The 57,671-nt window shown below is 60.8% G+C and carries 44 protein-coding genes and 1 tRNA gene (2 of these 45 cut by a window edge); 11 read left to right on the forward strand and 34 right to left on the reverse strand.

Annotated elements, in window-relative coordinates; all coding sequences use genetic code 11:
* The 3 genes from AC1UK9_RS14415 to AC1UK9_RS14425 form a co-directional block, all read right to left on the reverse strand.
* Positions 1 to 67, reverse strand: partial view of a DUF2252 family protein gene (locus AC1UK9_RS14415; protein ID WP_473015793.1) — the start only. It extends 1,118 nt beyond the left edge of the window; 67 of the gene's 1,185 nt are visible here — the first part of the coding sequence; the start codon lies at positions 65 to 67; its stop codon lies beyond the left edge, outside the window.
* A 62-nt stretch (positions 68 to 129) separates the two neighbouring features.
* On the reverse strand, positions 130 to 1,458 hold the full coding sequence (locus AC1UK9_RS14420; RefSeq protein ID WP_482577745.1) for an ATP-binding protein: 1,329 nt from the start codon (positions 1,456 to 1,458) through the stop codon (positions 130 to 132).
* Complete coding sequence (locus AC1UK9_RS14425) at positions 1,455 to 2,165, reverse strand: response regulator (protein WP_025109659.1); 711 nt, start codon at positions 2,163 to 2,165, stop codon at positions 1,455 to 1,457. The genes AC1UK9_RS14420 and AC1UK9_RS14425 overlap by 4 nt, the downstream gene beginning before the upstream one ends.
* Positions 2,166 to 2,330: 165 nt before the next feature.
* Here AC1UK9_RS14425 and AC1UK9_RS14430 point away from each other — a divergent pair, with 165 nt between their 5' ends.
* On the forward strand, positions 2,331 to 2,654 hold the full coding sequence (locus AC1UK9_RS14430) for a hypothetical protein (RefSeq protein WP_025109658.1): 324 nt from the start codon (positions 2,331 to 2,333) through the stop codon (positions 2,652 to 2,654).
* A 38-nt stretch (positions 2,655 to 2,692) separates the two neighbouring features.
* Positions 2,693 to 3,361, forward strand: a complete 669-nt coding sequence (locus AC1UK9_RS14435; protein ID WP_473015795.1) for a DUF3313 domain-containing protein — start codon at positions 2,693 to 2,695, stop codon at positions 3,359 to 3,361.
* Positions 3,362 to 3,375: 14 nt separating this feature from the next.
* Here the strand turns inward: AC1UK9_RS14435 and AC1UK9_RS14440 are convergent, their stop codons facing one another.
* Positions 3,376 to 4,266, reverse strand: a complete 891-nt coding sequence (locus AC1UK9_RS14440; RefSeq protein WP_482577747.1) for a LysR family transcriptional regulator — start codon at positions 4,264 to 4,266, stop codon at positions 3,376 to 3,378.
* 99 nt (positions 4,267 to 4,365) lie between these two features.
* On the opposite strand from AC1UK9_RS14440, the gene AC1UK9_RS14445 reads away from it, so the two are divergent.
* Positions 4,366 to 5,019 carry an NADPH-dependent F420 reductase gene (locus AC1UK9_RS14445; RefSeq protein ID WP_482577748.1) on the forward strand — a complete coding sequence of 218 codons (654 nt, stop codon included), beginning with the start codon at positions 4,366 to 4,368 and terminating at the stop codon, positions 5,017 to 5,019.
* Between the two features lie 57 nt (positions 5,020 to 5,076).
* On the opposite strand, the gene AC1UK9_RS14450 is transcribed toward AC1UK9_RS14445, so the two are convergent.
* Together AC1UK9_RS14450 and AC1UK9_RS14455 are read right to left on the reverse strand one after the other, a co-directional pair.
* A complete protein-coding gene (locus tag AC1UK9_RS14450) occupies positions 5,077 to 5,913 on the reverse strand; it encodes a hypothetical protein (RefSeq protein ID WP_482577749.1) in 837 nt (278 codons plus the stop codon).
* A 138-nt stretch (positions 5,914 to 6,051) separates the two neighbouring features.
* Positions 6,052 to 6,657 carry a TetR/AcrR family transcriptional regulator gene (locus AC1UK9_RS14455; protein ID WP_473015799.1) on the reverse strand — a complete coding sequence of 202 codons (606 nt, stop codon included), beginning with the start codon at positions 6,655 to 6,657 and terminating at the stop codon, positions 6,052 to 6,054.
* Between the two features lie 156 nt (positions 6,658 to 6,813).
* On the opposite strand from AC1UK9_RS14455, the gene AC1UK9_RS14460 reads away from it, so the two are divergent.
* On the forward strand, positions 6,814 to 8,196 hold the full coding sequence (locus tag AC1UK9_RS14460) for an aspartate aminotransferase family protein (RefSeq protein ID WP_482577751.1): 1,383 nt from the start codon (positions 6,814 to 6,816) through the stop codon (positions 8,194 to 8,196).
* A 126-nt stretch (positions 8,197 to 8,322) separates the two neighbouring features.
* On the opposite strand, the gene AC1UK9_RS14465 is transcribed toward AC1UK9_RS14460, so the two are convergent.
* The 7 genes from AC1UK9_RS14465 to fdnG form a co-directional block, all read right to left on the reverse strand.
* Positions 8,323 to 8,418, reverse strand: a tRNA-Sec gene (locus AC1UK9_RS14465).
* A gap of 7 nt (positions 8,419 to 8,425) precedes the next feature.
* Positions 8,426 to 10,342 carry a selenocysteine-specific translation elongation factor gene (gene selB, locus AC1UK9_RS14470; RefSeq protein ID WP_482580478.1) on the reverse strand — a complete coding sequence of 639 codons (1,917 nt, stop codon included), beginning with the start codon at positions 10,340 to 10,342 and terminating at the stop codon, positions 8,426 to 8,428.
* Complete coding sequence (gene selA / locus AC1UK9_RS14475; RefSeq protein ID WP_482577753.1) at positions 10,339 to 11,751, reverse strand: L-seryl-tRNA(Sec) selenium transferase; 1,413 nt, start codon at positions 11,749 to 11,751, stop codon at positions 10,339 to 10,341. The genes selB and selA overlap by 4 nt, the downstream gene beginning before the upstream one ends.
* A 189-nt stretch (positions 11,752 to 11,940) precedes the next feature.
* Positions 11,941 to 12,867 (reverse strand): formate dehydrogenase accessory protein FdhE, encoded by a 927-nt coding sequence (gene fdhE, locus AC1UK9_RS14480; protein WP_482577754.1) that lies wholly within the window; start codon positions 12,865 to 12,867, stop codon positions 11,941 to 11,943.
* Positions 12,868 to 12,870: 3 nt separating this feature from the next.
* The gene (locus AC1UK9_RS14485) at positions 12,871 to 13,536 is read right to left on the reverse strand and encodes a formate dehydrogenase subunit gamma (RefSeq protein WP_473015803.1); all 666 of its coding nucleotides are present in this window, start codon (positions 13,534 to 13,536) and stop codon (positions 12,871 to 12,873) included.
* The gene (gene fdxH / locus AC1UK9_RS14490; RefSeq protein WP_482577756.1) at positions 13,533 to 14,468 is read right to left on the reverse strand and encodes a formate dehydrogenase subunit beta; all 936 of its coding nucleotides are present in this window, start codon (positions 14,466 to 14,468) and stop codon (positions 13,533 to 13,535) included. Before fdxH ends, AC1UK9_RS14485 begins: the two co-directional genes overlap by 4 nt.
* Before the next feature lie 14 nt (positions 14,469 to 14,482).
* Positions 14,483 to 17,548, reverse strand: coding sequence for a formate dehydrogenase-N subunit alpha (fdnG, locus tag AC1UK9_RS14495; protein ID WP_482577758.1), 3,066 nt, complete (start codon positions 17,546 to 17,548; stop codon positions 14,483 to 14,485).
* A 310-nt stretch (positions 17,549 to 17,858) separates the two neighbouring features.
* On the opposite strand from fdnG, the gene AC1UK9_RS14500 reads away from it, so the two are divergent.
* The 4 genes from AC1UK9_RS14500 (at position 17,859) to AC1UK9_RS14515 (ending at position 21,906) form a co-directional block, all read left to right on the forward strand.
* Complete coding sequence (locus AC1UK9_RS14500) at positions 17,859 to 19,013, forward strand: MalY/PatB family protein (protein ID WP_482577760.1); 1,155 nt, start codon at positions 17,859 to 17,861, stop codon at positions 19,011 to 19,013.
* Between the two features lie 199 nt (positions 19,014 to 19,212).
* A complete protein-coding gene (locus AC1UK9_RS14505; protein WP_473015807.1) occupies positions 19,213 to 20,070 on the forward strand; it encodes a glucose 1-dehydrogenase in 858 nt (285 codons plus the stop codon).
* A gap of 6 nt (positions 20,071 to 20,076) precedes the next feature.
* Entirely contained in the window at positions 20,077 to 21,420 is a 1,344-nt protein-coding gene (locus AC1UK9_RS14510) for a cation:proton antiporter (RefSeq protein ID WP_473015808.1), read from the forward strand.
* Between the two features lie 189 nt (positions 21,421 to 21,609).
* Positions 21,610 to 21,906, forward strand: coding sequence for a hypothetical protein (locus tag AC1UK9_RS14515; protein WP_482577762.1), 297 nt, complete (start codon positions 21,610 to 21,612; stop codon positions 21,904 to 21,906).
* Positions 21,907 to 21,960: 54 nt separating this feature from the next.
* Here the strand turns inward: AC1UK9_RS14515 and AC1UK9_RS14520 are convergent, their stop codons facing one another.
* The 4 genes from AC1UK9_RS14520 to AC1UK9_RS14535 all read right to left on the reverse strand — a co-directional run bounded on the left by AC1UK9_RS14520 (position 21,961) and on the right by AC1UK9_RS14535 (position 28,504).
* Entirely contained in the window at positions 21,961 to 22,497 is a 537-nt protein-coding gene (locus tag AC1UK9_RS14520; RefSeq protein ID WP_473015809.1) for a hypothetical protein, read from the reverse strand.
* Between the two features lie 77 nt (positions 22,498 to 22,574).
* Positions 22,575 to 24,497 carry a hybrid sensor histidine kinase/response regulator gene (locus tag AC1UK9_RS14525; RefSeq protein ID WP_482577764.1) on the reverse strand — a complete coding sequence of 641 codons (1,923 nt, stop codon included), beginning with the start codon at positions 24,495 to 24,497 and terminating at the stop codon, positions 22,575 to 22,577.
* Positions 24,498 to 24,569: 72 nt separating this feature from the next.
* Entirely contained in the window at positions 24,570 to 26,855 is a 2,286-nt protein-coding gene (locus AC1UK9_RS14530) for an ATP-dependent DNA helicase (protein WP_482577766.1), read from the reverse strand.
* Positions 26,852 to 28,504 (reverse strand): VRR-NUC domain-containing protein, encoded by a 1,653-nt coding sequence (locus tag AC1UK9_RS14535; protein WP_482577768.1) that lies wholly within the window; start codon positions 28,502 to 28,504, stop codon positions 26,852 to 26,854. The genes AC1UK9_RS14530 and AC1UK9_RS14535 overlap by 4 nt, the downstream gene beginning before the upstream one ends.
* A gap of 205 nt (positions 28,505 to 28,709) precedes the next feature.
* Here AC1UK9_RS14535 and AC1UK9_RS14540 point away from each other — a divergent pair, with 205 nt between their 5' ends.
* Positions 28,710 to 28,934: a YgdI/YgdR family lipoprotein gene (locus tag AC1UK9_RS14540; RefSeq protein ID WP_025109636.1), complete on the forward strand. Its 225-nt coding sequence runs from the start codon at positions 28,710 to 28,712 to the stop codon at positions 28,932 to 28,934.
* Between the two features lie 71 nt (positions 28,935 to 29,005).
* Here AC1UK9_RS14540 and AC1UK9_RS14545 read toward each other — a convergent pair whose 3' ends face one another.
* The 14 genes from AC1UK9_RS14545 to AC1UK9_RS14610 form a co-directional block, all read right to left on the reverse strand.
* Positions 29,006 to 29,380: a hypothetical protein gene (locus AC1UK9_RS14545; RefSeq protein ID WP_025109635.1), complete on the reverse strand. Its 375-nt coding sequence runs from the start codon at positions 29,378 to 29,380 to the stop codon at positions 29,006 to 29,008.
* A 239-nt stretch (positions 29,381 to 29,619) separates the two neighbouring features.
* Positions 29,620 to 31,473 carry a polyurethane esterase gene (locus tag AC1UK9_RS14550; protein ID WP_482577771.1) on the reverse strand — a complete coding sequence of 618 codons (1,854 nt, stop codon included), beginning with the start codon at positions 31,471 to 31,473 and terminating at the stop codon, positions 29,620 to 29,622.
* 200 nt (positions 31,474 to 31,673) lie between these two features.
* Positions 31,674 to 33,362, reverse strand: coding sequence for a polyurethane esterase (locus AC1UK9_RS14555; protein WP_473015814.1), 1,689 nt, complete (start codon positions 33,360 to 33,362; stop codon positions 31,674 to 31,676).
* Positions 33,363 to 33,419: 57 nt separating this feature from the next.
* Positions 33,420 to 36,506: an autotransporter domain-containing protein gene (locus AC1UK9_RS14560; RefSeq protein ID WP_482577772.1), complete on the reverse strand. Its 3,087-nt coding sequence runs from the start codon at positions 36,504 to 36,506 to the stop codon at positions 33,420 to 33,422.
* 140 nt (positions 36,507 to 36,646) lie between these two features.
* Positions 36,647 to 39,598 carry an autotransporter serine peptidase EprS gene (gene eprS, locus AC1UK9_RS14565; RefSeq protein WP_482577774.1) on the reverse strand — a complete coding sequence of 984 codons (2,952 nt, stop codon included), beginning with the start codon at positions 39,596 to 39,598 and terminating at the stop codon, positions 36,647 to 36,649.
* A gap of 78 nt (positions 39,599 to 39,676) precedes the next feature.
* Positions 39,677 to 41,047, reverse strand: a complete 1,371-nt coding sequence (locus AC1UK9_RS14570) for a TolC family outer membrane protein (protein ID WP_025109630.1) — start codon at positions 41,045 to 41,047, stop codon at positions 39,677 to 39,679.
* 2 nt (positions 41,048 to 41,049) lie between these two features.
* A complete protein-coding gene (locus AC1UK9_RS14575) occupies positions 41,050 to 42,399 on the reverse strand; it encodes an HlyD family type I secretion periplasmic adaptor subunit (protein WP_473015818.1) in 1,350 nt (449 codons plus the stop codon).
* The gene (locus AC1UK9_RS14580; protein WP_025109628.1) at positions 42,396 to 44,171 is read right to left on the reverse strand and encodes a type I secretion system permease/ATPase; all 1,776 of its coding nucleotides are present in this window, start codon (positions 44,169 to 44,171) and stop codon (positions 42,396 to 42,398) included. Before AC1UK9_RS14580 ends, AC1UK9_RS14575 begins: the two co-directional genes overlap by 4 nt.
* 205 nt (positions 44,172 to 44,376) lie before the next feature.
* A complete protein-coding gene (locus tag AC1UK9_RS14585; protein WP_473015997.1) occupies positions 44,377 to 44,805 on the reverse strand; it encodes an AprI/Inh family metalloprotease inhibitor in 429 nt (142 codons plus the stop codon).
* 92 nt (positions 44,806 to 44,897) lie between these two features.
* Positions 44,898 to 46,361, reverse strand: a complete 1,464-nt coding sequence (locus tag AC1UK9_RS14590) for a serralysin family metalloprotease (RefSeq protein WP_482577776.1) — start codon at positions 46,359 to 46,361, stop codon at positions 44,898 to 44,900.
* A 476-nt stretch (positions 46,362 to 46,837) separates the two neighbouring features.
* A complete protein-coding gene (locus tag AC1UK9_RS14595) occupies positions 46,838 to 47,923 on the reverse strand; it encodes a polyamine ABC transporter substrate-binding protein (RefSeq protein ID WP_025109625.1) in 1,086 nt (361 codons plus the stop codon).
* Positions 47,924 to 47,981: 58 nt separating this feature from the next.
* Positions 47,982 to 48,326, reverse strand: a complete 345-nt coding sequence (locus AC1UK9_RS14600; RefSeq protein ID WP_482577777.1) for a cupin domain-containing protein — start codon at positions 48,324 to 48,326, stop codon at positions 47,982 to 47,984.
* A gap of 31 nt (positions 48,327 to 48,357) precedes the next feature.
* A complete protein-coding gene (locus tag AC1UK9_RS14605; RefSeq protein WP_482577779.1) occupies positions 48,358 to 49,764 on the reverse strand; it encodes an NAD(P)/FAD-dependent oxidoreductase in 1,407 nt (468 codons plus the stop codon).
* A gap of 51 nt (positions 49,765 to 49,815) precedes the next feature.
* Positions 49,816 to 50,631 (reverse strand): helix-turn-helix domain-containing protein, encoded by an 816-nt coding sequence (locus AC1UK9_RS14610; RefSeq protein WP_025109622.1) that lies wholly within the window; start codon positions 50,629 to 50,631, stop codon positions 49,816 to 49,818.
* 263 nt (positions 50,632 to 50,894) lie between these two features.
* On the opposite strand from AC1UK9_RS14610, the gene AC1UK9_RS14615 reads away from it, so the two are divergent.
* Positions 50,895 to 51,167, forward strand: coding sequence for a DUF1652 domain-containing protein (locus AC1UK9_RS14615; RefSeq protein ID WP_025109621.1), 273 nt, complete (start codon positions 50,895 to 50,897; stop codon positions 51,165 to 51,167).
* A gap of 58 nt (positions 51,168 to 51,225) precedes the next feature.
* Here the strand turns inward: AC1UK9_RS14615 and AC1UK9_RS14620 are convergent, their stop codons facing one another.
* Positions 51,226 to 53,700: a UvrD-helicase domain-containing protein gene (locus AC1UK9_RS14620; protein WP_482577781.1), complete on the reverse strand. Its 2,475-nt coding sequence runs from the start codon at positions 53,698 to 53,700 to the stop codon at positions 51,226 to 51,228.
* A gap of 278 nt (positions 53,701 to 53,978) precedes the next feature.
* Here AC1UK9_RS14620 and AC1UK9_RS14625 point away from each other — a divergent pair, with 278 nt between their 5' ends.
* Positions 53,979 to 54,674 carry a pirin family protein gene (locus AC1UK9_RS14625; RefSeq protein WP_473015823.1) on the forward strand — a complete coding sequence of 232 codons (696 nt, stop codon included), beginning with the start codon at positions 53,979 to 53,981 and terminating at the stop codon, positions 54,672 to 54,674.
* Between the two features lie 85 nt (positions 54,675 to 54,759).
* On the opposite strand, the gene pgm is transcribed toward AC1UK9_RS14625, so the two are convergent.
* Together pgm and AC1UK9_RS14635 are read right to left on the reverse strand one after the other, a co-directional pair.
* Positions 54,760 to 56,406: a phosphoglucomutase (alpha-D-glucose-1,6-bisphosphate-dependent) gene (gene pgm, locus AC1UK9_RS14630; protein ID WP_482577783.1), complete on the reverse strand. Its 1,647-nt coding sequence runs from the start codon at positions 56,404 to 56,406 to the stop codon at positions 54,760 to 54,762.
* A gap of 96 nt (positions 56,407 to 56,502) precedes the next feature.
* Positions 56,503 to 57,671, reverse strand: the 3' portion of a protein-coding gene (locus AC1UK9_RS14635; RefSeq protein WP_473015825.1) for an aminotransferase-like domain-containing protein. The gene runs 232 nt beyond the window's last position; only the last 1,169 of its 1,401 coding nucleotides appear in the window; its start codon lies off the right edge, out of view; its stop codon occupies positions 56,503 to 56,505.

Here is a 57,671-nt window from a genome sequence, read left to right on the forward strand (position 1 = left end):
GGGCCATTTTCAGATTGCGAAGTTGTGACAGCGGTTCAAGGCGTGCGGAGGGCCGTGGGGTTTTCATGGACGCTTCTTGCAGTGAATGTGTCCTGTTGACCGCTCGCCATGGCTGAATGTTTCAAAATATTACAAAGGCAGCTCGACCCGAGCCAACAAGCCACCCCCGTTGCGATTACTCAACGTCAGCTCCCCGCCCTGCTCCCGGACAATGGCCCGCGCCGACGACAAGCCCAGCCCGACGCCACCGGTTTCACGGTTGCGCGAGGTTTCCAGGCGGAAAAACGGATCGAATACCCGTTGCAGCGATGCTTCGGGAATTCCCGGCCCCTCGTCACTGACGTCGATACAGATGCTGTAACCGTCACTGCTCAGCGCAATGCATGGCTGCTGCGCATACTTCTCGGCGTTCTCCAGCAGGTTGACGATCACCCGTTTGATCCCCAGCGGGCGTCCCTCATACACCAGATGTGCGGGGCCGCTGAAACCGATGGCGATATTCTGGTCGCGGTAGTCGTCGATGATCGTCTGCAGCAACTCCGACAGGTCGAACGCGGTGGTTTGCTCCGGTTGGGTGTCTTCACGGAAGAACGCCAGCGCGGCGTTGATCATCGATTGCATCTCTTCAATGTCGCGGATCAGTTTGTCCTGATGATCAAAATCTTCCATGAACTCGCTGCGCAGGCGCATCCGGGTCAGCGGAGCGCGTAAATCGTGGGAGATCGACGCGAGCATGTGCGTGCGCTCGCTGATGTAATGCTGAATCTGCGCCTGCATGGTGTTGAAGGCGATGATCGCCTGACGGATCTCGTCCGGGCCTTCGATCTTGATCGGCGGCGCACGCAGATCGCCGCCAAAACGGCGGGCAGCGCTGGCGAAACGCTGCAGCGGCTGGGCCAGTTGCCGTGTGGCAAGCCAGGCCACCAGCACCGTGGCGATCAGGCCGAGGGCGATGATGATCGCGATGCGTGTGCCGATGTCCAGTCCCCAGGAGCGCTCGCGCGAAGAGAACAGCAACCAGCTGGCATCGGGCAGTTGAATCAGCGCCGCATAGCGCCCCAGCGGGCTGCCGCTCGGCCAGTCAGCGGGGTTGAACACCCGAATCTGTCGATCATCGCCCAACAACTGATGCAACACCGATGTCTTGCCTGCCGTGAGTGGCGTACCACCCGAGGGCAATCCGAGGTCGTCGCGTTGCGCACTCCACATCACTTCCAGTGTCGGGCCGTTTGTCGCTTGCGCCAGTTTCACGCGTAACGGTGCCGGTGCGGCCTCGATCAACTTCACGGTGGCGGCAATCTGCTCCAGCAACCCGGTGCGTTCGATGGGCGGGCGCGCCCAGGTTCCCGCCACCTCCACGAACAGGAAATTGAGCGCCAGCGAAGCGAGCATGGCCGCGACGATGGTCAGGGCGATACGCCGACTCAGCGGATCACGGCGCAAGAAGCGGCGAATCATGAACGAGTGACCTTGGCCGTGAACATATAACCGCCGTTGCGCACAGTGCGGATCAGGTCAGGGCGTTTGCTGTCCGGTTCGATCTTGCGCCGCAGGCGGCTGACCTGCACGTCGATGCTGCGATCAAAGGCGTCATGGCCCTGGCCGCGAGACAGGTCGATCAGTTGTTCGCGGGTAAGGATGCGCTGCGGGTGCTCGAGAAACACCACCAGCAGGTCAAACTCGCCACCGGACAGCGGAATCATCACGTTTTGCGGCGAGCGCAGTTCGCGGCAGGTGATGTCCAGGTGCCAACCGGCGAAAGCGACTACCGGCCGTGACGGCTCGCTCGCGGGGCCGACCTGCTCACCGGCGCGGCGTTGCACGGCGCGCAAGCGGGCCAGCAATTCACGCGGGGCAAACGGTTTGGTCACGTAGTCATCCGCACCCAGTTCGAGGCCGACGATGCGGTCACTCAACTCGCCCATGGCGGTCAGCATGATGATCGGAATGCCCATCTGCGCCCGCACTTTCTGGCACAGGCTCAAGCCACCCTCGCCGGGCATCATCAGGTCGAGAATGATCGTGTCCGGGCGCTGTTGCGCAATCGCCGCCCACATTGCCGCGCCGTCGACGGCCACATCGACTTCGTAGGCGTGCTGGACGAAGAACTTCTTCAGCAAGGCGAGAATTTCCACGTCATCGTCGACGATCAGCAGTCTGCTCACGTTCACAGGATCCCAAGGCCAAAAAAAGAACGCATCTAAAACTATTCCGGCGCCCGGGTCATTTATTTCAATCGTGCAACATTCCGTCGTCCCGGACATCAAGCGGACATTGTGCGGCAAAAACCTTCTGCCACCCTGCACGCCTTCCAAAACAGGGGGCATTTCATGAAGGCTTTGCACAGCAGGTATACCGCCGAGGGACACGACGCCCGTTATCCGTTGATTCTCAGCCAACGCACCACGGCGCCTGAGCACGATACGCCGCTGCTGTTCCAGGAGTTCTGCCTGGGCCTGTCAGATGATCAAAGCCGCATCGTCTTGCGCCGCTATTTCGAACAATACGGGCCTTCCCAGGCGCAATGGGTGGAGTACGTGCATTCGATCCCGACCGCCGATCTCATCCACTGGATCATGACCCACGGTCAACTGCGCATCGAGTGCTCGGACAACACCCCGCCGCTCTCCTCCCCAACCACCGCCCGCGCTTGAACGACGCGGGTGCAAAGCGCAAAACAAGGATTCGCATGATGAGAAGCCATTGCTTGATGACACTGTTGTGTACAGCGTCTCTGAGCCTGTCGGGCTGCAGCAGCAAAACCGTCGAACCGGAGAAATACAGCGGTTTCCTGCATGATTACAGCGTGCTCAGCGAACACAAGTCGCCATCAGGCCTGCCGGTTCTGGGTTGGGTCAGCCCTGCGCTGGCCCGCGGCCGTTACACCCAGGTCTATCTGGCGCCGAGTCAGTTCTACCCCAGCGTCGAGCCGACGCAGCGGATTCCGCTGAGCACGTTGTCGGGCGTCACCGAGTACTACGACGCGGCCCTCAGGCTCGAACTGGGCAAGGTCATGCACCTGGTGTCCAGACCCGGCCCGAATACCCTGACCGTCAGACCCGCAATCACCCGCGTGTCCGCCAGCACGCAGAGCCTGCGCTTCTATGAATGGCTACCGGTGACCCTGGTCGCCGCCGGCGTGAGCACCGCCACCGGCATTCGTGACCAGGACAGTGAAATCGCCACCGAAGTCTCGTTCGAAGACGGCTCCACCGGCGAAGTGGTTGCCGAAGTTGTACGCAAGGGCACTGGCCTGGCCCTGGAAAACGACAAGCAGGTGCTGACCGCCGATGACGTCAAAGGCGTGCTGGACGGTTGGGCCAGTGATCTGGGCAAGTCATACGCGACGATTCGTCGCTAACCCCATGTCCTGCTTCACTGCGCAAAGTGCTTCACGGCCGCATCGATAAAACGGCGAACCTTGGCCGTTTTCTGCCGGTTCGCCGTGTACAGCAGATGCATCGCTCGGCTGGGCGCCTCGAAACCCTCAAGTAACTGAACCAACGCTCCCGCACACAAGGCCGGCTGAAGAAAATCCGCCGGCCCCAGCACGATGCCGAAACCATCCACCGCCGCCGACAGCAAGGCTTTGCTCTCGTTGACGTGCAAACGGCTGGTCACCGGCACGCTATACGCCTGCGCCCCCTTGAAAAACTGCCACTCACGATCAGCCGGCCGCGACCAATAGGCGTAACCGAGGCACTCGTGTGCCTGCAAATCCTCCGGCACACGCGGTGTCCCCCGCGCCGCCAGATACGCGGGTGACGCGCAGACCATCAGTCGATAGGGGGCCAAGGGTCTGGCCGTCAGGCTGGAGGTGGCAAGAGGACCGATCCGGAAAGCCACCTCAAAGCCCTCTTCCACCAGATCCACGGCGCGGTCGGTCAGATGCAGGTCGATTTCCACTTCGGGAAACTCCCGCAGAAACCCGGTCACGAAGGGCATCAGGCTATAGGAACCAAAGGTCACGGGCGCACTGACCTTGAGTTTTCCACGCGGTGTGTCGCTCATGATTTGCGCCAGTGAATCGGCGGCCTCGGCTTCAGCCACAATGTGCTTGCAACGCTCGTAATACGCACTGCCCAGTTCGGTCAGACTCTGCCGGCGCGTGGTGCGATTAAGCAGCCGCGCACCCAGCCTGTGTTCAAGCGCCGCGACATGCTTGGCGACCATCTGCGCCGACATGCCCAAGCGTTGAGCGGCGCTGGCGTAAGAGCCTGCTTCGGCAGCCATTACAAAAGCCGCCATGCTGCCAAGACGATCCATTCGAAACTCCTGTTATCGAAAGCAAGTAACAAACCGCAATTTATCAGCATCTGGTTAGCAATCATCATAGGCCCTTCAAACCCGATCAAGGAGCACGTGATGCGTATTGGAATTGTTGGAGCCGGATTCATAGGGCGCGCCGTGGCGCAATTGCTGATTGCCGCCGGGCATGAAGCAATGCTGAGCAACTCGCGCGGGCCGCAAACCATGAGCAGCGTGCTCAGCGGTATCGCCGGCTGCCAGATCGGCAGCGCCGAACAAGCGGTGCAGTTTGCTGATGTGGTGCTGGTGGCGATTCCGTTCGAGCACTACCCCAGCCTGCCAAGCGCATGGTTTGTGGGCAAAACCGTGTTGGACGCCAACAACTATTACCCCGAACGAGACGGCCATATCGCGGCCCTTGATAATCATCAAAGCACCACCAGCCGGTTGCTCGCGCAGCACCTGACCGGGGCAACGGTGGTCAAGGTGTTCAATGCCATCCTTGCCGGTGATCTGCTCAAGGACGCACGGCCGGCGCATTCGAACGAGCGCCGGGCGTTGCCAATTGCAGCTGATGATGCGCAGGCCAAGGCACTCGTCAGTCGGCTTCTGGATGAAATCGGTTTTGATGCAGTCGACGCAGGAAACCTGGATGAGAGCTGGCGATTCGAGCGGGCCAAACCGGCCTATTGCATTGCATTCGACAAGGCCGGCCTGATCCACGCCTTGGCAGCAGCCGAGCGCAACGTCGAATTGCCCCGCCGCTGGTAACGCCACGGAAGCCGCAAACCGGCTGCCTGCGGGGCGGCCGGTGTTCGGGGGCGGGGATTATCGGCTTGGGGTTTCGGTGATATCGAACGTGCAGTTGACCTTGCGGGGCGGTTCTTCGTTTTGTTGGAAGGCGCCGGTTAGCGTGCCTTTTGCGTGGGTTTGCGTGGGCAAGGAGGCAAAGGTCACTTCGCCGCTTCTTGCGTAAAAGAATCCGAATGGAGAGTGAAAGTAAAGCGCTTGAACCTTGCTGTCTGACCTTCCCAGTGGGTGCGTCAGTCCCTGCAAATCAGCATCGATGATCAGAGTGATATGTTCTGCGCCAATGGGCGGATGAGTGCGGCCAACGACCTCGAGATAAGGTTTACCGTCGACTTCCTTGCGTTGAATACCGACTTCAACGGCATTGAAGTTTTCCTTGTCGACCGTCCCCTCGAATGTCCCTTTACCTGCCAGGTGTGCAACGGTAATGCCGGTGAGATCGAAGATGCCTGAGTTCACGGAAATAATCTCGTCCGGGCCGGAGTGAACCCTGTAATCGAACGAACCCCACATGCGCGCGGTTTTCCAGTCGTAGTGCACTGTAAGCACGCCCTCGTATGACCCCAGGGAAACGCCTTCTGGAAAGTATGAATAGCGCCCTTGTGTTTTGCTGTCGGGCGAGGGTTTCAGCGAAAACCGGTTTTCCGTGCCGTCATTTGCAAGGGTATTGGGAAACCAGAGTTCAATCACCCTGAAAGTCTGGACGTCGTGCCTCATGGTGGCGCTGATCCTGAACTGTTCTGCAGTCTCCCTTATTTCCAGTTCTGTTCTAGCGATGAATGCCAGTTTGCCGTCTCTGTCCTCAATCGTTGCCTGGACATTGCCACGGGTGTTGTGCAGTTTTTCAGGTTTCATTGCGCGGCTCCCCTTTGGGTTATCTCCCGGACACAAGGGAGAGCAGGAGCGTAAGTCGCTTTGGCCGCCGACATAACTGTCAGAGTTGACAGGTACCTCTACCGTCCGGCTGCTGCGCGCAAGCTCTGCACGCCAGGTTCACCTCTCCAGCATGCCGTGACACAACAGCGTCAGCACCCCGCGCATGTGCAAGGCATGCGCCGGTCGATCCGGCACTTCCTGGGTCGCCAGACGAATGAACGCCATGTTCGCGTACTGGTTGAACAGCGTCGCGGCCACCTCCAGATCGACCGATGCACGCACCTTGCCCTGCGCCTGAAAATGCCCAAGCAACGCCTTGGTCTCTTCAATCACTGCCACATTCCACGGGCTCAAGGCCTGGGCCAGTTCACCGGTCAGCAGGAACGGCGCCAGTTCGCGCCACAGTGAGGCCGGCATTGCCTGCAGCTGGTAATCGGTCATCAGCCCTTCGAACTCGCACAGCGCCTCCAATGGATCGCTGTCGTCATCCAGATTGGCCCGCGCATCACGCATGGCCTGCTCGTCGGGCTGCTTGAGCAACGCCAGCAGAATCTCCTGCTTGCCGCCGAAGTAATTCACCACCGTCGGCGCGGACACCCCGGCCTGCACCGCAATCTGGTCCAGTGTGGTGGCTGCAAAGCCGTTGGTCTTGAACAGCTCAAGTGCCGCTTCGGCAATCACTTGCCGGCGCTGTTCCTTCTGCCGCTCTCTGAGTCCGCTCATGTTGCCTCTGATGATCCTTGCCAATGGCGATCAGCCTACGGATATCTTTTTTCACCGACAAATATTTTCTTTACAAAAATATTTTAAAGTGACAAATATTAGCCGTGCAGCGCTGGAATGAACGCACTCACCCGCCCCATTCTCTGGAGATCAGCCATGTCCGCCGAATTCGATCCGACCCGCAGTACCCGCGATTACCAGGCCGCCGACGCCGCCCACCACATTCATGCGTTCGTCGACCAGAAAGCACTCAACGAGGAAGGCCCGCGGGTGATGGTCAGCGGTGATCGCCTGGCGTTGTGGGACAACGACGGCAATCGTTATCTCGACGGCATGTCTGGCCTGTGGTGCACCAACCTCGGTTACGGGCGCAAGGACCTGGCCGCCGCCGCGACTGCACAGCTGCAACAACTGCCCTACTACAACATGTTCTTCCACACCACTCACCCGCAGGTGATCGAGTTGTCGGAACTGCTGTTCAGCCTGTTGCCCAAGCACTACAGCCACGCGATCTACACCAACTCCGGCTCCGAAGCCAACGAAGTGCTGATCCGCACCGTGCGCAAGTTCTGGCAGGTGATGGGCCAACCCGAAAAGAAAATCATGATCGGCCGCTGGAACGGCTACCACGGCTCGACCCTGGCCGCGACGGCGCTGGGCGGCATGAAGTTCATGCACGAAATGGGCGGCACCATCCCCGACGTGGCGCACATTGATGAACCGTACTGGTTCGCCCACGAAGGTGACCTCAGCCCCGAAGAATTCGGCCTGCGCGCAGCGAAACAACTGGAAGACAAGATTCTCGAACTGGGCGCCGACAAGGTTGCCGCGTTCGTCGCTGAACCGTTCCAGGGCGCCGGCGGCATGATCATCCCGCCTGCCACTTACTGGCCGGAAATCCAGCGCATCTGCCGAAAGTACGACGTGCTGCTGTGCGCCGACGAAGTCATCGGCGGTTTCGGCCGTACCGGCGAATGGTTTGCGCATCAGGCCTTCGGTTTCGAGCCCGACACCCTGTCGATCGCCAAGGGCCTGACCTCCGGCTACATCCCCATGGGCGGCCTGATCCTGTCGCGGCGCATGGCTGAAGCGCTGGTGGAAAAAGGCGGCGTGTTCGCCCACGGCCTGACCTACTCCGGGCACCCAGTGGCCGCAGCGGTGGCGATTGCCAACCTCAAGGCGTTGCGCGATGAAGGCGTGGTCACCCAAGTGAAAAACGATACCGGGCCTTATCTGCAGAACTGCCTGCGCGAAGTGTTCGGCAACCATCCGCTGGTGGGTGAAATTCAGGGCGTTGGTTTGGTTGCCGCGTTGCAGTTCGCCGAAGACAAAGCCACCCGCAAGCGTTTCGCCAACGAGAACGACATCGCCTGGCGTTGCCGCACCATTGGCTTTGAAGAAGGCTTGATCATCCGCTCTACTCTGGGACGAATGATCATGGCCCCGGCGCTGATTGCCACGCGGGCGGAGCTGGATGAATTGGTCGACAAGACTCGCATCGCCGTCGATCGCACGGCCCGCGAGTATGGCCGCCTGTAAACCGACAGCCATTGTGGGATCGGGCTTGCTCGCGAAGGCGGCCGATAATTCAACACAGATGTTGAATGACACACCGCATTCGCGAGCAAGCCCGATCCCACAGAGGTTTTTTGAATGGTGCGTAATTGGCGGAAGGCAGCCGGAGTCGAACCTGCCCGGGAACGGATGCCGTCCCCAACCGGGTTTGAAGCCCGGCCGCGCCACCGGGCGCGATTGCCTTCCTTTGAACTCAGGGTGCGTCGGCACTGGCCAGCGCGTTGTCGTGGCGGATCACGCGGGATTCGCCGATGCGTCGGGTCAGGCCAAGGCGGTCGAAATATTCCAGATACTGAATACAGCGTTTGCGTCCCAAGCCTAGCGCATCACGGAACGTTGTCACCTGGATCTGTGGATTTTCCTGTTCCAGTTGCAGCAGCACACTGGCCATGCGCCGCAGTTGCACGTCAGGCAGAAACAGGTCACGCACCACTTGGTACATCAGCCCCAGGCGCGCCAGTTTGCGCAGCAACAGGCGCACTGCCGCGTCGTCCTCACCGAGTATTTTAGCGACATCGCGCACCCACGGCGGATCGTATCCGGCCTGTTCGAACAGCGGCTGCAGGCGCAGCCACAGGGTTTCGTCTTCGGCATTCAAACGTACCTGATGATCCGGCAGGTGCAGCCACGGCCCACTGGCGTTGATCGATCCGGCGGCACGCAATTCGTCCAGCAGGCTGGCAAAGGTCGAACGCTCCAGCGCCAGACCGCTGAAGCGCCGCAGACGGTCGCGATCCGGGCCCATCTGGTCGGGTTCCAGCTCATGGAGTTTTGCCAGTTGCTCCAGCACGGTGAACTTCAGTTGTCCCCAACGCTGCACGTTGAACAGCACCGGGCCTTGGCGGGTGTCGATCAGGCGCACGTTGGACGGTAGTGACCAGTCTGCACGTTGACGATTGAACTGGCGCTCCAGCCGCTGCGGATCCAGGCCACCGGCGCTGTGGTTGAGCAACACCGGCAGCGCTTGCTCAAGACCGTCGCTGCGCACCAAGGCTTGCAGTTGCGCCATCCGTTCCGGGCTGCGGCGTTGTCGGGCCGGGGCGAACGGGTCGAGCACCTGGCCACCGCCGAGGGTGCGTTGCGCGCTCGGGTCACGCAGGATCACCCGATCGCCCTTCACCGCATGCACCGGGGCGTTGATCAGCAGTTGCGCGAACATGCGCTGGCCGGAGTTCAAGCGCGGGCCTTCGAGCAAAGCCACGCGAGCGATCACGTCCTGGGTACCGAGGTGCACATGCACCGGGTGAAAGTGTTCGAACGTGCGCTCGCCGGGCAGCAGCTGAAACTCGATATCGACCCGTTGCGTCGGTGCGTGCAGCCATTCGGCCAACAACCATTGGCCGCGATGGATCTGCTCCAGCGTGAGCCGATCACCGCTGATATTCAGTGCCACGCGTTGCCCGGCGAAGGCCTGTTCGGCGGGTTGATTCTGCGCATGCAAGCCACGCACCCTGACCGATTTTCCGGACGGCCCGAGCGCCAGTTTGTCCCCGACGCTAACCGTACCCGACAACGCCGTCCCGGTGACCACGATGCCCGCGCCGGCCACGCTGAAGGCGCGGTCGATGGCCAGACGGAATCCACCTTCGCGGCTGCGCTCATGCACTTCGCCCTGGGTTTGCAACAAACGCTGACGCAACTCATCGACGCCCTGCCCGGTTACGCTCGACACCGCCAGCGTCGGCGCATCGGCAAACGGCCCGGTTTCCAGCAAATCGAGAACCTGGCGTTCAACCTCTTCCAACCTGCCCGGTTCGACCCGGTCACACTTGGTGATCGCCACCAGCGCCCGGGGAATGCCCAGCAACTGGACGATCGCCAGATGCTCGCGGGTCTGCGGCATCACCCCGTCGTCCGCTGCCACCGCCAGCAACACCAGATCGATGCCCTGCGCCCCGGCGAGCATGTTGTGGGTGAATTTCTCGTGGCCCGGCACATCGATGAACCCGGTCAGCCCGGCACCGGGCTTTAGCTGCGCGTAGAGATAACCGAGGTCGATGGTCATCCCACGTTCGCGTTCCTGCGGGCGGCGGTCGCCGGTTTGCCCGGTCAGGGCCTGCAGCAACGAGGTCTTGCCGTGGTCGATGTGCCCGGCAGTGCCGACGATCACGATTCGACCTGCAACTGCGGCAATTGCGCCAGCCACGCTGTTTCATCGTCGAGCTGACGTAGATCGAGCCACAGCGCATCGTCGTCAATGCGCCCGAGCACCGGGATCGGCAAACCGCGCAGCGCCGCTTCCAGATTCAGCAGAAAACGCCCACGCAAACGCTTTGAAACCTGCGGGCGACAACACAGCGCCGCACTCGGCAATCGCGCCACCGGTTGGCTGCCGCTGCCGATCATGCCCAAGGCCTGAACGGCGCTGACCTGCCAGGATTCGCTCAAGGCCTCAGCCATCGCCGGTTGTAAACGCGAAGCTTGGGCGAAAATGTCGGCTTGCGAGCGAGTCAACAGCCGCAAACTCGGCAGACGTTCCGCGAGGCGATCCGGATCGCGATACAAGCCGAGCACCGCTTCCAGCGCCGCCAAGGTCAATTTGTCCACCCGCAGCGCGCGTTTCAGCGGGTTCTTCTTGATCTTCGCGATCAGCTCTTTGCGCCCGACGATCAATCCGGCCTGCGGCCCACCGAGCAATTTATCGCCGCTGAACGTAACGATATCCGCGCCATCGAGCAGCGCCTGACGCACCGTCGGCTCAGCCGGCAAGCCCCAGCGGGTCAAGTCCAGCAGGCTGCCGCTGCCCAGATCTTCCAGCAATGGCAAATCATGCCGATGGGCCAGCTCGGCCAGTTCAGCGGTGGGCACGCGGGCGGTAAAGCCTTCGATGCTGTAGTTGCTTGCATGCACGCGCATGATCAAACCGCTGCGCGGGCTGATCGCCGCTTCGTAGTCTTTGGCATGCGTGCGATTGGTGGTGCCGACTTCGTGCAGGCGCACGCCGGCGCGGGCCATGATGTCGGGGATGCGGAACGCACCGCCGATTTCGATCAGCTCACCGCGTGAAATGATGCCTTCCTTGCGCGCGCCGAGGCTGTTCAGAGTCAGCAGCACCGCAGCGGCATTATTGTTGACTACGGTGACCGCTTCGGCGCCGGTCAACTCGCGGATCAGGCCTTCGATCAAATCGTCGCGATCACCGCGCTTGCCGCTGGCCAGGTCGAATTCGAGATTGAGCGGATATCGCGCGGCCATCTGCACTGCTTCGATGGCTTCATCCGGCAACAGCGCCCGGCCAAGATTGGTGTGCAGCACCGTGCCGGTCAGGTTGAACACCCGCCGCACGTGGCTGCGCTGTTGTTGCGCCAGGCGCTCGCCGACGCGCCCGGCGAGCACGTCTGGGCTGATTTCGACGGCTGATAATTGCCCGTTCAACACGCTAGAGCGCAACTCATCGAGCAACTGGCGCAAACTGGCCAGCAACGACTCACGCCCATAACGCTCGGCCAACGGCACACAGGCCGGGTGACGCAACAAACCATCAATGGACGGTAAACGCGGGGCAACACTTGCGGACATCAGCCACTCCCGAAAACAAAAGACTTTCCGGCATGACCTGACGCAACGCGTCCAGACACAGCACACCGGCCCCCCATTGTGGGAGGGGGGCTCGCGAATGCGGTGAGTCAGCTACAAATGATCTGACTCACACGGCCCCTTCGGGAGCAAGCCCCCTTCCACAAGTTTTCAGGAGTGTAGACGTTCTGGTCATTCGTCTCCCGGCGCCAGTAACAGATTCGGTGCCAGACGCTGATATCCATCCTGCGCCAGACGCATGTCGAGCAGCAGGCTGGTGAGGTCCGCCGACAGTGCTTCGCCGTCGGCATCGTTTTCCAGATACAGCAGTTTCAGATAACTGTTACAGCCTGGGCAGACCTCCGCCCGAATCGGCGCCTGATTGGCTGCATGCCGATCATCCTCAAGGCTCAGGTAATCGAGGCCTTTGCTCGACTCGCAATACACGCACTTGACCCTCACCACGTGCCATTCGCAGGCGCACAGCGAACACACCAGATAACGCAGGCCGTTGTGTTTGCCGCGATGGCGGATCACCCCGGCCATCGCCGGTGAACCACAACCCGGGCATTGGCTGAGGCTGTCACCGGGTTTCAGTTGCAGGTTGGGTGCGCTGAGCAGCCAGTGACTCCAGGCCACTTGCAGCCCGGCGCCGAGAAACGGCACCAGTTGCGCCGGCACCATCGAGTACTGGCCGCTGACCAAGGCCACCGCACATGCGCGCAACTGGCCCGAACTTGCGCTCTGCAGCGTATTCACCGCCTCAACAACTGCGGGCTGTTCAACCGGCTCATAGCGTTTTAGCAAAGCGCCGAGATAAGCCTGCCAACCCTCTTCACGCACCAGCGTATCGGCGGCGAACGGCGGCAGACCATGTTGCTGACAGGCTTCAATCCTTTGCTGATCAAACGGCGCCGTCAGCGGTGGATCGTCGAAAACCTGCTGCTGCACCCGGCACAACCCGGCGATCAGACGCAGGTAGTCAGCCAGCGCATGCCCTTGGGCCAATTGCTCCAGACGTTGCGCGCGCAAGGTGAACAGGTTGTGCGGTGGCAGGTGCAGAAACGGCGGCGAACTGGCCGCCGCTTCGATTTCCCCGGGTTCAAGAATGGTTGCCAAAGGTCAGCCCTTTTTGGTGATCGGTCGCTGCGGCACATCCGGATTGCGTTCATCGCGGGTGATTTCGCGGTACCAGAGTTCGTGGTGTTTCTTCGCCCAGGCACGGCTGACCCAGCCATGCAGCATCGCGTCCACCGAGCCCTTGATCCACAGGCCGGCATAGATGTGAACGATGATGCTGAGGATCAGCACAAACCCGGCCAGCGCATGCAGAAGCATTGCCCAACGGATCACGGTGATGCCGAAATACGCACTGAAATACGCGCGCCAGATCACCAGCCCGGTCAACAGCAACCCGAGCATGCACAGCAGTAAAGTCCAGAACAGCATCTTCTGCCCGGCGTTGTACTTGCCCACCGGCGGCACGCTTTCTTCATCGTTGACCAACACCCGATCAATGCGGCGCATCCACTTCCAGTCGTTGTCGATAAAGAAATTCGAGCGCCAGAAGCGGAAGACCAGGCCAAGGAACAGCACAAACATCAGCACGCCCATGAACGGGTGCAGAATCCGCGTCCACGGCCCGCCGCCGAACAGGTTGGTCAGCCAGAACATCGACGGATGAAACAACGCCAGCCCCGACAGCCCGGCCATGAAGAACAGAATCGCCACCAGCCAGTGATTGGTGCGCTGGTTGGCGGTGTAACGCAGGATCGTCTTGTTGCTCATGGCCGGTCCTCCCCGCGTGGATCGAAGGTGTGCACCGCCGGATCAACAACGTGCACCGAAGTGTCCGGCGGCGCGGGATGGTCATCTTCTTCGGTGCGGTTCGGCCCGATCCGCACGTAGTGGAAGAATCCGGCCAGCACCGCCGCGCCCATCGCCAGCAGGCCCAGCGGTTTGCTGATGCCTTTCCACAAGCCCACCAACGGGCTGATGCTCGGGTCCTGCGGCAGGTTGGCGTAGATCTTCGGCGTGTCGGCGTGGTGCAACACGTACATCACATGGGTGCCGCCGACGCCTGGCGGGTCGTACAGACCGGCGTTGTCGAAGCCACGGCTTTTCAGGTCGACGATGCGTTCGGCGGCGTGTTCCTTCATGTCTTCCTTGCTGCCGAAGACAATCGCCCCGGTGGGGCAGGTTTTCACGCAAGCCGGTTCCAGCCCCACCGCCACCCGGTCCGAACACAAGGTGCATTTGTAGGCCTTGTGATCCTTCTGCGAAATCCGCGGAATGTTGAACGGGCAACCGGTGATGCAATAGCCGCAGCCGATGCAGTGGTCCTGATCGAAATCGACGATGCCATTGGCGTGCTTGATGATCGCCCCGGGACTGGGGCAGGCCGCCAGGCAACCCGGCTCGGCGCAATGCATGCAGCCGTCCTTGCGGATCAGCCACTCCAGATTGCCGGCGTCGGTTTCGTGTTCGGTGAAGCGCATCAAGGTCCAGGTTTCTGCGCTCAGGTCCTGCGGGTTGTCGTAGGTGCCATGGTTGTGGCCGACCTCGTCGCGCAGCTCGTTCCATTCCGAGCAGGCGACCTGGCAGGCCTTGCAGCCGATGCATTTGGTGGTATCGATCAGCTTGGCGACTTCCTGCTGATTCCTCACCGAGGGCGGCACCGTGGTGGTGGCCGAGCGGGCAATGATGTCTTGGCTGGCCATCTATAGATTCTCCATCAGAGCTTCTCCACGTTGACCAGGAATGACTTGGATTCCGGGGTCTGTGTGTTGCCATCGCCAAGAAACGGCACCAAGGTGTTGGTCAGGTAACCGTGTCGCGTCTGACCGGTGAACCCCCAGTGCAACGGGATGCCGATCTGATGCACCACCTGACCGTTGACTTGCAGCGGCCGGATGCGTTTGGTCACCACCGCGACCGCCTCGATGAACCCGCGCTTGCAGCTGACCCGCACCCGATCCCCGGCCGCAATGCCCTTCTCCTTCGCCAGCACTTCGCCGATCTCGACGAACTGCTCCGGCTGGGCAATCGCATTCAACTTGCAATGCTTGCTCCAGAAGTGGAAATGCTCGGTCAGCCGGTAACTGGTGCCGGCGTAGGGGAAGTCCTTGGCTTCGCCGAGGCTTTCCCAGACCGAATCGAAGATCCGCGCCGCCGGGTTGCTGGTGGCTTTCTTGTTTTGCGGGTGCAGTGGGTTGATGCCGATCGGCGTTTCAAACGGCTCGTAATGTTCGGGGAATGGCCCTTCGTTCATCTTGTCGACGGCGAAGAACCGCGCCACGCCTTCGGGGTTCATGATGAACGGGTTCATCCCGGCTTCCGGCGGCACATCGGCCTTGTAGTCCGGCACGTCGGTGCCGCCCCAGGCCTTGCCGTTCCACCATACGAGGCGTTTTTTCGGATCCCACGGTTTGCCCGAGACATCCGCCGATGCACGGTTGTAGAGGATCCGCCGATTGGCCGGCCACGCCCAGGCCCAGCCCAGGTGCTGGTGCATGCCGTACGGGTCGGCGTTGTCGCGTCGGGCCATCTGGTTGCCGGCCTCGGTCCAGCTGCCGGCGAAGATCCAGCAACCGGACGCGGTGCTGCCATCGTCCTTGAGCTGCGCGAACGCCGCCAGTTGCGAGCCGGCCTTGACCGCCACACCGCTGGCGTCGGTGAAGTCGACCATGGCGCTGCCGTTGATTTCCTTGGCCAGCTCCTCCGGCGATGGCTCATCCGGAATCTTGTACGGCCACGACAGTTTCAGCAGCGGATCGGCGAATTTTCCGCCCTCGGCCTGATAACGTTTGCGCAGGCGCAGGAACAGCTCGCTCATGATGCGGATGTCGGTCTGCGCTTCGCCCGGGCCGTCGGCGCCTTTCCAGTGCCATTGCAGCCAGCGGCTGCTGTTGACCAGCGAGCCGTCCTCCTCGGCAAAGCAGGTGGTCGGCAGCCGAATGACTTCGGTCTGGATCTCGGCGCTTTTCACGTCGTTGTACGGCCCGACGTTTTGCCAGAACTCCGAGGTTTCGGTGGCCAGCGGGTCCATCACCACCAGCCATTTGAGTTTGGCCAGTGCGCCCATTACCCGGTTCTTGTCCGGCAGCGCGGCGATCGGGTTAAACCCTTGGCACATGTAGCCGTTGACCTTGCCCTGACTCATCAGGTCGAACATCTTCAGGACGTCGTAGTTGGGGATGTCGAGCTTCGGCAGATAGTCGTAATTCCAGTTGTTCTCAAGCGTGGCGTTGGCGCCGTACCACGACTTCATCAGGCTGACGTGGAATTTGCTGTAGTTCTGCCAGTAGGACAATTGCCCCGGACGCAACGGCATCTGCGTGCGTTTTTTGATGAAGCCGTTGTAGTCCTGCTCGGCATCGCTGCCCAGGGTCAGATAACCCGGCAGCGAGTTCGACAACAACCCGAGGTCGGTCAGGCCCTGAATGTTCGAGTGCCCGCGCAAGGCGTTGACGCCCCCGCCCGGCATGCCGACGTTGCCCAGCAGCAATTGCACCATCGCCGCGCTGCGAATGATCTGCGCGCCGATCGAGTGTTGCGTCCAGCCCAGGGCATAGAGAATGGTCATGGTCTTGCCCGGCGTGGAGCACGTGGCAATCTCATCCCAGATTTTCTGCATGGCATCGACCGGCATGCCGCAGATCTGGCTCGCCAGATCAATGTTGTAACGGCTGTAATGCTGCTTCATCAGTTGATAGACGCAGCGCGGGTCCTGCAGGGTCGGGTCGACCTTGGCAAAACCATCCTCACCCAGCTCGTAACCCCAGCCGGACTTGTCGGTATAGGTGCGCTTGGCCGCGTCGTAGCCGCTGAAAATACCGTCTTCAAAGCCATAGCCGGCCTTGACGATGAACGAGACGTCGGTGTAATTGCGCACGTATTCGTGCTGGATCTTGTCCTCGGTCAGCAGGTAATTGATCAGCCCGCCCATGAAGGCGATGTCGGTGCCGGTGCGGATCGGCGCGTAATAGTCGGCCACCGAAGCGGTCCGGGTAAAACGCGGGTCGACCACGATCAGCCGGGCAGCGTTGTGCGCCTTGGCCTCGGTCACCCATTTGAAACCGCACGGATGCGCTTCTGCTGCGTTGCCACCCATGACCAAGATCAGATTCGCGTTGGCGATATCGGTCCAGGTATTGGTCATGGCACCACGGCCGTACGTCGGGGCAAGACTTGCCACCGTCGGGCCGTGTCAGACACGCGCCTGGTTATCGAACCCCAGCATGCCGAGACTGCGAATCACCTTCTGGGTGATGTAACCCGCTTCGTTGGACGCTGCCGACGCTGCGAGGAACCCGGTGGTGAGCCAGCGGTTAACCGTTTGCCCGGTAGCGTTCTTTTCGATGAAGTTGGCGTCGCGGTCGGCCTTCATCAGGTCGACGATGCGATCCAGCGCTTCGTCCCAACTGACGCGGGTCCATTCGCTGCTGCCGGGCTTGCGCACCTGCGGGTATTGCAGGCGGCCCGGGCTATGAATGAAGTCCAGCAGGCCGGCGCCTTTCGGGCACAGGGTGCCGCGGTTGACCGGGTGGTCGGCGTCGCCCTCGATGTGGATGATATTTTGCGCGACGTTCTTCGCGGCATCGCCCTGGCTGTACATGATCAATCCGCAACCGACCGAGCAATACGGGCAGGTGTTGCGGGTTTCATGGGTGTGGGCGAGCTTGAAGTGACGCACCTGCTCGGCGAAGGCCAGCGTCGGGGCCATGCCCAACGCGCCCAGGCTAGAGCCTGCAAGGCCGATACCGGCGACCTTGAAGAATTGACGACGGCTGAGATCCATCGTGCACTCCTGATCAGGTGGAACCCGGTACTGGTGCCGGGTTTTTTCTGGACAAACACGGTGACGGCAGAAAGGCTGCCGACTTTTTCACTGTAGACAAAGACCACACACTCTGTGTGAAAACCGACCGTCGGCCGTTTGTCGGAACTGTATTCACACCGCTCGTTGCAGGCATGAGCCTGCTTGCGATAGCGGTGGGTCAGCTTGCTCAAATGTTGAATTTAAAACCGCAATCGCGAGCAGGCTCGCTCCTGCAGGGGTTGCGGCTTATCATGGCGGCCATGAACAACCCGCCTTCACGAGACCGCGCATGACTTTCGATTTTGATCAGGTATTCGACCGCCACAACACTGGCAGCACCAAGTGGAGCCGCTACCCGGCCGATGTGTTGCCAATGTGGGTCGCTGACATGGATTTCGCTGCGCCGCCGGTGATCATCGAGGCTCTGCAGCAGCGTTTGCTGCACCCGCTGGTGGGTTACAGCGTGGCTCAGGACAACCTGCGTGAGGCCATCGTCGCCGACCTGTGGAACAAGTTCGCCTGGAAGGTCAAACCGCAGGAGTTGATCTTCCTGCCAGGCGTTGAGTCCGGTTTCAACATGGCTTTGAAAGCGCTGGTGCAGCCGCAGCAGAACGTCGTGGTGCAAGTGCCGAACTACCCGCCGCTGCGCCATGCGCCGGGCCACTGGGGACTGAACAAGGTCGAACTGGAATTCGTCGCCCAGGCCGACGGCACCTGCGCCACCCCGCTGGAGACCCTGCGCGACGCGCTGAACGGTGGCGGCGCCCTGCTCCTGAGCAACCCGCACAACCCGATCGGCAAGGTGTTCGGCCGTGAAGAGCTGCAAGCCGTGGCCGATATCTGCGCGGTACAGGACGCCTGGATCATCTCCGACGAAATCCACGCCGAGCTGTGCTTCGACGGCCGCGTGCACATTCCGACCGCCTCCCTGAGCCCGGAAATCGCCAAGCGTACGATCACCCTGATGTCGGCCAGCAAGGCTTACAACATTGCCGGCCTCAAGACCTCGTTCATGATCATCCAGGACGCTGCCCTGCGTGAACGCGTCAACCACGCCCGTTGCGGCATGGTCGACAGCGTCAACCCGCTGGGCATGGAAGCGACCCGAGTCGCCTACAGCGAAGGCGCACCGTGGCTCGCCGAGCTGAAAACCTATCTGCAAGCCAACCGTGACTGGCTGGTGAATGCGGTGCGCAGCCGCTTGCCGGGCGTGACCATCAATGTGCCGCAGGGCACTTACCTGGCGTGGCTCGATTGCTCGGCGCTGGAGCTGGAAAACCCGCAGCAGTTCTTCCTCGAACAGGGCAAGGTCGGCCTCAGCGCCGGTCTCGACTTCGGCGATCAACACCAGCAATTCGTGCGCCTGAACTTCGGCTGCCCGCGCTCGCTGCTCGAAGAAGGCATCACCCGCATGGAGCGTGCCCTGACTCACCGCAATACCTGAATTCTCAGATAACCCCTTGTGGGAGCGGGCTTGCTCGCGAAAGCAGTGTGTCAGGCGACATCATCGTTTACCGACACACCACCTTCGCGAGCAAGCCCGCTCCCACATTGGTTTTGCGGTCATCCAACATCCGATCGAACTCACGGCAAACCGTCCGGGTCAACCGCCCATACCAGCCCTGAGACCTCGGAGACCCGCGATGACCGACTATCCAAAACCACCCTTCCCCGCCCAGGCCCAAGCGGTGCCCGGTTCGCAAAGCAAAATGCAGCCGTCCCCCGATTGCGGCGAACAAAGCTACGTCGGTTCCGGGCGACTGGCTGGCAAGATCGCGCTGATCACCGGCGCCGACAGCGGCATCGGTCGCGCCGTGGCGATTGCCTTCGCCCGCGAAGGTGCAGACGTCGCCGTGGCATACCTCAACGAACATGACGACGCCAGAGAGACCGCGCGCTGGGTCGAACAGGCGGGCCGCCAGTGCCTGCTGCTGCCCGGCGACATTGCGCAAAAGGCCCATTGCCAGGCGCTGGTCGACAAGACCGTCGAACGCTTCGGGCGCATCGACGTGCTGGTCAACAACGCTGCATTCCAGATGACCCACGAAACCTTCGAAGAAATTCCCGACGAAGAATGGGTGATGACCTTCGACGTCAATATCACCGCAATTTTCCGTCTGTGCCAGGCGGCGCTCAAACACATGCGCCCCGGCGCGTCGATCATCAACACCAGCTCGATCAACTCCGATTTGCCCAAACCTACACTGCTGGCCTACGCCACCACCAAAGGCGCGATTGCCAACTTCACCGGCGGACTGGCGCAGTTGCTCGGGCCGCAGGAAATCCGCGTGAACTGCGTGGCTCCCGGGCCGATCTGGACGCCATTGATCGTCTCGACCATGCCGGATGAAGAAGTGCAGAATTTTGGCGGCAATACCCCGCTCGGCCGCCCCGGGCAACCGGTGGAAGTGGCGCCGATCTATGTGCTGCTGGCCTCGGATGAAGCCAGTTACATCACCGGTCAGCGCTACGGCGTGACGGGTGGCAAGCCGATGCTGTGATCAGACATGAGCTTTGTCATCTGGGTCGCGGTGCTCGGTGCCGTTTTGCTGACCCTCGCGCTGACCTCTTCGTATCTGCGCTGGATGCCGGTCACCACCTCGGCTGTGTGCCTGTTGCTGGGGATCGGCATTGGCCCCAGCGGCCTCGATCTGCTGAAACTGTCGGTGGAAAACGCTGCTGTGTGGATGGAGCACCTGACGGAAGTCGCGGTACTGTTTTCGCTGTTCGTCTGCGGACTCAAGCTGCGTCTGCCGCTGCGCGATAAACGCTGGCGGATCGCATTCGGGCTGGCGGGACCGGTGATGGTGTTGACCATCGCCGGGGTCAGCCTGTTACTGCATTGGGGCCTGCAATGGGCTTGGGGGCCGTCGCTGCTGATCGGCGCGATCCTGGCACCGACCGATCCGGTGCTCGCCGCGCTGGTGCAGGTCAACGATGCGCGGGACGTCGACAGCGTGCGTTTTGGCCTTTCCGGTGAAGCCGGATTGAACGACGGGATTGCCTTTCCGTTCGTGATTCTCGGGCTGTTGCTGATTCATGGCGAAGGCAGCCCCGGCGAGTGGCAGGACTGGGTGTTGCGCAGTGTGTTATGGGCGGTTCCCGCAGGACTGCTGACCGGGTACTGGATGGGACGCGGCATTGGTCGGGTGACACTCTCGCTGCGCATTCGTAACGACGACAGTACGCTGAGCCCGAATGATTACCTGGCACTGTCGCTGATTGCCCTGGCCTACGTCGGCGCGGACGCCATCGGCGGTTATGGGTTTCTGGCGGTGTTTGCCGCGGGCCTGGGCTTGCGTCAGGAAGAAGTGAAGTCCACGGGCGCCAGCCAGCCGCCTGCCGAACATCTGGTGCAGCCGGTAGTCGGCCATCAGAACATCGAACCGCAGCACGCTGTACACGGTGATACCGAACGACTGGAAAGCAGTCAGGTCGCCGCCGGGATCATGATGGGCGACATGCTGTCGTTCGGCAGTCTGGTGGAACGGGCGATGGAAGTGTTTCTGGTGACCCTGCTCGGCGTGGTGCTGGTGGCACATTGGGACTGGCGGGCGCTGCTGGTAGGCGCGGTGCTGTTTTGTGTGGTGCGTCCGGCCTGCGTTGCGCTGATGCCGTGGGGCGCGCTGCTCGACGCGCGTCAGCGGCTGTTGATCGGCTGGTTCGGCATTCGCGGGATCGGCAGTCTGTTCTACCTGTTTTATGCCTTGAACCATGGCCTCAGCGCCCCGCTCACCACGCTGTGCACCGACATCACGCTGTCGGTGGTGGCGCTGAGCATTTTGCTGCACGGCATCAGTACTCAGCCAATCCTCGCCCGCTACGAACAACGGCAAAAACGAAAAACCTGATTTTTCCAGCGCATGTTGTTGGGTTAACCCATCGAACTTTCTTCTAAAAATAAATGGATCCCTCTGCAGATTCCGGCAGTCACAACCATAACCCCTCGCTGGATGCACTCGGCGGGGTCCGGCAGGTTCGGTTCCCCTGCGGCTTGCAGCCCATGCAAAGGAATCTTTGAAAATATCAAGGTTACGGTCATGAAAGAATGCTCGACTCCTGCACAAATCAAGGCTTGCAGGGCTTTGGCCCTGGAACGCAATCGTCAATTGTTCGACGACGCCCATACCCTCAACCGAACGGCTCACGAGCTGTTGGAGGCGGACAATCTGGATATCGAGCAATTTGAGCGCTATCGAGCGCTGCGCCGCAAAGCCGATGCGAAGTTCGAGGAAGCTATCGACCATTTGTGCGTTCTCAACGAGGACTTTCCGCCGATTCCAATGTCGCCGCATCATTCGCAGGAATTGCGTCGGCAGCTTGAAACCGTCGAATAAACCGCACACGAAAAAGCCCGGCTGCAAAGTCCGGGCTTTTTCTTTGGCCGGCGATCAGCCTCCGGGGTTGGTCACCTGAATGAACACCGCATAAATCCCGAGCAGCATCCAGAACGTGGCAAAAATCCACGGTGTGCGCACCGAAAACAACAGCGATTTGCGATAGCCCTTGTGGCTCGACTCCATTTCACTGAACAGCGGCGACTCGTCGTAGGCCAAGCCCATGATCGGCTCGCTGCGCAACAGCTCGCTTTGCTTGTAGTGCCAGTGGTCGATGATGTCGTAGGCCGCGCGTATCCCCGGCCAGGCATTCAGCGAACTGAGCAGCCCGAGCAGCGCCAGAAACGGCGGCACGACGAGGGTGAACAGCTTGCCCCATTCCGGATTGAGATTGGCCATGCACGACGCAAAGGCAATCACCAGAAACGATTGCGCCGCCAGATAGGCATCGGTGCGGTTGGCCAGAATGCTGGTTTCGTACTGGATTTCCTTGCGATAGAAATCCAGCCGTTCTTTGGGAGAGCCGAACATTTTCGCGTTGTGTTCGGTCAGTACGTCTTCGGCAGTGGGCTGGGTCAGGATGCGAGGCAAGGGACGCATGCTCCGGGGCAGGGAAAGTGTTTAGAAGCACCCCGTCACGCACTAGTTCAGCCGGATATGTGGCCCGTTCATTTCATCGACTGGGCGATGATCTCCACCAGATTGAGTTGGGTGAACGGCTTGGGCAGACGCGGCAGCTGAGCCGCAAAGCCTTCCAGGCGTTCGGCGTATCCGGTGGCCAGGATGATCGGCAGATCCGGTTTGAGCAAACGCACCGCGTGGGCCAGTTGCGCGCCGCTCATCTGCGGCATGGCCATGTCCGTGATCAACAGGTCGATGACCTCGCCTTGATCGAACAATTGCAGAGCCTTGGCTCCGGAGGTTGCACTGACCACCCGATGGCCGAGGTCTTCAAGCAACAACGTGGTGCTGGTCAACACCAACGAGTCATCGTCCACCACCAGTACACTGAGCCGTGGCACCGCCACCGGTTCAGCATTCGTATACACCAATGGCGTGCTCACACCGCCCGCTGCCACCGGCAGCCAGAGCTCTGCCGCAGTGCCATGACCTTTTTGGCTCTTGAGAATGAAGCGGCCGCCGAGTTGCTCGATGAATCCATGCACCATCGATAACCCCAGCCCGGTGCCCTTGCCCAGGCCTTTGGTGGTGAAAAACGGATCCCGGGCCGATGCCATGGTCAATTCATCCATGCCTTCACCCGTGTCGATCAGACTCAGGCAGACATAACGCCCTGCCGCCATCGGCGAATGGCTTTGCTCAAGAACCACCTCCGGTCGTGCGCTGATCACCACGCTGCCACCCTCGGGCATGGCGTCCCGGGCATTGGTCGCCAGGTTGAGCACTGCCAGTTCCAGCTGATTGGTATCGGCCAGCACCGGCTCCAGGTCGGCGGGCATGGCGGTTTCGATTTTGATCCCCGGCCCCAGTGAGCTGCGCAACAGCCCGGTAATGCCTTGCACCAGTTGCGCGACATCGACCGGCTCGGTCTTCAGCTCCTGACGCCGGGCAAAGGCCAGCATGCGTTGGGTCAGCGACACGCCACGCAAGGCACCTTGGGTGGCGTTTTCCAGCAGGCGCTTGAGTTTCGGGTCATCACCAACGCGCTTGCTCACAATTTCAAGATTGCCGAGGATCACGGTCAACAGGTTGTTGAAGTCATGGGCGATGCCGCCACTGAGTTGGCCGATGGCCTGCATCTTCTGCGCCTGGAACAATGCTTCGCGGGTTTTTTCCAGTGCCTGTTGCGACTGATGAGCCTCCGTCACGTCGCGGGTAATCTTGGCGAAACCGAGCAGGGTCCCGGTGTCGCCGCGGATGGCATCGATCACCACATGCGCTAGAAACCGGCTGCCATCCTTGCGTACCCGCCAGCTCTTGTTTTCGAAGCGACCTTCGCGGGCTGCGATTTCCAGCGCCCGTTGCGGTTCGCCGCGCTCACGGTCCTGTGCGGTGTAGAAGATCGAGAAATGCTCGCCGATGATTTCTTCCGGCAGATACCCCTTGATCCGCTGCGCGCCCTGATTCCAGTTCGACACCCGACCGTCAGGACTGAGCATGTACAGGGCGTAGTCGGTCACCCCCTGCACCAGCAGACGGAACTGCTGCTCGCTTCGCTTGAGGGTTTCTTCGGCCATCTTGCGGTCGGTCAGGTCGCGAGTGATCTTGGCAAAACCCAGCAGCGTCCCGTCCGGATCGATGATCGGATCGATCACCACATGGCACCAGAAGTGTGTGCCGTCCTTGCGTACCCGCCAGCCCTCGCCTTCGAATCGCCCTTCGCCGATTGCCGTGTCCAGCGCCCGTTGCGGCAAGCCGGCCGCGCGATCCTGCTCGGTGTAGAAACGTGAGAAGTGCTCGCCGAGAATCTCTTCCCTTTCGTAGCCCTTGAAGCGTTTGGCGCCGGAGTTCCAACTGGTGATGATGCCGTCCGGGTCGATCATGTAAATCGCATAATCGACCACCGCATCGATCAGCAGACGAAAACGCATCTCCTCGATCGCGGCGGTTTTGCTCGGGTTCTCACTCATCAGGTTCACCGCTGTTTTTTTCCTGGTACAAGTATGCGGCAATCCGGCGCGTTGGGAAGGTGCAAACGCGCTTCAATTCACGGCGTGATCTAAGGAAGAGTCCGCGCCGAGGCACCACCAGCGCGGCAACAATTGCTGGATACGCGGTTCGGCAAACCGGTCGTCAATCAGCATCACCACACCGCGATCCTGGCGCGTGCGAATCACCCGGCCGGCAGCCTGCACCACTTTCTGTACGCCCGGATACAGATAGGTGTAGTCGTAACCGCTGCCGAAAATCGCCGCCATGCGCCGCTTCAACTGCTCGTTGACCGGGTTGAGCTGGGCCAGGCCCAGGGTGGCAATGAACGCTCCGATCAGACGTGCCCCGGGCAAGTCGATACCCTCGCCGAATGCACCGCCCAACACGGCGAAGCCGACGCCCTGGCTCTCGGCGGTGAATTGGTCGAGAAACGCCTGACGCTGCCCTTCGGCCATGCCCCTGGACTGTTGCCACAGGTTGATCTGCGGATGGCGTTCGGCGAGCAGTGTCAGCACCTGTTGCAGGTAATCGAAGCTGCTGAAGAACGCCAGGTAATTGCCCGGGCGCTCACTGAACTGGCGGGCGATCAGTTCGACGATCGGCTCCAGCGACGCCTGGCGGTGGTTGAAGCGCGTGGAAATCCGGCTGACGATCTGCACCTGTAACTGTTCGGCACTGAACGGTGACTCAACGTCAATCCATACTGTGTCGGCGGGCGTGCCGAGCAAGTCGGCGTAATAGTGCCGCGGGCTCAGCGTCGCGGAGAACAGCACGCTGCTGCGCGCCGCGTTCAGGCGCGGGCCGATGAACGCGGCCGGCACCACATTGCGCAGGCACAGCTGTGACAACGGCCGTTTACGGTCGAGGTCGCGCTTGCTGATATCGAACAGGTAATGCTCGTCGAACAGCTCCGCCACCCGGCCGAACTGCAGCATGTCGAAATAGAAGGTCTGCAGGGCGCTGTCGAGTCCCTGCGGATGATCGTTGAGGTAATCGCCAATGGCCGCGCTGCACAGGGAAACCGCTTGCAGCAGTTTCTCCGGGGCCTTGTCGTAGGCCTGATACGGGGCCAGTTGTGGCTGATGCAGTGCGTTCCATTCACGGTTGACCCGTTGCAGGGATTTCTTCAGGGCTTCGGGAGCCGATTTGCGCACGCTGGCCAGCGCGGCCTGATCGAGACTGGCGCTGTACATCGACCGCCCACGTTCGACCAGGTTGTGCGCTTCGTCGGCCAGTACCGCAACTTTCCACTGATTGAGCTGGGCGAGACCGAACAGCAGTGCACTGAAATCGAAGTAATAATTGTAGTCCGCGACCACCACGTCGGCCCAACGGGCCATTTCCTGGCTCAGGTAATACGGGCACACGCTGTGCTGACGGGCAACATCGCGCATCGCTGCCTGATCGAGCAGACGGACCCGGCTGGCCGCCTCCCGGGCGGCGGGCAGTCGGTCATAAAAGCCTTGGGCCAACGGGCAGGAATCGCCGTGACAGGCTTTGTCCGGATGCTCGCAGGCCTTGTCCCGGGCGACCATCTCCAGCACCCGCAAGGGCAAGTTTTCACCCTGATCGAACAACACCTGGCTGGCATCCAGTGCCAGCTTGCGTCCCGGGGTCTTGGCGGTCAGGAAGAACACCTTGTCCAGTTGCTGCGGCGCCAGCGCCTTGAGCAGCGGGAACAGCGTGCCGAGGGTCTTGCCGATTCCGGTGGGCGCCTGGGCCATCAGGCAGCGGCCGATGCTGACGGCCTTGAACACTGATTCGGCCAGATGCCGCTGACCCGGGCGAAAGTCCGCGTGGGGAAAAGCCAATGTCTGCGCGGCCAGATTCCGCGCCTCGCGATGGGCCATTTCCTGTTCGGCCCAGTCGAGGAATAACCGGCACTGTTGCTCGAAAAAGCCCTGCAAGGCGGACGCGCTGAAGGCCTCGACCAGGCAGGTTTCCTTTTCGCTGACGATGTCGAAATACACCAGCGCCAGGTTGATCTGCTCAAGCGCAAGCTTGCGGCACATCAACCAGCCGTAGATTTTCGCCTGCGCCCAGTGCAGCAGGCGATGGTTGGCCGGTTGTTTGCTCAGGTCGCCGCGATAGGTTTTGACTTCTTCCAGGCAGTTTTGCGCCGGGTCATAGCCGTCCGCCCTGCCCTTGACCTTCAGTTGCAGGAACTCGCCTTCCAGCGCCACTTCACTCTGGTATTTGTCGCTGCGCCGCGAGGCTACGGTGCGGTGCCCGAGCATGCCTTCGAGCGCTGTCGGCGAGGGGGTAAAACGCAAGTCGAGGTCGCCGGTCTTGGCGGTGAACTCACACAGCGCGCGCACCGCAATGCTGTAGCTCAAGCGCTCTGCTCCGCCCATTGCACGTAACACACTGCGACCGGCATCTGGTGTTCGTGGCAGAACTCCAGCCAGCGCATCTGATTGTCCTGCAAGCGGTCACCGGGACCTTTGACCTCGATCATCCGGTAGGTCTTGTGTTGCGGCCAGAACTGGATCAGGTCCGGCATGCCGGCGCGGTTGGCCTTGATGTCGAGCAGCAGGCGATTGAACCAGTGCTTGAGGTGTTCGGCCGGCAGACAGGCCAGCGCTTGCTCAAGCAGCTCTTCGTTCAACGCGCCCCAGAACACGAATGGCGACTGCACGCCCCATTTGGCCACGAAGCGCTCACGAATGGTCGCGGCATAACGGCCGTCGTCGAGTTCGTCGAGACAGGCCCGGAACAGATCGGCGCGGCGTTGCTGGAAGTCCTCATTGAGCAGGTCCACCGGCCCGCGTTGAAACGGATGAAAGAACGCCCCCGGCAGCGGCGCGAAGATCGCCGGCCAGCACAACAGGCCAAACAGCGAGTTGATCAGGCTGTTTTCCACGTAGTGCACCGGGCCGGCGTCTTCGTGCAGATGCGCCTGCACGTAGTACTCCACCGACAGCCCCGGGTCGGTGCGCGACAGTTGCAGGTCGAGGCGCTCAACCGGTCGCGGTGCTGCCCGTTTGAGCGGCGGCCCGCCGAGTTTGCGCCGCAGTCGCGGCAGCATCCGTTGCAGGCTCTGCTGCTCGGCGGCGCTTTGCGGTGCCTGCTCGGCGAGGGTGGCGAGTTCCAGCGCCAGTGCGTATTCGCCGCAACGCTCCAGCACCCGGATCATTCGCTGCCGGGCACCGGGGTACGCGCATTCGCGGTAAATGCTCAGGGCCAGGGCAAATTCGCTGATGCGTTCGCAGTACTGGCCGATCTGGAACAATACCTTGCCGCGCCGGCGTTGCAGCCACGGGTTGGCAAACTGCAGCGCAGTGACCTGTTCGACGATGGTTTCCAGCGGTTCGCCGGCCTCGAAGCGCAACTGGCAGTGATGCAGGAACAGGCAGGCGTCAACGTCTTCGCGACTGCGCAGGCCGCGGGAGTCAGCGCAGAACTCGACTTTCTCATAGGTGAAAATGCCGAGATCGGCAAGCACGAACTCCGACCAGTCCTGATACAGGTTGCCGAAGAACATCAGACGCAGGCGGTCGCACAGGTTCATGATGGACAGGCTGAACAAGCGCTCGTCGAGCGTCGGCGCCCAGTCGCACAGACTGCGCGGTTCGTTGAACTGCTCGGTCAGTATCGACAGCCAGTCATCCTTGCGCCCCTTGGGTTGCTCGATGAGGCTACCGAAGGCCTGCAGGAGTTCGGCCTTGAGCAGCACGTCGAACACCTCGGCCACCGTTAACAACGCCTGATCGTCGAGCCAGCCGTGACTCAGCAACGGTTGCGCGGCGTCGTTGATGTCACCGATTTCCGGGTAGTCGAGCTTGCCGAGGCGAAAATGCACGCCCTTGCGCATGACCATGCGCACCAGCAAACCCTGTGAGGGACGTGCCAGTGTCTTGAAGTCGCGGATAAACCCGTGCTCGGATTCACTCATCACATCGGCATAGCGAAGCTCAAGCCAATCAAGCACTTGGCGAAAGTTGTTGAGGTAATAGAACGGATCGTCGAGGGGGTTGGCAGTCACGGGAATTCAGGGCCATGGCGAGCGAGTACTGGTTATGCGTACAGATACCAGCTCTGCCCCGTCGCGTGCAAACGGAAAAAGATCAATGGCAGCGGCAATCGGAATTTTTTCAGGGTGCCATCGAACTTTTCCCGGCTGGATGGCACCAACCGCGTTAGAGACCAAAGACGGTCAATTCATATGCAATGAGGTATTTGAGGTGGGTATGAACATCAAGACTCTGGGTCTTCCCCTGGCGGTAGCGGCCCTGCTGGCATTGGCCGGCTGCTCGACGCCGACCGTCGTGACCTTGCAGAACGGCACTCAGTATTTGACCAAGGACATGCCGAAAACCAAGAACAAGGACGGTTTCTATGAGTTCGAGGATATTTCCGGGGCTAAAGTGAAGGTCCGCTCCGATGAAGTGGCAACGGTGCGCAAGGAAGACTGACCACCCGATAACCCTGTAGGAGTTGCCGAAGGTTCCTACAGGGGAGCGTTATCCGACAAGCATTGTGGGTGTTAATCGAAAGCAGGCAGGCCCACGATGCTGTTATCGCAGCTGAAATACTGTTCGCCCCGGCGCGCCAGTTCTGTTTGCAGACGTCGGCAGCGCTCCAGATCCTGTTGGGTCATGCGGTCGATGCTCAGGTTGCCGGTGGCTTGCGCTTGTTTGTCGTCACCCCGGCGAAACGTCACGAATGGCTGTTCGGGCTGGATCTGAAACAGGCTTTTCTCTTCGACCGGCTCGACCGCTTCGGTCTTCGCCGGCTTGGGCAGTTGATCGCTGCTGATCCCGTAACGGCTCAGAATCGAGGTTGGAGGCAGATCGGCCCAGGCATTGGCCGATAACAGCGCCAGTCCGACAATCCCGACATACCCCTTGAACCTTCTCACGTGTGCATCTCCTGTACTCAATGGCAGCTAGCTATAGAACGTGTGTGCACGTGCTGGCTTTAGGCCGCTTCTGCTGTTTGCAGAGCTTTTGAGTCAGGGAGTGGCTGTCGAGTCACTTCTAATACCGAGTTAAATTCTCCGCGAGCAGGCTCGCTTCCCCAGGGGCTATGTCAACGACACAGATCCAGTGTGGGAGCGAGCCCGCTCGCGAAGAGGCCCTTACCGGCGCCACCTCAACCTCAGGCGATCACAACGCCATCGGCGTGCAGACTGTTGAGCGCCACCCCGACCAGCGTCACCGAGTCATTGCCAAACGTCAGTACCGTGTCCTGTCCAACCGTCGCGGCATGGGCGCGGAAGTCGTCGTTCGGCAACACGCCCTGCACGCCGAGGAACACCAGTTTGTCGTTGGACGTAAAACCGACCACCCGGTCCTGACCGAATGCGCCATTGAACAGGAACGTATCCGCCCCGCCCCCCGACTCCATCAGGTCATTGCCGGCGCCACCGACAAACACATCGTTGCCGGCGCCGCCGATCAAGTGGTCATTGCCCTCCAGACCAAACAACCAGTCACCCCCGGCATGCGCCTTGAGCGTGTCGGCGCCGCTGGTGCCCTTCACGCTGGACTCGTACTGCGTGACGTTGTTACCGACCTTCAGGCCGCTGGCCGTCACGCTATGGGTCACGTCGTCCTTGAACAGGCCCCAGAGGAAGCCGGGCTCCTTGGTAACGATGCTGCCGATGTCGCGGGTGATGCTGATCCCGCCGTTGGCGTCGCGGATGTACAGATTGCCGGCACCGTCGTTGGCGAAGTCGAACTTGTTCACCGATTGCTGCAAGTCGAGGGTGTTGTTGCCGGCGCCGCCGAGGATGACGTTGTAGCCGCCACCGTCACGGAAGGTGTCGTTGCCGGCGCGACCTTCGAGGTAGTCGTTGCCGCTGCCGCCCTGGATCAGGTCATTGCTGTCGCTGCCGATGATGAAGGTGCTGCCCTTGTGGGTTTCGGCGTTACGGTTCAGGTCCTGCACCCAGGTGTTCGCCCGCGCCGGGTCCGACAGGTTGGCGACAATGATCGTCGAGTCCTTGCTGGTGAGGTCATAGAACTTCGACTCGATGATCCGGTTCATGCCGTCGCCGTACGCGGTGGGCAGGTGCGAGATCCAGGTGGGGATGTTGATAATCGAGAACGGCAGCAGATTCCACGCCGTCGAGGCGTAGTGATCGTTGAAGCTGACGATGTTGTCGGTGGCCGACTCTTTGGGTGCATCGTGCACGCCGACCGAGGCGCCGGTGAAGGTCGAGCCGTCGAGGGCGCGGAATACCGGATCGTTTTCGTAACCGACGTTGAGCACTTTGTCGGTGCTGCTCTGGGTGGGCGAGGCGTAGGCGATGTAGTTGGAATCGGCGAAGAACCCGCCCCACTTGCCGCCACTCAGGTCGGCCATGCTGTTGACCGCCAGCCCGCCGAGGCTGTGGCCGCTGACGAGCACGTCCTTGCCGGTGAGGCCGTTGGCCTTGGCGAACGCCACCACATCGTTGAGCAGATTGCCGAACGCTTCACCGACGTAGTTCTTGGCGTAATCCTTGGGGCCGAAGGCTGCCAGCAGGTCGTTGATCACGTCGCCAATGGAGTCGAGGATGAGGTTTTCCCGCGGGCCGCTGGTGCCGCGAAAGGCCACGCCGATTTCCGTGAGATGCCCCTGGGCGTCGTACTTGCCGAGGATTTCGACCTGCGCGGTGGTGTAACCGGCCTTCTCGCCGAAGAAGGTTCCCCGGGCGTCAGTCTTGCCGTCGTAACCCAACTGCGAAGCAGTGATGGGTGTCCAGCCCGCCTTTTTCACCGCATCGAGGGCAAGTTTTTCCGAGTCGGGGTTCCATGGAATACCGGGAATCACCCCTTGCGAATCGGTGCCGCCGAGCAGCGCCGTGACCAGCGTGGCGGGCAGGCCGATACCGAATCCGTTGTGCTGATATCCGGCGGCAAAGCCATTATCGAGGTTGTGGTAGGAATACAGCGTGATCGCCATGGCATCGCTGAACAATGCCTTGGAATCGGCTGTGCCGAAGTTCTTGTAGTCATACACACCCATTGCTATTGCCTCTCTCTTTGTTGGAATTGTCAGAGATAGCTCACAGCCAGGGCGCCCCTCACGGGCACGCCCCGGAGCATTTTCACTACTTACACGTCAAACCTGTGGGAGCGAGCCTGCTCGCGAAGGCGGTGTATCAGGTACGAATACTTCAACTGACACACCGCACTCGCGAGCAGACTCGCTCCCACATTTGTTGCTTAGGCGAAGACGAAAGACGCGTCCGACAGGTTAGCCACTCCAACCCCGACCAGGGTCACGGCATACTCGCCAATCTTCAGCACGGTATCAGCGCCGGACTGCGCAGCATGCTGCTTGTAGTCATAGCCCTGCCCCGCACCTTCGACCCCCATGAACACCAGTTTGTCGCTGCCCTGATAGCCATTGATCGCGTCGAAGCCGAACGCGCCGCTGAACAGGAAGGTGTTGTTGCCACCCACGGCGGTCATCACGTCGTTGCCGGCGCCACCGACGAAGGTCACGTGGCCCTTGTCGCTGATCAGTTTGTCATCACCGCCCAGACCGAACAGCCAGTCACCGTCAGCGCTGGCGTGCAGCGCGTTGCCGTACGCATCGCCGTTGAGCGAATGGGTGTACTGAGTCAGTACGCTGCCATTGGTCAGGCCTTTGGCAGTGACGCCCCAGGTGATTTCCTTGCTGCCCCACCACGAACCCGACTCCTTGCTCACCAGCGCGCCGATGTCGCGGGTCATGCTGATGCCGCCGTAGGCGTCGCGCACGTACAGGGTGCCGTCACCGTCGTTGGCAAAACTGAAGTTCTGCAGCGGTTTCTGCAGTTCGAACGTGTTGTGGCCCTGGCCACCGAGCAGGATGTTGAAACCGCCGTCATCGCGGAAGCGGTCATCGCCGCCCAGCCCTTCGAGGAAGTCATTGCCCGCCCCACCCTTGAGCCAGTCGTTGCTGTTGGTGCCAATGATGAAGGTGCTGCCGGTGTGCGGCTCGCCGCTGCGCCCCAGATCCTCGACCCAGGTCTTGCCCCGGGACGCTTGCTCCAGGTTGGAGACGATGATGGTCGAGTCCTTGTGCGTCAGGTTGTAGAACGTCGAATCGATCACCCGGTTCAGGCCATCGGCATAGCCCAATGAGCCATGGGCCGACCAGTTCAGCGGATTGACGATACTGAACGGCACCAGATTCTGCGCGGTGGACGCGTAGTTGTCGTTGAAGTTGACGATGTTGTCGGTGGTCGACTCGTGCGGTCCGTCGTGCTTGCCCAGCGAACCGCTGCTGAAGGTGGTGCCGTCCAGCGCACGGAACACCGGATCGTTTTCGTAACCGATGTTCAGCACGTTGTTGCCGGTGCTGCTCTGGGTCGGTGAGGCGAACGCAATGTAATTGGCGTCCTTGAAGAAGCCTCCCCAGTTGCTGCTGCTCAACTCGGCCACGCTGTTGACCCCGAGACCACCGAGGCTATGACCGCTGAACAGCACGTCCTTGGCCGCGATGCCATTGGCAATGGCGAACGCAGCGACAGCCTTGAGCAGGTTGTCGAAGGCGTTTTTCGCGTACTGACTCGCGTAATCCGACGGTCCGATGGCGGCCAGCAGGTTGTTCTTCATGTCGCCGAAGGTGTCGCTGTAGCCCAGCCCGCCGGTGCCACGAAAGGCCACACCGATACCGACCAGCTTGCCGGCCGCGTCGTACTTGCCGAGCACTTCAGCCTCGGCGCTGGTGAAACCGTCCTTCTCGCCGAAGAACGTGCCTTGCGCCCCGACCTTGCCCTGGTAGCCCAGCGCCGTCGCGGCAACCGGCTTCCAGGCGGTCGCCGGCAAGGGCTGGCCCGTCGGGGTGTAGGCATACAGCGTCAGCGCAATGGCGTCGCTGTACAACGCTTTGCCATCGGCATTTTTGTAATCGAACAATCCCATGTTGTGCTCTCTCTTCCTTCAAAAACGGCAGCCCCCTGCGGGGCTGCCAGTACTCCCTTAGAACTGCCAGTCGAGGGTCAGACCCACACCGTGGTCCTTCTCGTTGTTACCAATCAGTCCGTTGTAATCCAGGTTTACCCGGACATCGCGATTGAGCGCCAGCCCGGCGCGCACACCGACCACTGCGGCATCACGATCCATCGACACGCTCTGCACATTGAACGCGCTGTTGCCATTGGCGAAAGCCAGGTGGCTGTCAGCATCGACGCTGCTCAGGTTGTGCTGCCAGCCGAGGGTGGCCCCCAGTTCCAGCTGATGTTTTTCCGACAGCGCAAAGGTGCGTTTGGCGCGTACGCCAAGGGTCGACAGCACCACATCGCGGTTGTCTTCACCGCCCTTGAGCGCCGCCGCATCACCCTTCTCGGTGAAGCTTTCGGTGTTCAGGTGCACGTACGACAGATTGGCGAACGGCTCCAGATTCATCGGTTGCAGGCGCAGATCGTAAGCCGCTTCAGTGAACAGCTGGGTGGTTGCGGCATCGTGCTTGGTTTTCTCCTTGCCACTGACGCCACCGAACTGCAGATCACGTTTCACGTCCACGCGATGCCAGCTGTAAGCCGCACCGGCAGTCAAGCGCAATGCATCGATCTGATGCCCCAGGTATGCACCCAGGTGGTAGCTGTCGACCGAGGCCGACGAATGCGTGCCGCCCCCCATGTTCAACGAGCTGTCGCTATAACCAGTAACGAAACCCAGACGAGTATCTTCAGCAATCAAGCCGTCGACACCGGCCAGCAAGCCGCCAATAGAGCTGTTGGAGTCGGCATTTTCATGCCCGCCATCGCTCTTGCCCCACGAACCGAGGACCTTGACCCAGGCGTTGCTGCGATCGTCGGTCGGCGCGTTGGCATTGAACAGATCACGCTCGCGCAAACGCTCGCCCACCGCTTCACGCAGGTAGCGGCTGTCGTTGATCAGCAGGGTGCCAATGGCCGGGTGGATCTCACCGGACAGTTGCTGGAAGGCTTGTTGCGCCGAGGCCGCATTCGGCGACAGCAGCAGGGTTTCGTACAACGCGTTGCCCGCGCCCAGACGCTCGGCAGCCGCGCCGACCGCACGCTGGTTCGGCGTCAGGCCGACACTGGCGAACGATGCACCGTTGCGCCCCACGTCCAGCTGCACGCCGTTCGCCGAGTACGCCAAGGTGCCGCCGAGAAACGCGTAGTTCGGCAACACTTGCCCGAACTGGCCTTGAATGCCACCGGCCGCTTGCAGAATGTTGAACTGAGCGCCCTGCAGGCTTTTCACTTCGGTGGTGGTCAGCAACGTCGGGCTGTTTTCCAGCGACAGGCTGACAGTCGCGCCATCAATCACCGCTTTGCCACCGGCCACGATTTTGTCGCTGCTGGTCGGCGACACTTCCACCGCGTAGGTCGAACCCTGCTCGAAGGTCACATCCCCGGCCACGTTCAACGTACCGATGGAATTGCCCGGCGCGACAGTACCGCCGCTTTTCGCGGTCAGTGCGCCAATATGGCCGTTACCGCCGAGGATGCCGCTCTCATTCACGGTGACCGCCGAGGCCAGCGAACCGTTGATCGCCAGACGTCCCTGATTGACCAGGGTCGGGCCGCTGTAGGTGTTGTTGCCGGTCATCACCAGTGTGCCGATGCCCTGTTTGGTCAGGCCGCCGTGACCGGAAATGTCGTTGCGCCAGGTGTCGAGACCGCAGGTGATGTCGTTGCACACGCGTTCGGTGGGCTTGCCCTTGTCAATGATCGCGCCGATACCCGGCAAGTCGGCGACAAATTGCCCGGAGCCGTAGGCACCCTGGATGCGGAACTCTTGCGGGATGTCTTTCTCGGTGACGAACATCGCCGGGCCATCAATGCCCTTGCGCAGGTTGATCATGCCCCAGCCGTACAAGGCGTCGATGCCCGGTGCGCCGAGGTCAGTGGCCGTGGTGCGCAGTACCGTGGCGACCTGATCGCCGGTCATGTACGGGAAGCGCTCCATCAGCACCGCCATCGAGCCGGCCACATGCGGCGCGGCCATCGAGGTGCCATTGTAGTTTTTGTAGCCGGTGGTCAGGTTGTCGGCGTTGGTGCCGCTGATGATCGAGCTGTAGATCTGCGTGCCCGGCGCCGAGACGCAGAAACTCGCGGTATAGCCGCAACGTGACGAGAACGTACTCATGATGTACGGGTTGGCGCTGGCCTGATCCGGGTTCTTCTGCAACGCGGCGACAGTGATCCAGTTCGGCGCGATGTCCGGGACGAAGTAACCGAGGCCGGCGATGGCGTCCGGGTTGTTCAGGTTGTAATCGTTGCCGGCGGCGAAAATCGTCACGATGCCGCTGCGGGCGGCGGCGATGGCGCCGTCGTAGGCACCGCCGGGCTTGGTGCCGAGCAAGGTGCGGATTTCGTTGAACTGCAATTGCGCGTCGTTGACGGTGAAGTGCGGATGCGCCGGGTCGCGGCCACCGAGGTCGAAGCGGTCAGTGATGCCGATGCCCCAGCTGTTGTTGATGATCCGCGCACCGCTGGCGATCAGCGCATCCCAACCGGCCTTGTACACCGCGCCGTCGTTGCCACGGACGATGCCGTCTTCCGGGCCTGGGTCACCGTTGTCGGCACTGATGATCTGCGCACCGAACGCCACACCGTGCATCGGCCCGCCGTCACGGCTGCCGGCCGCGATACCACCGACGTGGGTGCCGTGGGCACCGAGCTTGCCGTCGGAGCCGACCGAGGGTGAACCGTCATAACGAAACGCATCGCCGGCTTTGACCGGAATGTACGGGTCGGTGTACTCGCGGATCCCGCTGGTGACCAAGGTGATGACCTTGTTGCTACCGGAGAATTCCGGGTGCGCGGCGTACACCGGCTGGTCAAAGATCCCGAGCTTCACGCCTTTACCGGTGTAGCCGGCGGCGTAGGCGTAATCGGCACCAATCGCGCCCAGGCCCCATTCCGCCTTGAACTCGGCGCTGCGCCAACTGGCGGGATCGCCCGTGCGGCCGTTCTCCACGTAAGGCGCAGCGTATGCAGTGCCCCAGGTAGCCAGCGCGCAGAGCATGGCGCCGTTGAGGGTTTTCATGGCGAAGCGACCACCCGTTTGCGCGGGGGTATTATTCTTATTCATCCAGCGACCTTCCTTAGTGTTGTTGCGAAAAATCCGTCTACCAGCACCTCACCTGGGCCTGGGAATCAACTCTTGTGGCGAGGGGATAAACCCCCTCACCACAAATGTGTGTATGCGTTCACGGGGCCTGCCGGGATTGTTCAGAACTGCCAGTTCAGGCTCAGACCCACGCCATGGCTCTTCTCGCGATTGGCCAGTTGGCCGTTGTAATCGAGGTTGACCCGCACGTCCTTGCTCAACGCCAGGCTGGCCTGCACGCCGACCAGTGCGGCGTCGCGTACCAGCGCCGAACTCTCTATCGCGTACGGTGTGCTGCCGCTGGCAAAACGCAGATGCTGTTCGGCGTCGATGTCGCTCAAGCTGTGCTGCCAGCCCAGGTGGCCGCTGACGTCCAGTGATTGTTGCGTCGACAGATTGAACGTCTTCACCGCGCGCACGCCGAGGGTGCTGAGCACCGCATCCCGCTGCTCGCCAGAGCTTTTCAGCGCCGCTGCGTCGCCCTTTTCGGTGAAGCCGTCAGTATCCACATGCACATAAGCGAGGTTGGCGAACGGCTCCAGTGCGACCGGTTGCAGATTCAGGCGATAAGCCGCTTCACCGAAGACCTGAGTGGTGGCTGCATCGACCTTGGCTTTCTGTTTCGCACTGACGTCGCCGTATTGCAGATCGCGTTTGACGTCGGCGCGATGCCAGCTGTAGGCCGCGCCGGTGCTCAGGTGCCAAGCGCCAATGTCGTGACCGGCGTAAGCGCCCAGGTGATAGCTGTCGACCGAAGCCGACGAATGCGTGCCCGAGCCCATGTTCAGCGAACTGTCGCTGTAACCGGTAACCAGACCGATGCGGGTCTGCTCGTCCAGCGCGCCATCGACGCCGGCCAGCAAGCCGCCGATCGAGGTGCTGTAGCGCGAGGTATCAGAACCGGAGTCAGTCGAGCCCCAGGCGCCGAGTGCCTTGACCCAGCCGTTGCCTTGCGTGGTGCTTGCATCGCGCAGACGTTCGCCGACGGTATCGCGCAACTGGCGGCTGTCATTGATCAGCATCGAGCCGAGCGCCGGGTAGATTTCCCCGCTCAGTTGCTGGAATGCCTGTTGCGCGGAGGCGGCATCTGCCGACAGCAGCAGGCTTTCGTACACCGAATTGCCGGCGCCCAGCCCCTCGACGGCCACCGCCACCGCGCGCTGATTCGGGGTTTGTCCGACGCTGGCGAACGAGGTGGCGTTGCGCTGGATGTTGAGCTCAATCGCGTTGGCCGTGTAGTCGAGGTTGCCACCGATGAACAGGTAGTCGGGCAGCACCGCGCCGAACTGGCCCTGAATACCACCGGCCGCTTGCAAAATGTCGTACGAGTGGCCAAGCAGGCTTCGGGCCTGGGTGGTGCTGAGCAGGGTCGGACTGTTTTCCAGCGACAGACTGACGGTAGCGCCGCTGATGCTCGCGCTGCCGCCGGCAACGATGCGGTCGCTGCTGGTCGGCGACAACTCGACCGCGTACGTAGCGCCCGGGGCAAAGGTCACGTCACCGGCCACATTCAAGGTGCCGATCGAATTGCCCGGAGCCACGCGGCCACCGCTGTTGGCAGTCAGCGAGCCGATCCGCCCGGACCCGCCCACTGTGCCGCTGTCATTGACTGTCACCGCCGAGGCCAGCGAACCGTTGACGCTGAGCAAGCCGCCATTGACCGTGGTCGGCCCACGGAAGGTGTTGTCGCCGGTCAGCAGCAGGCGCCCTGCTCCGGACTTGATCAGGCTGCCCTGATAGACCCGCGTCGCCGCTGCGGCATCACGGGCCATGCCCACCGCGTAGTCAGTCTGATCCTGCTGACTGGCGCCGGCCGCAACGCCGTTCTGCCAGCCTTTGTCCTGCAGGGTTTGCTGCCAGGCACGGTGTTCGGCGAGGTCTTCGCCCTGACGCTGGAGCAAGGCCTTGTCGGAGATGTCATTGCTCCACACATCGCTTTGCCCGGCGGCCAGATTGGCATTGAATGCCCCCAACAATTGTCCCGGCCCGTGCATCGCCCGGTTCAGGTTGGCCACGCCCCAGCCGACCCGGTCGGTTGGCGCTGCGGTGATCGAGCCGTCGAGTTGCGTGGCGGTGGTCAGCAGCACTTCGAGGGCCTGCTGATTGTTCATGTACGGGTAGCGCTCCATCACCAGCGCCAGTGCCCCGGTGGCGTGCGGCGCGGCCATCGAGGTGCCGGACTTGATCGCGTAATCGCCACCGGGGATGGTGCTGTCGATCTTCGCGCCCGGCGTGGTGATGCACCAGTATTTGGCGATGCCGCACTGGTTGTACTTCTGCTGATTGCTTTGATCCAGTCCCGAGACCGCCAGCCAATGGCCCTCAAGATCCGGCTGAAAGTACGGCAACGCCGAGCGCACGCTGGCGTTCGGGTAACCGCTGTTGCCGGCGCTGAACACGTTGATCACGCCGCGTCGCGAGACATCCGCCGCCGCATCGAGCCAGGTGCCCTGATTCCAGTGCTGGGCATAGGCTGCGTGCAGATCAGCCAGGGTGCGATAGCTGACATCCGGCGGCTGGCTGCCCCAACTGTTGTTGATTGCGCGCACGCCGGCATCGGCCAGGGCGTCGTACGCCGCTTTGAAATAACGCGGATCGGGTTTGGGGCCGAACAGGAAGCTGTCGTTCTTGTTGGTGTTGCCGACGAAGATCTGCGCGTTGTACGCCACACCGTGCATGCCGTTGCCGTCACGGCTCGCGCCCATGGTGCCGACCACGTGAGTGCCGTGGGAGTCGTTGTTGGGGTTGAGGGTGCCGTTGACGCTGAACAGCGAACCGTCGACGTAACTGCCTGACGCCAGCACCGGGTGATAGCGGTCGGTGGCGAACTCGGGGTGGGCGGCATCGAAGCCGGAGTCGAGGGCGCCGATCTTCACGCCTTTGCCGGTGATCCCGGCGGCGTAGGCCTGATCGGCCTGCATCCGCGCAAGGCCCCAGTCACGTTGGAATTCGGCGCTGCGCCAACTGGCCGGATCACCGGGTTTGCCGGTTTCAAGGTACTGCGCATTGGCTTGCGCGATGGAAACTGCGAGCAACAGGGTGCCGACCGCTGCCGGCTTGATGCGTACGTCCATGTTCACCACTCACTTTCTTTGTTTTTTTAGAGTTGTTAAGCCGATCACCCAGGAATCAACACAGGTCAGTGCAAGACCTTAGTTCGTGTTGCTTTTCGGGCCTTGTCCGAAGGCCTCATCCACCCGCGCCAGGTCCTGTTCGTTCAACGTCCCCGCGTAGTAATGCAGCTTGGTCCAGGCCATCAAGTAGTCGTAGCGTGCCTGTGCCAGATCGCGGCGGGTGGTGAACAGTTGTTGTTCGGCGTTCAGTGCATCCAGATTGGTCCGCTCACCGCCAAGAATACTTTGCTTGGTCGACACCACCAGCGCTTCAGCCGAGGTCAGTGCCTTCTGATAAGCACGCAGTTTGTTGACGCCCGACAGGCAGGCGCTGAACTGGCGGCGCAGCTCGATCAAGGTCTCGCGGGTCTTGCCGTCGAGTTCGTATTCGGCCTGCTCCATGGTGCGACTGGCCTGACGGGTCGAGGCCGAGACCCCGCCACCGGCATACAGCGGCACGTTGACTTCAAAGCCAATGGTGTTGGTGTCGTACCGCTGGTTATAGGTGTTGCCGCTGTCCGATTCAGTCTGGCGAATCGAGGCGTAGGCACTGACTTTCGGCAGGTGCCCGGCGCGGTTGCGCTCCACTTCGTAGCGCGCCACTTCCACCGCCTGACGTTGCGAAGCCAGATTCGGGTTGTTGCTGATCGCCAGTTCGTGCCAGGTGTCGTAGTTGGCCGGCATCAGCGCGAAGGTCTGGAAGTTCTGATCCAGCGGCGCCAGCTCACTGATGTCCACCGTCGGCACACCCACCAGCGCACCCAGCTCACGCAGCGCGGCGTCCTGTTCGTTGCGCGCCTCGATTTCCTCGGCCGTCGCCAGTTCATAGCGCGACTCGGCTTCGAGAATGTCGGTGCGCGTGCCCTCACCCTGCTTGAACATGTGCTCGTTCTGCTGGAACTGCTGCTCGTAGGCTTTCTTCTTGGCCTGAGCGATGTCGATCTGATCCTGCGCGAACAAGGCCTTGGTGTAGTTATCCAACACCCGCACCAGCAGCTCCTGACTCTTGCCGCGAAACGCCTCGTCGGCAAACAACGACTGCGCCACGCCTTTGCGATACGCCGCGTAGGCTTCGTAGTCGAGCAGCGGTTGCTGCAGGGTCAGGGACGAACCGTAGCTGTTGTAGTTACGGTCTTCGGTCAGGTTGCCGCGTTTGGTCAGTTGCGTGGCCTTCGAGGTGTTGTGACCGCGGTTGTAGTTGTAACCCAGCTTCGGCAACAACCCGGCGCGGCCGATGATGCGGTTTTCCAGACCCGCGTCGCGCTCCTTGATTGCGCCAAGGAACACCGGGTCGTTGCGCAATGCCTGCTCGTAGATCTCGAATGGCCCCATGGCCGCCAGCGCGCTGTTTCCTGCGAGCAGCGCGAACGCTGCTCCCAACATCGAAAGCTTATTCATACAGCCGAACATCCTTATTCTTCGGTCAACGCGGAGCCGGCCCGATCGAGCAACGGTTTGAACAGGTAGTTGAGCAGCGAACGTTCGCCAGTGCGCACGAACATCTCCGCCGGCATACCGGGCTTGATCACCAGGCCGTGGAGTTTCTCCATCGCCTGATCACTGACGCTGCTGCGCAGCACGTAGTACGGCACGCCGGTTTTCTCGTCGACCATCTGGTCGGCGGAAATCAGGCTGACCTCACCCGGCACGCGCGGGGTTTTGCTCTGGTTGAACGCGGTAAAGAGGATGTCCACCGGCAAATGCGTGCCGACCTTGTCGATCAGGTTGATCGGCAAATGCCCCTCCACTTCCAGCGTGGTGCCTTGCGGGACAATCTCCAGCAGGGTTTCGCCCTGCCGCACCACAGCGCCTTCGGTGTGCACGCCGAGGTTGACCGCCACGCCGTCGGCGGTAGCGACGATCTCGCTGTGCTGCAGGTCGAAACCGGCCGAAGTCAGTTGCTCGGACAGGGTCACGCTTTTGAGCTGCGCGTCGGCCAGTTGCGTGCGCACTTCCTTCTGGTACTCCTCGCCATGCTGTTGCAGCTTCAGGCGCGATTCGAGAATGCCCTGCTCCACACGGCCGCTTTCACCGGTGTTTTCCGCCAGTTGCTGCTGCACTTGCGAGAGCTGACGCTGGTACTCCATCAAGCGGTTGCGCGGGATGTAGCCGTTGTCCGCCAGCGGCTGCAGGTTGCTCAGTTGCTGCTGCAGGGAATCGGCCTGGGCATTGAGGTCGGTGCGCGCGCGACGCATGCCGGCGAGTTGCGACGTGGCGCCTTCGATGCTTGCACGCAGGCCGGCCTGTTCGCGGTAGAACGCTTCGCGGCGGCTGCTGAATAGTTGGCGCTGGCCTTCAAGCACCAGGGCCAGACGCGGATCCGGATCGTTGCTCAGCTCGGCAGGAAAGGTGATCTCTTTGAGGTTGTCGCGCTCGGCCTGCCAGCGCGCGAGGCTGGCCCAGGCCATGCGGTATTGCGCCTGCAGCGATTGCACATCGGCAGCCACTTGCGTCTGGTCGAGACGGAACAGCGGTTGGCCCTGTTTGACGATCTCGCCTTCGCGCACCAGGATCCGGCTGACCACACCGCTGCTCATCGACTGCACGGCTTTGCGTTTGCCCGACACCACCACAGTGCCCTGCACCGGAATGCCCTGATCCAGTGGCGCCAGTGCGGCCCAGGTGAAAAAGCTGCCGGCGCCGACGATGGCCAGAATCCAGCCCATGCGTGCGAAAAATTTCGCATCGCGCTCCGGGCGCTCGGTGACATACGCGTGTTCCATGCTCGCTTCGTTTTCAGTATTCATGCTGGCGCTGCTCATACACCCGAATTCCTTGTCGTGGGCTGGTACTGCCGGCTCATGCTGAGCCCGCCCGGTGCCTGCGCAGATTTTTCCCGTTGCTGTTCCTGGGCGCCAGACAGCGCCTTGAGGACTTCCTGACTGGCGCCGAACGCCTGCAAACGCCCGTCGTTGAGCACCAGCAGCTTGTCAGCCTGGGCCAATACCGAAGAGCGATGTGTCACCAGAACCACCGTGGTGCCTTTGGCCTTGAGTTGGGCGATGGCGCTGGCCAATGCCGCTTCACCAACGGTGTCGAGGTTGGAGTTCGGCTCATCGAGCACCACCAGGCTTGGATCGCCATACATCGCGCGGGCCAGGGCCACACGCTGTTTCTGACCGCCAGACAGGCCGCTGCCGTCCTCGCCCAGTTGCGTGTCGTAGCCCTGCGGCAAGCGCAGAATCATTTCGTGTACGCCGGCCTGTTGCGCGGCGGCCACGACTTTTTCCGGATTGGCCTCGCTGAAGCGGGCAATGTTCTCAGCGATGCTGCCGCTGAACAGTTCGATGTCTTGTGGCAGGTAGCCAACATACGGGCCGAGCTCGTCGCGGTTCCAGCGATGGATGTCGGCGCCGTCCAGGCGCACCGTGCCACCGAAGGTCGGCCACACGCCGACCAGCACGCGGGCCAGGGTCGACTTGCCGGAACCGGAGGCACCGAGCACGCCGAGCACTTCGCCGGCGCCCAGATTGAAATTGATCATCTGCAAGGTTGCCGCGCGCTGACCCGGAGGGCCGGCACTGACCTGTTCAAAGGTGATCTGGCCTTTCGGCGCCGGCAACGCCATGGCGTCGTCACTCGGCGGGAACGCCTGCAGCAAGGAGTCCAGACGACGGTAGGCCAGCTTAGCCCCGCTCCACTGTTTCCACACTGCGATCAACTGGTCGATCGGGCTCAGCACGCGGCCCATCAGGATCGAGCCGGCGATCATCATGCCGGCGGTCATGTCGCCCTTGATCACCAACAAGGCACCCAGGCCCAGCACCAGAGATTGCAGGCACAGACGCAGGGTTTTACTGATCGAACTGATCACCGCACCGGTGTCGCTGGCCTGGTTCTGCAGGCCGAGAAACCGCGAGTGCACACCAAACCAGCGCTTGCGCAGCGCACCCAGCATGCCCATGGCCTGAATGGTTTCGGCGTTGTGCAGGTGGCTGGTCGCCAGTTGACTGGATTTCTGCGAGAAACCGGCGGCTTCGCCCAGCGGCTTCTTGGTCATGTATTCGTTGAGGCACGCCAGCGCAATCAGCAACAGCGCACCGGCCGTGGCCAGCACACCCAGCCAGACGTTGAACAGGTAGATGACGAACAGATAGACCGGGAACCACGGCGCATCGAAAAACGCGAACAGCGCTGGCCCGGTGACAAACTGGCGGATGTGGGTCAGGTCGCCCAGCGACTGCCCGGCGTTGCCCTCGCCCTTGAACAGGTTGCGCTCGAACGCCGCCTGATAGACCCGCAGGTTGAAGCGGCGCTCCAACTGGCTGCCGATGCGGATCACGATGAAGCTGCGGATCACTTCCAGCATGCCGATGAACGCAAAGAACCCGACCACCATCAAGGACAGCATCGCCAAGGTGGTTTCGTTCTGCGAAGACAGCACGCGGTCGTAGACCTGCAGCATATAAATGGAGGGCACCAGCATCAGCACGTTAATCAGTGCGGTAAAGCACCCGACGCTGATCAGAATGCTTTTATAGTCACCCAAAGCCTTGAATAAGGGAGCGGTGGCTGGGGCCTTCGCCATCTTCATTGATTATTCCTGAAATAATTTCCCCGCCATTCTTTGGCGAGGCGCTTCTATTAATTATCCGTGCGCATGCCGGAATATCGCTTGCAACTTTGCATTGGCACTTCAATCACAACTTCCGTTATACAACCGGTTATTCGTTGTATTGGCGTGACGCTTATAACTGCAACGTGGCACCTTATATTCAACTGTCAGTCGTTGCTGATACTCACGGCTTGTGCGCGTTGCGCTCGAGCGTAATCACCAGGCCCGACTTCAAAGTACTCAGATAAAGCCCGTCACGTTGTCGGCTGAAAAACTGGATTCTTGAACCTTCCTTGCCAGTAATCGACAGGCCGTCCGGGTCGGGAAACCAGCCGATCGGCGTTTGCTCCAGCCACGCCCCCAGGCATTCAGCGCCTTTGCCCAGCGTCTGGTTGGGTTCGAGATCGATCAGGCACGTATTCGATGGCTTGTCCTGCAAGGACTGCGCTTGCGGGACGTCGTCAGGTGCGGTCAGAACGGCCTGCCACTGCCCGGCAAAAACCGATGGATCTTCGAGTCTGAGGCTGCTTGCCATGGTTGTTTCTCCAGAAATCGTGATGAACGCCGCCGAAAGCCACGCCATTGCCTTGTAGGTAAAAGCTTTGCAGATCATGAGAAAATTCGCTCCGGCACGTAGCCTTGCCCAGCGGCCAAATGGATGCAAGTAAAGAAAGCGGCGCATCAAGCGCCGCTTTCCTGTTCACATCACGCCACGATGTCGCTGGTGGCTGCCTGGCCAACGGTGCTGACCTGGAAGTCCGCCACGCCGTGCCCGGAGAAGTCCACCGACAACAGGCTGTTGCCGCCCGACGACGTCAGGATCGCGTCACCGGCTGCACCGGTGAAGCTGTTGACGAAGTGCAGGCCTGCACCGTTGGTGATGGCGCTCAGGTCGATTTTGTCCAGACCGCTGACGAAATCGAGGATCTGATCGATCGCACCCGGCTTGGAGTCGGAACTGGCCGCGAACACAAACGTGTCCGAACCCGAGCCGCCCCACAGTTTGTCCGCACCACCGGCGCCATAGATGATGTCGTTGCCGGCACCGCCTTTCAGCTCGTTGGACGCACTGTTGCCAATCAGCAGGTCATTGCCCGAGCCGCCGATGGCGTTTTCGATGGTGACGCCCTTGGCGATGGACACGTTGCCGATCATGCCGCCAACGTCAGAGAACGAGGCTTCATTGAGGTTGATCTTCTGGTTCTGGGTGAAACCCGAGAAGTCGAAGGTGTCCTTGCCGCCCGCATCCCACACCGAGAACACCAGCTTGTCGCTCGACGACGAGGCGCTGAGGAAATCGCGACCGGCGTTGGAGTTGAAGCCGTAGGTGGTGTCACCGGTACGGGTGTTCATGTTGGCGCCGTAGAGCTTCTGGATGGCAGCGATGTCATCCATCAGCGGGCCAGAGGAATAGGCTTCCACGCCGCCCTTGCTGAAGTTCTGGCTGGTATTGCTTTCGCTCCAGTAACTCATAAGGCTGTAACCGCGGGTGTCTTGCCCGTAGGAAGCATCCTTGTAGGTCGGGTTGCCTTCGCCGGCGTTGTAGTCACCAGGGTGTGACAGGCCCAGGGTGTGACCGATTTCGTGCGTCAGGGTTTGACGCCCGTAGTTGTTCAGCCCCGGGGTTTTGTTGACGTCGTATCCACTGCCGGTCAGGTACCAGGACTGACCGTCATAGCCTGGCTCGGTGCCTGGCAGGAAAGCAAACGCCGCTGCGCCTTCCTGGCCGCCGCTGTAGTTACCGAACGTCATGTGGCCATCGCCGCCGCGGGCAGCTTCGGTGAACGTAACGTTGGCAACATCAGCCCAGGATTGCATGGCAAGCACAGACTGGGCTTTTTGCAGGGCACTGAACTGACTGAAACCGGTGACACCCAGGCCGCTGAAGTTAGCGGTTTTGGCGGTCAGAAAGGTGTAGGTCAGTTCGATCTTGCCGCTGTTGTCGAGATCGTGCCAGGAAGCACCGTCTCGCAACAGTTGTGTGGCGGCTTGATCCACCGAGAAGGAGGGTTTGCCATTGACCGTGAGGTTGCCGCCACGGTCGTACTGATGGCTGAAGCTATTGATCTGGTTCCAGGCGGAGCTGGTTGCAGCCAGAGATTGCACTGCGCCGACAGGCACGAATGTGTCTGCGGTGATATCAATAGCGTTAGCTTTTACTTTCGACATAAACACACTTCCTTGTTTAGCAATGGAACAGTTTTTGTCAGATAGCGACAATCCCTGGCGAGATCGTCCTATCACTCGCCCAATGAAGGCATCAGAAACCTGACACAATTTGAAATCTGTCGTCTAGCGTTTTTTTGAGGTCAAATTGAACTGTTCCGGCAAACTGCCGTAAACAAAGCCTGCGGGGGCAAAAGAATGTTTAAGCGGGTTACGTCAGGTCCAATTGTCTGACGATTTTCTATTTAAATATTAAATATCGGTAAGTTGTTTTTTGTTAGACGCGTCTCACTTTCCTGCACTCTATTAGTGCAATGCCAGTGTATTGATATCAATCAATTAAAGTAATTTCGGACGCTACATGACTCATGTGGGAGCGAGCCTGTTCGCGAAGCCGTCCGCGCAGACAACAACCTGTTGAATGGCTGAACGCTTCGCGAGCAGGCTCGCTCCCACGGGTTTTGTGTGTGTTGAAAATTTCAGCTGCCGGTCCGGATCTTGTTCCACACCCGCGTACGAATCCGGTCGATGTTTAGCGGCATCGCTTCCAGCGCAAACAGCTTGCCCATCATCTCCGGGCTCGGGTAGACCTTGGTGTCGCCCTTGATCGCCGGGTCGATCAGGCCGTCAGCCTGCTGATTGCCGTTGGCGTAGTGCACGTAATTGCTGATGCCGGCCATCACGTCTGGGCGCAGCAGATAGTTCATGAACGCGTAACCGGCCTTCTCGTCCGGCGCATCGGCCGGCATGGCGACCATGTCGAACCAGATCGCCGCACCCTCCTTGGGAATCGCGTAACCGATGTCGATGCCGTTCTTCGCTTCCTTGGCGCGGTTTTCCGCCTGCAGGATGTCGCCGGAAAAACCGACAGCGACGCAGATATCACCGTTGGCCAGATCGCTGGTGTACTTCGAGGAGTGGAAGTAGCTGACATACGGCCGCACTTTCATCAGCAGCGCCTCAGCCTTCTTGTAGTCCTCGGGGTTCTTGCTGTGCGGCGGCAAGCCCAGATAATTGAGCGCCGCCGGCAGCAATTCCGGGCCATTGTCGAGGATGGCTACGCCGCACTTCTGCAGTTTCTCCATGTATTCGGGCTTGAAGATCAGGTCCCACGAGTCCACCGGGGCGTTGTCACCCAGCACCGCTTTGACTTTGGCGATGTTGTAGCCGATCCCGGTGCTGCCCCACAGGTACGGGAAGCCGTGCTCGTTGTTCGGGTCGTTGACCTGCAAGGCCTTGAGCAACACCGGGTTGAGGTTCTTCCAGTTCGGCAACTGGCTCTTGTCGAGCTTCTTCAACGCCCCGCCCTGGATCTGTCGGGCCATGAAGTGGTTGGACGGGAACACCACGTCGTAACCGGATTTGCCGGTCATCAACTTGCCGTCGAGGGTTTCGTTGCTGTCGTAGACGTCATAGGTGACGCCGATGCCGGTGTCTTTCTCGAAGTTTTTCGTGGTGTCCGGCGCGATGTAGTCGGACCAGTTGTAAATCTTCACCGTATCCGCGGCCTGAGCAAGGGAGACGGCGAACATCAAGGGTGCCAGTGCGAGGGTCTTTCGGATCATGGGTCGATTCCTGTGTGGGCTGTTTTTTTTGTTGGCAGGCAATCAAAGGATCAAAGCGTCAGAAAATCAGGACGTAGGTCTTGCGCACGGTCTCCTGGATGTCCCAGATGCCGAGCGTGTTGGCCGGCAACATCAATGCGTCGCCACCTTGTATGTGCAGGGTTTCGCCGCCGTTGTCCGGGGTGAACATGCAACGGCCGGAGATGAAGTGACAGAACTCCTGCGCGGTGATCTGCCGGCGCCAGCGCCCCGGGGTGCATTCCCAGACGCCGGTTTCGACGCCGTCGTCGCGCTCGACACTGGTGGTCGAGGCAATGGCGACCGGCTCGCCGAGTGGCACGGCCACCGGGCTGGATTCGTCCAGTTGCAGGGTGGCGGTGTTCTTGAACTGTGTAATGCTCATGGTGGGACCTGTCTTTTGAAGAAAACGGCGGTTAGTGCATGAAACCTTCCATGAAGCCCGCCACCTGACTGGCAAGCTTGCGCCGCCACGGTGCGGTGGCCGGGTTGGCCAGGGTCTGGTCTTCATGGACGAAGCTTTTGATGATCGCGTTGTAGCCAAGCCAGCGACACGGCTCCGGCTCCCAGGCGCGCAGCGCATGAATACCGCCGTCCGGCAGCACCCACGGCTGCTGAACCAGCTCGGTATCGCGCTCCAGAATCAGATCGGCCAGTGTGCGACCGCCCAGGTTGCTGGCACCTACACCCTCCCCGCCATAACCACCGGACAACGCAATACCGTTGGCGCGATCGCAGAGCATGTGCGGCTTGAAGTGCCGGGACATGCCGAGGTTGCCGCCCCAGGCGTGCGTGATCTGCACGTTTTTCAGTTGTGGGAACAGTTCGCCGAACAGATAGCGGCGCAGTTCTACTTCATCGCGGGTCAGATCGAAGTTGTGGCGCAGCTTGCCGGCAAACTGATAACCACCGCGGGCACCGAAGATCAGGCGATTGTCGGCACTGCGCTGGCCATAGGTGACCTGACGGCTGAACTCGCTGAAGGCCTGGCCACGGTTGAGGCCGATTTCATCCCAGGTGGCGGCCGACAATGGCTCGGTGGCAACAATCAGGCTTTGCACCGGTAACTGATAGCGACCCAACGGCGGCAGCGTGACTGAATAGCCTTCGACAGCGGGCACGATCCAGCGACTGCGCACGCTGGCCTTGGCCGTGCGCAAACTGCCGGACTGCCAGTGCGTGACCGGGCTGTTTTCGTAGATTTTCACGCCCATGTTCTGCACGGTACGCGCCAGACTGCGCACCAGCTTCGCCGGATGAATGGTCGCCACGTGCGGCGCGTAGATCCCGCCATAGGGCTTGGCGACGCGAATCTGCTGCGCCAGTTGCTCGGGGCTCAGCCAGCGGTAATCGTCTTCGGTCAGGCCTTGGGCGTGCAATTTGTCGAGGTATTCGCGCAGGCTGGCTTCCTGCTCCGGGTAGCGGGCGGCGCAGTACAGCACCCCACCTTTGCGGTAATCGCAGTCGATACCCTCACGTTCGAGAACGACTTCCACCTCATCGGGAATGCTGTGCAGCAGATCAAACGAAGCGCGACGCTGCTGCGGCGAGAGCCCGGCGAGCAGGCGATCCTCGCCCAGCAAATTGCCCATCAGCCAGCCGCCATTGCGCCCGGAGGCACCAAAACCGGCGGTCTGCGCCTCGACGATGGCAATATCCAGCCCCGGCGCGAGTTTTTTCAGGTAGTACGCGGTCCACAGCCCCGTGTAACCGGCGCCGATGATCGCCACGTCGACATCCAGATCCTGTTCCAGCGCCGGCCGCGCGGTGAGCGGCTCGTCGAGTTGATCCATCCACAAACTGATAGTGCGCCACGCCGGCATGCAAGACTCCGCCACTGAAAACTTCGATGGCGTCGATCCTAGTGCGTGACTTCAGCGGATGTCTTGCGCGCGTGCCCGCAAAGAAATTTGTTTGGCGTAGGCCTTGGGTGACTGGCCGGTGTGCTGGCGGAAACAGCTGTAGAACGCCGACAGCGAGTTGAATCCCGCCGCGAATGCCAGCTCGTCGATGCGTAGGGGCGGCGTGGCGAGGTCCAGCGACTTGAGCAAATGTTGCAGGCGGGCCTGGTTGACGTAGCGGTAGAAGCTCTGGCCCAGCACCTGATTGAGCAAGTAGGAAATCTGATTGCGGCTGTACCCGCACTCCTTCGCCACCCGTTGCAGGTCCAGCTCCGGATCGAGGTACGGCTGCTGCCGCTCGAAGTATTGCTGCAGGTCTTCAGCCATGAAGCTCAACTGGCGGGGTGATAACCCCAGGCGACTGACTGCCGGGCGCTGACTGGGAGCGGCGGCTCCCTGGGTTTGCGCGCGCACCAGTGAGGCGTACTCGTTGACCCGCCAGATCAAACCGTCCTTGACCGTTATGGCCTCACTGGAACGGAAAGACACCAGCCCGTCGCCACCGCGCAGGGTCACTTCGTACTGAATGAACGCCGTGTTGCCGTCTACGCGGATCCGGTCACAATGCTCCAGCGCTTCGTCGGATTCTCGCGGCATGCTGACGCGCACGTACTCGCGCAACTCGTCGAGGCCGAGCACGCGGTTCTGAAAGAAATCGTTGTACTGGACGTGCGGGTGATACAACGCCATGACGCTGTCCAGATCGCGGTGTTTCCAGCTCAGGTGATAGCGCATGACCGTGGCGGCCGTGGCCGGGGTCTGTTCGGGGCCGTCATCGTCGGCGTGCATAAAGGGCTCGGCGCAAAAGAACCGAGCTTGCCCAAGTTCGGCATCTCGATCAACGGCTAAACCATGCTGGCCTTTTGGCGATGACGGGCACGGGCGTGACTTACATCAAAAAATGCGCAGCAATCGCAAAATGAACTGAAAAATCTCACGGAAAATTCACATCCGGATGCTACTTTTAACGTCACTGACCGGTTGAGCCAATGAAGGCTCTTCCCACCTAGCATGAGCAAAAGGAAGCGCTCGATGATGAAGGCGGGCTACACATGAATAAAGGTTCCAGTAAAGTCACGTTCCCCAACGCGTGCCAGTTGATGCGCTGGCACTTTCACCCCATGGGTTTCGAAGCGACGATGGATGCGCCGGGCAGCATGATTGCCCGTCTGTTCGATCGTGCCAGCGGTGAAACCATGATCGCCATTGCCGGCATTCCTTGTGCCACGGTGATGAACGCGGCCGATGTCGAACGAATTATCGAAGCCGTGGAAGACGAACTGGAGGCTTTCATTCCTCCAGAGTCTCTCAAGAGTTACGCATAAGCTGTTGTTTTACATGAAAAAGCCCGCCAATGATGGCGGGCTTTTTTGTGCGTGACAGTTACGCGACTGGCACTTTGACGCGGTGATCGGCAAAGAACGCCTTGCCTTGGACAACCCTGTCAGACGCCCTTGGCATGTTCACCGCCTGGGCGTCCTGCGGCTCGACGTACCAATAACAATGGCTGACCGCCCGGGTAATCCCAACGTAGGCCAGGCGCAGAATTTCGTCCTTTTGCGCGGTGTCGTACGGCTCGTTGTCGCCAGCCTTGCCCAGGCCGGCCATGCGGTACACCTGATTCTTGTAAGGCGAACTGGTCAAGTGCTGGCAGTCGCCGAGCAGGAACACGGCATCTGCCTGCAGGCCTTTGGCGCTGTGGTAAGTCAGCTGTTTCAGGCGTCGCGCTTCGTACGGCAAGTTTGAATCAACATTAAGAACAGGCTGAATATGTTGTTCTATCAATGACTTATCGCCACTTTTTCGATAAAGCATCAAGATTGAATCGCCGCGATTGTAGTGCTCGGCAAGGCGTTGCCCCATGGCCTGATCATCGCGTTCCAGCACGTTTACCGGTTGCACCGGCCTGGCTGCACCGCTGGCCTTGGCTTTCTTGCCGGGGATCGCCGGCGCGGCGCGCACAATGTGTTCGGCCGCATCGATGATGTACTGATGGCTGCGGTAGTTATCGCTGAGCATCACGCGCGTGGTGCTCGGTGACGGGAATTCCTTGTTGAACTCCATGAAGTAACTCGGCGAACTGCCACGCCAGCCGTAGATCGACTGCCAGTCGTCACCCACACACAGCAACGACGAGCGCTGGGCACCCCGCCCGACGTGCATGGCCGGTCCGCGACTGCGGATTTCCCCGAGACTGGCCCGGATCCACGAGACGATCTGTGGCGAGACGTCTTGAAATTCGTCGATCATCAAATGCGCCATGGGCCGCAGCAATTCGTAGCCCAACAGCTTGAGGTTCTCCGGCGAATGCTCGCTGAACAGGGCAAACATCCGGTTGTAAGTCATCACCGGCGGTTTCTGATCGAGCAGATGATCCTCCAGCGCACGCCAGAACAGACTCAGCGCCTCAAAGAAGAACCGGTCCGGGTCGTCCTTGGCAAAACTCATGCGCCCGACCGCCTCCGGCACATCCAGCCCGAGGTTTTCGATGAAGCCTGCCGCCGCGACAAAACAATCCAGCAATGGCGCCGACGCCAGCTCGCCCTTGACCTTGTAATCGAAGCCTGGACCGGCGCTGGCGTCAGCCGCCAGCGTCGCCAGAACCCGCTTTGAGGATTCGTAACTATCTAGCCAAATCAATGGCTTACGACAGAAAGCTTGAAACAGTGTGCGCTTTACCGCCCACTCGGCGCGCACGCTGAGCTTGGCATTGGGCCGGCAAATCTGCGGGTTTTCCCGGGGATCGAAGCCGAGTACCACCCAGGCATCAAGGCTGGGAATGTAGCCATGGCAATGAAAGGTCGAACCGTTGATCTCGAAGGTCTGCCGGTTCGGCTCAATGCCTTTGATCGGCCACGCTGCGGCGCGAAACCACAAGTCTTCGATGGCGTCGCACAGTTCTTCATCGCGTTTGGCTGCCAATTCGGTCACCGCCATGCGCTTTTGCACATCCGGGTGATCGCGCTCCAGCTCCCTGAGCTGCAAACCAGCCTTGGCCAACGGTTGAATCAACTGGCGGAAACGCTCGTCTTCATTAAACAAGCGGTGATAACAGGCGTTGAGTTGCCGACGCTGAGCGTCGTTGATCCGCAGATCGAACGGGCTGCTGTCGACCTCTTCGTCAGCGCCTTGTGGCCGATCGTTGAGGTTCTCGAATGCTTGCAAGCGCTCGAATCCCGGCAGGCTGCGAACCATCGGCAAAATTCGCGAGTGGAAGGTGCGCACCAGTTCCCGCGCCTGCTTGAGGCTCAACGCCTGGCCCCAGAGCGCGAACAACTCGATCAGCTTGTTGATGAAGTCCTTGCGCGACTCGCGGGTGAAGGTCACCACCGTCATCGAATCCAGCTCAAAACCCAGGTAGTGCGTGAGCAACAGAATGCGCAGCACCAGCGTCGTCGACTTGCCAGCACCGGCACCGGCGATCACGGACGTTGAAGGTGTATCACTGAAGATCATTTTCCATTGCGCAGCACTTGGCTGGGCATGCTCGGGCAAAAGGCGTGCAACATCGGCCTTCATGCGCTTCTTCAGCTCGGCACTGAGTGGCAGACGCCAGTCGTCGAACAGATAGTTATCGACGCTCGGCGGACGATGCTCGGTGCTGCGACTGTCACGGATCAACAGGACCTGCCGGCCTTCCTCCAGACCTTCGAGTTTGCCTTCTTTGAAACCGTACTCGACACCAGCGGTATGGCCACTGCGAAAACCGTCGGCCTGGCCATGCAGCCATGAAGCGCGGTGCTGCGCGCGTAAACGAGTCAGGCCATGGCCGAAGAAGCGCGCGGCCAGACGCTTGAACCAAGGCATCTCGGCCAGGGGACGGAGTTCGGGAGGAAGATCGGGAGTGTGTTGCGCCACGCTGAGGGACTCCAGTGTGTGAGGCTGTTGGGGCTATGGTGGCGGTATTTGCCAACGAGTTCTAGCTAAATGCTTACAGGTCATTGGTTTAGGCGATGAACTGAAAGTCGGATGAGATCGTTTCGAACCGGTTTTTCATCAGTGGATTCGATGAGAATGCCGCACTTTTTACGCTTTTTCTCGATTGTTGACTGATGGATGATGCCCGTCATTAACCGACGGTCTCGCTTCGTGGCTCAGGCGTTGCGCCCCATGACGAGCCTTTTGAGGAGACGATCATGCTTGAACTCAGACCTTTCAACACGCTGGGCGGCGCTCATCACGGCTGGCTGGACGCCCATCACCACTTTTCGTTCGCCGAGTACTACGATCCGCAGCGCATGAACTGGGGCAATCTGCGGGTGTGGAACGATGACGTGATTGCCGCTGGCACTGGCTTCCCGCAGCACCCGCACCGTGACATGGAAATCATCACTTACGTGCGTGAAGGTGCAATTACTCACCAGGACAATCTTGGCAACAAGGGCCGCACCGAGGCTGGTGATGTGCAGGTCATGAGCGCTGGTTCGGGTATCGCGCACAGCGAGTACAACCTGGAAGCACACGAAACCCGGATTTTTCAGATCTGGATTCTGCCGACTGAAACTGGCGCGCCGCCATCCTGGGGTGCAAAACCATTTCCAAAAGGTCAGCGCGAAGGTTTTGTAACGCTTGCCAGCGGCAAGGACGGCGACGACCAGAGCCTGCGAATTCGCGCCGATGCACGATTGGTGGCGGCGAATATCAAGGCTGGCGAAACGGCGGAGTATCGTCTGGATGCGGGGCGACGGGCGTATCTGGTACCGGCCACCGGAGTGATTGAAGTCAACGGCTTGCGCGCGCAAGCTCGAGACGGTGTAGCGGTGGCGCATGAGCAAGTGCTGACAGTGACCGCGATTGAGGACAGCGAGATCGTATTGGTGGATCTGGCTTAAGTTGCGGGCATGAAAAAGGGGTGATCCATTGGATCACCCCTTTTTTAACATTGACCTTGCCGACCTTGTGGCGAGGTAATTGCCACTATTTCGTGGAAATAGCGCCATCCACCAGGGTCTGCGCTTCGGCCACCAGTTGCTTGAGGTGGTCGTCGCCAATGAAGCTTTCGGCGTAAATTTTGTAGATGTCTTCGGTGCCCGAAGGACGCGCAGCGAACCAGCCGTTTTCGGTCATCACTTTCAAGCCGCCAATGGCCTGATCGTTGCCCGGGGCATGGCTGAGAATGCTCTGAATCTTCTCGCCTGCCAGTTCGGTCGATGTCACTTGTGCCGGCGACAGCTTGCTCAGCAGGGCCTTCTGCTCCGGGTTGGCCTTGGCATCGACGCGTACCGAGAACGGTTCGCCCAGTTCATCGGTCAGTGCGCGATAAGCCTGGCTTGGATCACGGCCGGTGCGGGCGGTCATTTCGGCCGCCAGCAGGGCTGGAATCAAACCGTCCTTGTCGGTGCTCCACACGCCGCCGTCCTTGCGCAGGAACGACGCACCCGCACTCTCCTCACCGCCGAAACCCAGCGAACCGTCGAACAGGCCATCGGCAAACCATTTGAAGCCGACCGGCACTTCGTACAGGCGACGTCCCAGACGTTTGGCCACGCGATCGATCAGGCCGCTGCTGACCACGGTTTTACCCACGGCAGCATCGACGCGCCATTGTGGGCGGTTCTGGAACAGATAGTCGATGGACACCGCAAGGTAGTTGTTCGGTGCCAGCAGACCGCCCGAAGGGGTAACGATGCCGTGGCGGTCGTGGTCCGGATCGCAGGCGAATGCCACGTCGAAACGTTCCTTGAGGCCGATCAAACCTTGCATGGCATGGCTTGACGATGGGTCCATACGAATCTGACCGTCCCAATCGACCGTCATGAAGCGGAAGGTCGAATCGACCTGTTTATTCACCACTTCCAGATCGAGACGGTAGTGCTCGGCAATGGCCGACCAGTAGCGCACCCCTGCCCCACCCAGTGGATCGACACCCAGACGCAGTTTGGCATCACGGATGGCATCGAAGTCGATCACGTTGATCAGGTCAGCAACGTAAGTGTTGAGGTAGTCGTGACGGTGGGTGGTGCTGGCCTTGAGCGCCTGCTCGTAGCTGACGCGTTTGACGCCGGCCAGTTTGTTGGCGAGCAGTTCGTTGGCCTTGGCTTCGATCCACTTGGTGATGTGGGTGTCGGCCGGGCCGCCATTGGTAGGGTTGTATTTGTAGCCACCGCTTTGCGGCGGGTTGTGCGACGGCGTGATGACGATGCCATCGGCCAGCCCCGAGGTGCGGCCACGGTTGTAGCAGAGGATCGCGTGCGAGATCGCCGGCGTCGGTGTGTACTCGTCACCTTCGGCGATCATCACGGTCACGCCGTTGGCTGCCAGCACTTCCAGTGCGCTCGCCCCGGCCGGGGTCGACAGCGCATGGGTATCGATGCCGACGAACAGCGGGCCAGTGATGCCCTGTGCCTCGCGATACAAGCAGATCGCCTGGCTGATCGCCAGAACGTGCCACTCATTGAAACTCAAGTCGAAGGAGCTGCCGCGGTGCCCGGACGTACCAAACGCCACGCGTTGGGTGGAAATCGAAGCATCCGGTTGGCCGGTGTAATAAGCCGTTACCAGTCGCGGGATATCGACCAACAATTCTGCCGGTGCCGGTTTGCCCGCAAAAGGACTGATAGTCATGCAAAACCTCTGAGATAGAGTGGTCCAGGAAATACAGCGCAGTTTACTGGCAGTTTGACCGCAGCGCGACGGGATCTATCCGACAGATTTCAACGTTCATTCCAGAGGCGCCAAGCGCAACGCATCCCCCAGCATTCCGATGATCCCGACCAGGCCGTGTTCACCCTGCTCCAGCAGGCTCAAACGCAGATGATGGCCGTGTAATCCCTGCAGGCTGAACAGTTCACCCGGCGCAATCAGGACCTGCTGCCTGAGCATGCGCTGAAACACATCGCGCATGTCCACCGGACGCACTGAACGCACCCAGACAGTCGCCCCGCCTTGCGGTTCGACAACCTGCAACGCATCGCCCAAGCGTTCGCGCAGCAAGTGGATCATTGGCGTTCGTCGCTCCTTCAGAAGCCGACGAAGTACCTGCAGGTGCTGGTCGATCCGACCATTTCGGTACAGTCGGGCGATAGCCTTCTGGCGGATGGGCGACAGTCGGAATGATCGCATCAGAAAATGCCGCAGCATCTCGCTCTTCCATTGTCGCGACAAGACGAAGCCGTAAGGCGCTTCGATACCAATGATTTTCTCGAATGTGGAGAAGACCAACAGCCGGTCGGGATCGAGCCGATCACGCAAGCGCTCGCCATCCATTGTTTCGCCAAGTTCGCCGTAACAATCGTTCTCCAGAACCCAGGTGCCATGCTCGCGCAGCAGTCTGGCGATGGTGATGCGGTTATCCGCCGGAACCTGCGTACCGCGCGGCATGCACAAGCCCGAAGACAGCAGCACCAGCCGCACATTCCCGGTATTGAGCTGTGTTTCCAGCCATTGCGGCTCCAGGCCGCCGCAGGCCTGCAACGGCAGCTCGATCACGCGCACCTCTGCAGCCTGCAGCAACCGCAGTATCACCCAGTCGCAGGGCGACTCGACCAGAACGGTTGCGTGCCTGAGTTGTAGAACGGCAACCAGGATTTCCAGTACCCCACGCAAGTCCGCCCCGATGTAGACATCTTCGGCGTGCCAGCATTGGCTCGGCGAGGTGGTGTAACGGGCCGCCAGTACGGTGCGCAATTCCAGTTCACCGCAGGGCTGGTCGAGCAACGATGGCTGGCGCGGGTACTGACGCAACAATTCGCGCTCCAACAGCAGCAAGGGGCTGTCCAGCGATTGCACCGAAACCGGATCTTCGGCGCTCAGTAAGCGCATCCCCGGGCGCCGCGCATTGACGTAGACCGTTTCGAGCAGATCATTGCCAACGGCTGGGGGCGTCAACC

The sequence above is a fragment of the Pseudomonas sp. AK-TSAG1-1 genome (assembly GCF_056821665.1).

Coding starts and splice junctions, on each gene's coding strand:
- AC1UK9_RS14445 (WP_482577748.1), top strand. CDS start 4,366: ATGCGTATTGGAATTGTTGGAGCCGGATTCATAGGGCGCGCCGTGGCG.
- AC1UK9_RS14440 (WP_482577747.1), bottom strand. CDS start 4,266: ATGGATCGTCTTGGCAGCATGGCGGCTTTTGTAATGGCTGCCGAAGCA.
- AC1UK9_RS14615 (WP_025109621.1), top strand. CDS start 50,895: ATGAATAAAGGTTCCAGTAAAGTCACGTTCCCCAACGCGTGCCAGTTG.
- AC1UK9_RS14450 (WP_482577749.1), bottom strand. CDS start 5,913: ATGAAACCTGAAAAACTGCACAACACCCGTGGCAATGTCCAGGCAACG.
- fdxH (WP_482577756.1), bottom strand. CDS start 14,468: ATGGCCAGCCAAGACATCATTGCCCGCTCGGCCACCACCACGGTGCCG.
- AC1UK9_RS14555 (WP_473015814.1), bottom strand. CDS start 33,362: ATGGGATTGTTCGATTACAAAAATGCCGATGGCAAAGCGTTGTACAGC.
- AC1UK9_RS14580 (WP_025109628.1), bottom strand. CDS start 44,171: ATGAAGATGGCGAAGGCCCCAGCCACCGCTCCCTTATTCAAGGCTTTG.
- AC1UK9_RS14500 (WP_482577760.1), top strand. CDS start 17,859: ATGACTTTCGATTTTGATCAGGTATTCGACCGCCACAACACTGGCAGC.
- AC1UK9_RS14435 (WP_473015795.1), top strand. CDS start 2,693: ATGAGAAGCCATTGCTTGATGACACTGTTGTGTACAGCGTCTCTGAGC.
- AC1UK9_RS14460 (WP_482577751.1), top strand. CDS start 6,814: ATGTCCGCCGAATTCGATCCGACCCGCAGTACCCGCGATTACCAGGCC.
- AC1UK9_RS14585 (WP_473015997.1), bottom strand. CDS start 44,805: ATGATCTGCAAAGCTTTTACCTACAAGGCAATGGCGTGGCTTTCGGCG.
- AC1UK9_RS14505 (WP_473015807.1), top strand. CDS start 19,213: ATGACCGACTATCCAAAACCACCCTTCCCCGCCCAGGCCCAAGCGGTG.
- selA (WP_482577753.1), bottom strand. CDS start 11,751: ATGTCCGCAAGTGTTGCCCCGCGTTTACCGTCCATTGATGGTTTGTTG.
- AC1UK9_RS14525 (WP_482577764.1), bottom strand. CDS start 24,497: ATGAGTGAGAACCCGAGCAAAACCGCCGCGATCGAGGAGATGCGTTTT.
- AC1UK9_RS14590 (WP_482577776.1), bottom strand. CDS start 46,361: ATGTCGAAAGTAAAAGCTAACGCTATTGATATCACCGCAGACACATTC.
- AC1UK9_RS14430 (WP_025109658.1), top strand. CDS start 2,331: ATGAAGGCTTTGCACAGCAGGTATACCGCCGAGGGACACGACGCCCGT.
- AC1UK9_RS14540 (WP_025109636.1), top strand. CDS start 28,710: ATGAACATCAAGACTCTGGGTCTTCCCCTGGCGGTAGCGGCCCTGCTG.
- AC1UK9_RS14600 (WP_482577777.1), bottom strand. CDS start 48,326: ATGAGCATTACACAGTTCAAGAACACCGCCACCCTGCAACTGGACGAA.
- AC1UK9_RS14595 (WP_025109625.1), bottom strand. CDS start 47,923: ATGATCCGAAAGACCCTCGCACTGGCACCCTTGATGTTCGCCGTCTCC.
- AC1UK9_RS14605 (WP_482577779.1), bottom strand. CDS start 49,764: ATGCCGGCGTGGCGCACTATCAGTTTGTGGATGGATCAACTCGACGAG.
- AC1UK9_RS14625 (WP_473015823.1), top strand. CDS start 53,979: ATGCTTGAACTCAGACCTTTCAACACGCTGGGCGGCGCTCATCACGGC.
- AC1UK9_RS14485 (WP_473015803.1), bottom strand. CDS start 13,536: ATGAGCAACAAGACGATCCTGCGTTACACCGCCAACCAGCGCACCAAT.
- AC1UK9_RS14575 (WP_473015818.1), bottom strand. CDS start 42,399: ATGAGCAGCGCCAGCATGAATACTGAAAACGAAGCGAGCATGGAACAC.
- AC1UK9_RS14515 (WP_482577762.1), top strand. CDS start 21,610: ATGAAAGAATGCTCGACTCCTGCACAAATCAAGGCTTGCAGGGCTTTG.
- AC1UK9_RS14455 (WP_473015799.1), bottom strand. CDS start 6,657: ATGAGCGGACTCAGAGAGCGGCAGAAGGAACAGCGCCGGCAAGTGATT.
- AC1UK9_RS14570 (WP_025109630.1), bottom strand. CDS start 41,047: ATGTTCGGCTGTATGAATAAGCTTTCGATGTTGGGAGCAGCGTTCGCG.
- AC1UK9_RS14550 (WP_482577771.1), bottom strand. CDS start 31,473: ATGGGTGTGTATGACTACAAGAACTTCGGCACAGCCGATTCCAAGGCA.
- pgm (WP_482577783.1), bottom strand. CDS start 56,406: ATGACTATCAGTCCTTTTGCGGGCAAACCGGCACCGGCAGAATTGTTG.
- eprS (WP_482577774.1), bottom strand. CDS start 39,598: ATGGACGTACGCATCAAGCCGGCAGCGGTCGGCACCCTGTTGCTCGCA.
- AC1UK9_RS14560 (WP_482577772.1), bottom strand. CDS start 36,506: ATGAATAAGAATAATACCCCCGCGCAAACGGGTGGTCGCTTCGCCATG.
- AC1UK9_RS14610 (WP_025109622.1), bottom strand. CDS start 50,631: ATGCACGCCGACGATGACGGCCCCGAACAGACCCCGGCCACGGCCGCC.
- AC1UK9_RS14510 (WP_473015808.1), top strand. CDS start 20,077: ATGAGCTTTGTCATCTGGGTCGCGGTGCTCGGTGCCGTTTTGCTGACC.
- AC1UK9_RS14420 (WP_482577745.1), bottom strand. CDS start 1,458: ATGATTCGCCGCTTCTTGCGCCGTGATCCGCTGAGTCGGCGTATCGCC.